Here is a 57,671-nt window from a genome sequence, read left to right on the forward strand (position 1 = left end):
CAAACTCGACGTCATGTTCACGGCCTTTATCTATATCGCCCTGATTTTCGATGCAATTAGTGTTAACACGCCCTAATTACTTTTACGCAACACTGATCACTAATTACCACGTGACTGGGTACTGGGTACCGAATACTGAATACTGAATACTAACTAAGTACGAACCATCCACCTCATCGCAACTGTATGGTGGAATCCTTAAGGCGCAAGCGCAACCAATTGTGTAGTTTTTTGGTATCCCGATCCAGCTGTTTTCTGGAAACGTTCTTTTTCCATTTGACCTCGAATACCGGAATGGTATCGATTTTTGTAAAATTGGATAGCTGTATGTCCGAAAACGCCAAGGACTCTAAATTGTCATAATTGCTTTTTGCTTCCGCACAGATATCCTGAAAAGGGATTTGTCGCGCTACGGATTTTTTAATGCGGTTCAGTTCCGATTCCAATAACCGAATCTTTTCATCCTTGCCCAATAATTCACTTTTTTGGGACTGGTACAGCTCGTCCACATATTTCAGCTGGTTTACTTGGTCGTTCTGAGAGCCTTGTATAATAGTAAGATCTGTTTCACGGAGATCGTCAAAATCGTTCATTTTTGCCTCCCAGGTGGCAATCACCCCTTCGGGTACTCCCTCGTTCCCCATAAAAATAAGTTCCATGGTAGGCGTCTCGCCACCATTGTATTCCAATACCGTCAGGTCCTTCAGAAATCGTCCGTCCTTGGTAAATTTATAAGGGACAATATTTTCCGTTATAAACTGGTTTGCCTCGTTTTTGAACTTAAACTCCTTGTATACCCCTATAAAGATCCAACCTGCCGGAATCATCACCGCTAACGCAATTACCGATACCAACCGGGCAATAAAACGACGTCTTTTGGAATTAGCATACCGCACCATGGGGAACCGTAAAATTTTCAATACCAAAAAGGTGGCCAACGCAATAAAAATGGTATTGATACCAAAAAGCAACAATGCTCCCCCGGCATAGTCCCACCGACCGATTGCAAGTCCATAACCCACCGTACATAATGGTGGCATCAAGGCCGTGGCGATCGCGACTCCAAAAATCACACTGGCAATGGTTCCTTTTTTTGCCCGGGCGATCACAAGGGCCAAACCTCCAAAGAAGGCGATCAATACATCACGAATATCCGGTTTTACCCGGGCCAAAAGTTCCGAAGAGTCCGATTTCAAAGGAAACACCCAAAAGAAAAGAAAAGCAGTCAGCACACTTAAAACGACCATTACGGTCAGGTTTTTCAAAGACCTACGAAGCGTATCGATATCGTTGATCGCCAGGGACATGCCCATGCCCAAAATAGGCCCCATCAAGGGAGAGATCAACATAGCTCCGATCACTACCGCCGTTGAGTTCGCGTTTAAGCCGATGGAAGCTATAAAAATCGAACAGATCAAAATCCATGAGGTGTGCCCCTTAAACGGAATGTCGGCAATGATCGCTTCTTTGGTAGCCTCTTGATCGGTATTGTTACGGATGTCCAAAAGTTCGGATAAAAACTTTTTGGTACTGCCCAACAATCCCGCAAAATCCTTTTTAACATCCTCACGATTGTCCGTCGGTTGTTGGGTAGGCGTAATGTTATCTTGGTTCAAATCGTTACTCATGGTTAGGCATATTGATCTCCGAAGGTACTTTTTACTTTGGTCAGTACTTGTTTGATATCCTGTTCCTTCGATTTGGGATAGATCAACAGCACTTCTTCTTTGTCCACTATAATATAATTCTCCAGGCCATCGACCACGACAATTTTGTCCTTTGGGGAACGGATCATATTTCCATGGGCATCTTGACTGATGACCTTACTGCCCACTACAGCATTGTTATCGGTATCCTTATCCAATTTATCATAAAGGGAACCCCAGGTTCCCAAGTCGTTCCAGTCAAAAGTGGCGGGCAACACAAAAATGGATTTGGAGCGCTCCAAAATGGCGTAGTCTATTGAAATATTCTCGGCCTTTGGATAGTTTTCCTGAATGAACTCTTTTTCGTCGGTATTGTTATAGCAAGATATCCCGGACTCGAATAGCGAATATTGCGTCGGTTGAAAGTTTTTAAAAGCATTTACGATGGTTTTTACGCTCCACATGAAAATTCCGGCGTTCCATAAAAAGTTACCCTGCGCCAAAAATTCCTTGGCCGTTTCGTAATCGGGTTTTTCCCGAAATTGATGTACTTTCTTCAGTCCCTGGGCCTCGCTTTTTTCAAATTCGATATATCCGAAACCGGTATTGGGAAAGGTCGGTTGAATGCCCAAAGTACAGAGCACGTCCCCTTCCTCACATTTTTTAAAACAGGTGGTCACATCTTTCGCGAACGCCTCTTCGTCCTCGATCCAATGATCACTGGGCGCTACGATCATGAGCCCGTTCGGGTTCATCTTTTGGATTTTCAAGGCCGCATACAAAATACAGGGAGCGGTATTCCGCATTGCAGGCTCCAATACTACCTGCTCTTGCTTGACCAAGGGCAATTGTTCCAGTACCAAATCATTATAGCGCTCGTTGGTCAAAATCAAAATATTAGCCGTGGGCACGAACTTTTGAAGTCGTTTGAACGTCTTTTGAATGAGGGTATCGCCCGTTCCCAGCATGTCGTGAAACTGTTTTGGGTTTTCCGTAGTACTTATCGGCCAAAAACGCGATCCGACACCACCGGCCATCAATACTGCATAATAGTTGTTGTTCATATAATATCTAGTTTAAGGATGCCCAGCGGTACCCCGTATGTGTACTTTGTTCGTTACATCAGTCCCTTAGCAATTCTACCTCGGCATTGGGTTGGAAGAGATAACACTTTCCCGTGGCCAATTCGATACACTCGTACCGCTTCACCCTTTTGTTGCCTTTTTTAAAGCGTTTTCCATTATAAATACGAAAAACACTACCTAATGGTAATTCAAAAACGTAGGATTTATCCGTATGTTGTGCATCAAAGCTTTTCAATGCGATGGACAGTTCGGCATCGGTACTACTGCTGGCCCTTGGATTTTTAAAATGCCTGGCCAACAAGGGCAATAGTTTGGACGGAAAAATTTCGGGACGTATAAACGGAAGCATTAAATGTTGAAAAGTGCGCTTCCATTCCAGACCATGGGGTTTGATCTGTCTGCCATATTTTTCAAAAGCCACCAAATGTGCTATCTCATGGACCAAAGTGATCAAAAAACGGTATTTGTTCAGGGTCGCGTTAACGGTTATCTGATGTCTTCCGTTGGCCAACCTACGATAATCCCCATGACGGGTAACCCGTTCGTTTACGATTTTTAAATGTACCCCTGTTTTTTCAATAAGGGCCAAACAGCTTTTTACCGATCGTTCCGGAAGGTATTTTAGAAGAATAGCGTCCATCGGTTGCAAAGGTACTTTTTTGCATCTTATGATGTTTCTCCTTTTTGACCTCAAAACAAAATTTCAATCAAAAAAAGCCGTTTCCCTAACAGAACGGTCCCCTTCCCTAAACCTCGGTTTGTTTTCGGTGAAATTCACCATAGTTTTACGTTATCATAAAACCCGTTCCATACCCACCTATGAAGCTATCGCTATCGGTCTTGTTTTTGCTCTTTGTTTCCTGTTCGATGCACTCGCAGTCCTTTTTGAAGGTCCTAGAAACTTCCGAGGATTTTCAAAAACTAAGTGACAGGCCATTGGTGGAAAAATACGGTCAGGTCGATGCGGTAAAAGTAGTCTACGACCTGCGATCCGAAACCTTGTACTTTCTTAATGGAAAACAATATCCCTACCACTATTCGTTCTGCTCCGAATACTTGAACGACGGTACGGACCTTGCTTATTTTAACGACCACAACTATCGCAACAGTCCAAAAAGAAGGTACCTTTTGGGAAACTTGAACTATTTTAAGGCACAAGAACGGTATGTTTTGGAAATTAGTGCTTCGGACACCATGGATGAAAATGCAATTCGTTTGTTACACCAACAGGTGGTGGAACATACCTTTATAAAAGAACAATTGTATTTTCTTTTGAATAGCCTCCGGTTGCAACAGGAAAAAAAGACCATAGAAAAAGGGCTGCCCGTAGTTACCCCTTCCGAGGTATTTAAACAACTGCGTTACCAACCTATAGCCCAATACAGGGGAAAAGGACGGCTACGGTTTATCGATACCTTTGAAAAAGAAAAGGATGCCATATTACCGACAGATATTATCGTCCTACGGGAAACGCCGGTATACCTTCCCGAAGTCGCCGGTATATTGGTTTCCGAATTTCAGACCCCATTGAGCCATTTGAGCATTTTGGGCACAAACCGTAAAATTCCCATTGCCGCCTATAAAAACCTTTCCGACTCGAAAACCCTAAGGTCTTTTGAAGGAAAATGGGTTTCGTATGAGATACGCCGGGATACTTTTTCAATTGCATCTTCCAAAAGAAAACCAAAACGCGACAAGCGTACCAAAACCATAAAAATACCTTTTGACCTTGGCATGGATTCCCTCACGGCAGTGCCCTATTTGCCAAAAAAAGCGGAACGTTTTGTAGGAAACAAGGCTGCTAATTTTGGTCGGTTATACCAACTCGGTAAAACCGGTGGGTTCCGAACACCGGAAGGGGCATTTACCATTCCTTTTTACTACTACGAACAACACGCTCGAACCTCGGGTGCACAACAACTTTTGAACGAACTCTTTGCATCCGCTCCTACAAAAACGGATAAGGATTCGCTTAGGCAACGGTTAAAACGGATCCGAAAAATGATTGCCAAAGCACCTATCGCTTCCGGATTGCTTGCGGAGGTCGAACGTAAAATTTTGGCCAACGGTACCTACCGTCGCATGCGGTTTCGATCGTCCACCAATGCGGAAGACACCAAAAATTTTTCGGGGGCAGGTCTATATAACTCCAAAACGGGCGAATTGGGCAATCCGAAAAAAAGTGTGGAACGGGCCATCAAAAAAGTATGGGCAAGCCTATGGTCGTATCAGGCCTTTATGGAACGGGAGCTTTATGGAATTCCTCACCAGCAGGTGTATATGGGCATTCTGGTGCACCGCTCCTTTCCTTCCGAAGCGGTAAATGGGGTGGCCATTACCAAAAACCTGTACCGAAAGGATAGCGAAGGTTTTGTGGTAAATGCACAGCTCGAGAATGAAAATGTAGTGGCCCCTGACCCGGAAACGACCAGCGATCAATTTATCTGTTACCCAAAGAGCGCGGACGCGCTATACAGGAACACCGTCAATATCATTACAACTTCCAGTTTGAACCAAGGAAAACTGACGATGGACAATGATGAAATAAAACGGTTGGCCAATGCTTTGGAAACGGTAAAAAAGTACTTTCATAAAAAAGTATACCGATCCAAAGCGTACCCGGCACTAGGCCTGGACATCGAGTTCAAGTTAGATGGCGATGATCGTACCCTGTACCTAAAACAGGTACGTTTGTACAATGATTGACAGGAAGTGAAAAAGGAAGTGCAAGTGTCAAGTTCAAGTTCAAGTTCAAGCTCAAATGTCAAATTCAAATTCAAATTCAAAATTAGAGGAGTACCCAATAACCACTTTTTACTTACCACTAATTACTACCAACTGCGAACTGAGAATTGCTAATTGCTAATTGCTAATTGCTAATTGCTAATTGCTAATTGAAAAAAGACCGCTACGCTGAAGGAACAAGGAGAAAAGACCAAAAAAGTTCAAGCTCAAGTGTCAAGTTCAAGTTCAAATTTCATATTTCAAATGTCAAACTCAAATGTCAAACTGAAAAACCAGACTGGTCCGTTTACAAACTTGTACCTATCAAAAAAATGCATGTCCGGTCGAGCTTCGTCAGTACTGCTATCGAAAGCGCTTCGACGGGCTCAGCGTGACAGTTGGGTTTCGTTTTGGCCGTACCGCCAAATGACAAACCTTCTGTCAGTCCGAGCTTGTCGAGGACCGTTCAGAAAATTCAAATTCAAATGTCAAATTCAAAATTAGAGGAGTACCCACTAACCACTTTTTACTTACCACTAATTACTACCAACTGCAACTGCGAACTGTTTAATTGTTAATTGCTAATTGTTAATTGCTAATTGCTAATTGCTAATTGCTAACTGAAAAAAGACCGCTACGCTGAAGGAACAAGGAGAAAAGACCAAAAAAGTTCAAGCTCAAGTGTCAAGTTCAAGTTCAAATTTCATATTTCAAATGTCAAACTCAAATGTCAAACTGAAAAACCAGACTGGTCCGTTTACAAACTTGTACCTATCAAAAAAATGCATGTCCGGTCGAGCTTCGTCAGTACTGCTATCGAAAGCGCTTCGACGGGCTCAGCGTGACAGTTGGGTTTCGATTTGGCCGTACCGCCAAATGACAAACCTTCTGTCAGTCCGAGCTTGTCGAGGACCGTTCAGAAAATTCAAATTCAAATGTCAAATTCAAAATTAGAGGAGTACCCACTAACCACTTTTTACTTACCACTAATTACTACCAACTGCAACTGCGAACTGTTTAATTGTTAATTGCTAATTGCTAATTGCTAATTGCTAACTGAAAAAAGACCGCTACGCTGAAGGAACAAGGAGAAAAGACCAAAAAAGTTCAAGCTCAAGCTCAAGCTCAAATTCAAATATCAAATGTCAAACTGAAAAATGAGACTGGTCCGTTTACGAACTTGTACCTATCAAAAAAACGCATGTCCGGTCGAGCTTCGTCAGTACTGCTATCGAAAGCGCTTCGACGGGCTCAGCGTGACAGTTGGGTTTCGTTTTGGCCGTACAGCCAAATGACAAACCTTCTGTCAGTCCGAGCTTGTCGAGGACCGTTTAGAAAATTCAAATGTCAAATTCAAAATTAGAGGAGTACCCACTAACCACTTTTTACTTACCACTAATTACTACCAACTGCAACTGCGAACTGTTTAATTGTTAATTGAAAATGGCCAGACTCATAGCTACGCTCTTCGTGTTACTCAACCTTCAATGCACCGGACAACATCCGAAAAGCATCTCGAATGAAAGCGACAAAGTCAGTGTACAAGCAGAAGACACTTTAGCGAAAACGACAATTACCAAATCTCTTCAAGAACTAAAACTCAAAAAAGATCAAGGGAAGAGCTATACCTTGGTGTTACGCAAAATAAAAGCTCAAAAAAATGAATTTCGCGGCAAAAACATAGCGCCGGATTCCCTTGCGACGGTATTCACAAACGCTTTACTGAATAGAGTCCTCCCTTTTTGGGAAGGTACCGAATGGTCATTTGAAGGATATACCGCCGTTCCAAAAAAAGGAAAAATAGCCTGCGGTTATTTTGTATCTACCACTTTGAGAGATGTTGGAATCAATCTAAACCGATATCGGCTGGCACAGTTGTCACCAATTGACGAAGCCAAGAACTTGGCTTTACAAAAGGAAGTTATCACGGTAACCGAAAATTCCGTCGAAAAAAGCATTGCCAGCATCAACGATACACTTAAAAATGGAATCCATTTCATCGGTTTCGACACCAGTCATGTTGGGTATCTTTTAAAACAAAACGAACAGTCCTACATCATTCACTCCAACTATATCAATTCCGAAGGGGTAATAATCGAAAAAATTGAAGAATCTCCCGTTTTTAGTTCTTACGACAGATTTTACCTTGTGGAAATCAGCACGAACGGGCGTATTTTACAGCACTGGGTAAACGGGACGGAACTGGTCATTTCAAATTAAACGTAATCGCGTAACCCGAAAATAAATGGTTCGGGGCAGATGAACCCATATCATGTCCAAATTAGGATTCTTGAGTATATCCATCATGGAATCCAAGTTTTTTGGTATCTTGTTGTAGCGAAGAAAGCGTTAGGCTTGCTTTTTGAATGTCAAAATCGCGTCCGACCTACCCCTCCTTTTATGTTGTTGCCTTAATACTAAAACAAGGACCGTGCAGATAACACCCTACCCCAAGTTTGAAACGGTATTTGAAAATGATACGCTAAAGGGTATCTTTTATCCTCTTTGTAAAATTTCGAACTTTGGGCTTGCAGGAGAAAAATCGTTGTTTTTTGTCTCTCACAATGGGATCTGGACCGATGAAAACGTCAAAAACGATTACAATCGATCCAATTTCATTTGTTTTGACCTGAAAAATGGGAAGTATTCGTTTAAAGGTGACCTAACCGTTTATCTGGGGCATCGCCACGCTCGGGAGGTATTCAACACCCTGGAAACCGATTTTAAAAAGCACGGAAACGACTACTTGTCACAACGGCTGAAAACGGATGACTATAGCGCGAACATAGTGGAAAAATACGAAATACAATTTGGGGATTTAGACCCGGAATACTACCTACAGGCCTTTTATGAATTCGCTATCAATAAACTGTCCTTTGAAAAAACCGGTAATTTCGGAGCTTTTAATGAAATCATAAACGATTGGGGCAAAACGGATAAAAGTCCGATCGTATATGAAGTAAAAGATGGAAACACCTCCGGTTTTGAGGATATTATGGCCAATCGCGATTACCTTTTTCCAGAGTCATTGAAAATAGATGCCTATGAAAAAATCGGTTATATTGTCGGTCATGAATTTTTCACCGACGGCAACGACACGTATTTATTGTTCGACGACATGGGAAACACTATCCTTTGTGTCGACCATTATTCCTGAAAAAGTGATGTAAGAATGGGCGGAGCTAAAAATGTTCGGCCTTTGTACCTTTCAACACCAATTCGAGATTGATTACAGCTTGGCCCCTAATATCCCACCTTTAAGGATAAACCAGAACGATAGTCCCTTCACCAAAAACATCGAAACTGAACAAACGTTTTTTAACCCAATTCAGTTGCGTCGAAAATGCGAAAAACAGAACTTTGCTCGAACCTTATCAATACCTCCTTTTATTAAACGTGCGAACGGCATCCATACCCTATTGAAAGCGATACTGGTTATTTTTTATTGGAGTTATTCTCCTGCACAGCAAAATACCAAACTCACCGATTCGGTAACGTTAAACGCCTACACCCGTAGTTTTGTCAAAGTCGATGCTCCAAAAATCGCCCTCATCGGTATGACGCTGATGGATGGAAGTGGCGATGCGGCCAAAACCGATCAGACCCTATTGATCGATAACGGAACCATCACGGCCGTTGGAAATACCAAAAACATTGTTATTCCCGAAGACCACCGCAGAATAAACCTTAAAGGAAGTACCATTATTCCGGGAATCATCGGTATGCACAACCACATGAGAATTCCCCGCTCCGCAATGCTTTCTACGGCTCCAAAACTCTATCTGGCGGCCGGCGTGACGACCATTCAAACGTGTGGAACCGGAAATCCACATGAAGAGGTGGCCATTGCGAATGCCATTGCCAAAGGAGAGCAACCGGGCCCTGAAATCATTAACTCCGGACCTTATTTTAGCGGTCCCGACGGCAAAACCAACTTTGTGCGGTTTACCAATGAGAAAATGGTCCGAGATACCATTCGATACTGGGGCAAGAAAGGTGTAAAATGGTTGAAGGTGTACCGCAACACCCGACCGAGCGACCTGAGTGTAATCGTGGATGAGGCGCATAAAAACAATATAAAGGTCACCGGACATCTTTGTGCGACCACCTACGCCGAAGCTGCCGAAATTGGAATCGATGCCATTGAACATGGTTTTTTACATAGCTACGACCATGCAAGCGGAAAAGAACAGTTCAGTTGTACGGGAAATACGGATTTCCGGACCACCCTGGATATTGACGACGAGGCGGTGAAAAGCGTGCAGCGCCTATTGATCGACAAGGGTGTGGCACTTGGTTCTACCCTGGCCATATTCGAAGCCCAGGCAAATGTAACTGCCGATGCAAGAGCTATTGAAGTGATGGCACCCTATCACCAAAACGCGCACTACGAACGTGAAAAACGGAAACAACAAGCAGGAGCCGACTGGTATTTCAAAAAAGAATGGCTCGGTAAGGCCATGGCCTATGACCGGCAATTTTATAAAATGGGAGGCCTGTTGGTCGCCGGCCTCGATCCCGGGCTGCATAACATGCCGGGGTTTGGCGACCAAAAAAACTACGAGCTGTTCCTTAAAGCAGGTTTTTTACCAGAAGAGGCCATACAGGTAATGACCGCCAACGGTGCAACGTTGATGGGTAGGAGCGATATCGGTTTGATCGCGAAAGGAAAAACCGCAAACCTGGTTGTGCTGGACGGTGACTTGCAAAACGATCCAAAAAGTAACAACAGTGTTCAAAAACGGAATCGGCTATGACCCCGAAAAGCTGATCCGTTCCTTGAGGGGAAATGTGGGGTCGGTAAATGACGACCTCATGACTTATTTTGGTCAAAAAGAACCAACGGAAACCCCGGAACTGTTCGCTCCCGAACTCGTTTCACGATCCGACAGACATGAGTTTGGCTGTACGTTTTCAAAAGATGCCGACGCGTTTTATTTTGGAGTGGATAACAATGGGATTATGGAAATCCACTATTCCAAATTGGCGAAAGGGGTTTGGTCCCCACAAAAAAAACTTTTTGAATCGGATAGCGTCAGTTACAACGATCCCATGTTTTCTCCAGACGAAAAAAGACTCTACTTCATATCCGACCGTGCCCTTAACAAAGAAGCAGTAAAAGATGACATCGACATCTGGTATGTAGAGCGGAAAAACAAGGAGTCGGCATGGTCCGCTCCGATCAATTTAGGAGCTCCCGTCAATAGTGAAAGAAATGAATATTACGCTTCTTTTACTAGCGAAGGCACACTATACTTTGCATCAAAAAGTAACTCGGAAAATGCGCCGCGATACGCGTTCGACATCTACAGCGCAGCATATAAAAACGGACGGTTCCTTAACCCGACAATGCTCCCGGAAACCATCAATATGAACCGGTACGAAGCCGACGTTTTCATCGCTCCCGACGACTCCTACATGATTTTCTGCTCCATTCGGAAAAATGGTCTGGGACAAGGCGATCTCTACATCAGTTTTAAGGACGGGAAAGGCCAATGGACAGCGGCCGTAAATATGGGCAGCGACATCAATACCGAAAAGCACGAGCTCTGTCCTTTCGTCAGCACGGACGGGAAATACCTGTTCTACACCAGTAATCAGGACATCTATTGGGTAAGCACGAATATATTGGAACGTTACAGACCGAAAAAAGAAGGGCAGTAGCATAGCGCCAACCGTTTAGGCGACACCTCCGATACGCGGCAACAAGGTATTCGATACGTTTTATTTTGAGGTACGTTGCACCGAAACGTTTGTAATCCTTAACTTTAACATGGTTTCTGCGTTAGCACTTTATCGTGAGAGTCGAAACTGCAATAAATCGAAATCAAAAAATGAAAAAACGTTGGACGGTAATTCTCGGGATACTATTTTTCTGTAGCTGTGCGCCCAAAGTATTTAAAGCGAAATGGACCAAGGAAGTTGCCCCGGAGCGTTACACCGCTCGTTTTGAAACGACCAAAGGAAGTTTTGACGTAGCGGTCACCCGTAAATACTCCCCAAAAGCAGCGGACCGTTTTTACCAATTGGTAAAACACCATTGCTTTGATAATGCCATTTTTTATAGGGTATACCCCGATTTTGTAGCCCAATTCGGTTCCAGTGACACCATAACATATCAAAAATGGAGTTCCCATAAGGTACCGGACGAAAAAGTAGTCCAGGCTAACAAAAAAGGAACGCTTAGTTTTGCAAGGAGCGGCAAAGAGACCAGGACTACCGATCTTTTTATCAATTTAAAAGACAATACCCATCTCGATACAATAACGTACGAGGGAGTTACCGGATTTCCCTCTTTTGGGGTAGTTACCCAAGGCATGTCCGTAGTTGAAGCGCTCCATTCGGAGCATGCCGATACCACAATGGACACCCTCGACCTAATGTACTCGAATAGGGAAGCATTTATGGATCGTTTCCCGTCCTTGGACCTCATCGAACAAATCCGTTTGATTCAAGATTAAGATGCAACGAAGTACTGCAGCAGTTGCGGTACCCCAAAACCAGGCTATTGTTTGGCGGTGACCTAAAAAACAAAAGAGAATGATAGTAGCATGGTGCTGACCGCTTCTCTAAAAGAGATTTCAAATGGAACACCGTACCGCTTGATATTGAAATGATTTATGGATACCCGTAAAGGATGAAATGTAATCGACCATGAGAAACAACAAAAAAATAACCCAACTTTATCTTGTGGTGCTGGCATTGTTTGTGCTACACCCCGCTTTAGCGCAAGGAGACGATAACTATTCGGATATGTTGCTGACCGATTCTTTTAAACTATACCGAGAAGCCGATTTTGAAATGGCCTATCATATTTTTCCATTTCTTAAAGAACGGTTTCTGGAACAACTGGAAGATAGCACAAGCTTTGCCAACCCATACCAGGGGTTATCGGAATACATGGGCATATTACGATCCTCCGATAGCCTAGTGCGAACGTATTCGTGGAGCGAACGCGATTCCGGCTGTTGCCATTCCTCGGAAACCTATGCCCAGTTTAAAACAACCTCCGGAGTCATCAAATATGTGGATCTGGAAGCTATGGAAAATGATGCCGGGGAAGTATTTATTACCGATCTTCAAAAAATAACCATTTCAAAAAAGCCCTATTATCTTATTCTAGGCAATGGAACCTGTTGCGGAGGCAAACATTATAGTACCGCTAGGGTGTACGAAATCACCAAGGATAGCTTACGCCGGTGCGAGGCGGTATTTAATGAAGATGCCGAGATTTATGCCGGGGCGAACCGAGGGCAACGCATTGGATTGTCCTATGACCCCGAAACGGAGACCCTTTCGCACAACGGTTACAAAATGGATGAGGAAACCGGTTTTTACGACCGGGAAAAAACAGTGGTCCAATGGAAACTTACTAAAAACGGATTTCGAAAAATGAAATGAATTGGGGCATTAAGAACATGAATATCAAGGAGGCAAAACAACCTTTCGTGCTATTGCAAAGCAAAAATGGGAAAAGAAAAAAATGGCGAAATTAGATGGCCATTTTAAAGGTAAATTGGAATAACACATTTATATGAGGCGTAAAATGGTATTTGTTATATCCTTGCTGCTGTTGGGACTCGTCTCCAAGCTATGGATAGGAATCTACACGGATGACGAGTTTGATGAAAAGCATGTTTTCATCAAACATCGGCCTATATGGAAGACCTTTTTTTATTCCCCCCGAGGTATGCGCGACCTTGAAACATCAAAAATGCCGTTGGATCAACAAAACGAACAAAAATTGTTTGACGAATTTATAGTACAAGAACGAACGCCTTGAAAGGGTCAAAAGTTAAAAATCACAAAAACAGCTGTTTGTAACTTTTGGTTTAACCTATCTTGTGAACCATAGGGGCCAAAAGCTTCGGCTTTAACAACTTCATTTTCGTTATTTTATAGTACCACGAAAAAATTGAAACCGGTGTTCGCCTTTAAGTGTTTTTAAAAAAACCTCCGCGGCTGGTCCATTATAACTTTCATATTGAATACACTACCTTCTTATAAGCCCTTAATGAAATCACATGAAAAAAGTAGTACTCTTATTGGTTACATCGATAGCGTACAACGCAAACGGAATTGCTCAAAAAGCAAACCCCGAATTCGAAAATTTTATCCGAACCGAACTGACCGCAGGGAACCATACCTTTTCAATCATGACCAACCAAGTAATTTCAAAGACTTGGGAAAAAACCAGAGGTACCGAACAAAATGAAAACATACAGGATACCGATTTTAATGAAGACAAACCTATTTTAGCGTTCAGGTCGTCGGGGACGATTCAATTAAACATAACACATACCGATAGCCTTTGTGTTATCCGTCCCGTTGAAAACAGTTTTTTTCCATCAATCGATATCGATCTTAAATCGCGCGACCTTAAGCTGAACGATCAGCTTATTACAAACGGAAAGGAAGTCGTTATCGATAACAAGAACAATGTATTTAAAAGTGAATGGAGTGGTTACCAATGGCGTTTGTCGAAAACGTCCCTAGCAAACAAGGTTCAACCTAGGGCTACTTTTGGCAAGTTAGAAACAAATAACAACATTTACATTGAAGTTTTATGGATAGAAAATGGTAAAAAAACACATTACCGCCTACTTGACCGCCAGTGATATAAACTACTTACCAATACGACCGAACCGAAAAATATAAGAATTGACAAATACCGTCTACATGATCAAAAACCTAGTTCTCTTTCTTACACCCTTCATGCTGTGTTCCTGCTTTTTCGGAAAGGGAAACGGAATCGAAATGAAAATTAAAAATGATTGTGAAACGACAATAACGGAAGTACGGTTCACCACCACTGAAAAGTTAGAGACCATATACATTGCCGAACTGGAACCGAATGAAGCAGTGTCCCAGTTTTTGCCCATGGCCAGCAATAAAATGGATGGGGCGTACCTGCTTAGCTATACCCGTGCAAACGGCAAAAAAGAAACTATTGAAAGGGGGTATTATACCAACGGTGCTGCCTTGGACCGTTGGATAAAATTTACCATAGCACAGGATACTGTTTTGGTCGACTTTGATGGTCCCGTACATTAAACCTGTTCTTGAATCTTACACCAATTACTTATCAAAAATGATATACGGGCTAAAGTAAAGCTTCGGTAGATTGGTATTAACGTAAAAAACGGTATTCCTAAAATATGCCAAACAGAAGTTAAAGCGTCAATCCCATTCGTTTTGAACAATGGGTTTTAAGTACATTAGCGTATACTGGAAAACACCTTTGCGGTGCCACAGACCCCGTAATTCAATGACTCTTATACTATGATAATCGAGTACCGTTAACAACACCACCTAATGAAAAACCTTGGGCTGATTCTTCTTTTATTACTGAAGTGGCTTAAACTTTTTGTTTGGAACCGAAAATGAAGGCTTTTGCAGCCTGATGAAGTCATTTTTTAATGGCATAGCCTTAGCTACGGTATTCAAAAATGGCAAAGTCAGGGTTCAAAATGCGAAATTTGTAGGTAAAAGAAAAAGTTTAAACCACTTCAATATCCGGTTGTAAGGAACAAACCGGAAAGGAAACGGAAAAACAAACCGATACCACCGCAAGCGCCATGTGGGCGAATTTCATCGCATCACACCCCAAATTCAAAGAAGCGGAACTCCCGGAGGCTTTTTATTTCCATGATAATGAAAAGGATGCGGACCGATTAGCCTCCTTGGTCGTCAACGGAAAAAAACGGGCCAGCTCTGGACTCTATGTTTGGTATGAGGAAGCCAATGCCGATTTGCCCATGATCGGGACCAAGAGCATCGTAACCGACTTTGACGGCACCGCTCGGGCCATTATAGAAATTAAAAAAGTGGATACCATTCCCTTCAATAAAATTAGCGGCACCTATGCCGAAATGGACATGGGTACTTCCATCGCCCCTTTACAAAAATGGAAAAAAGCGCATTGGACTTTTTTTAAAGGCGCGTTGGAACAAAGTGGTGCCCAGGCCTCTGAAGAAATGTTGGTGGTCTGTGAAACCTTTGAGAAAATATGGCCGAAAGACGAGTGAGCTACTTCCCTTGCTTAGCGATTACATACTTCATTTAATACCATTTTTGCTTTAAAATTACCCAAATAAAAAGCAGTCATTTTTTGTTTGGACGAAAAAAAAATCCAAGCATAACACCATTTCTGGTGTGAAACTACACAAATAAAAACCAGGGATTTTTAATGGAGAATTTTAAGGTAGAAATGGTATACCTTTAAGGGGTACTGCTCGACACCTGTAACAGTTTGCCATTGTACAGTTTGTTTCCCGTTAAGGCGAAATCCTTGATATAAGCGGCCATCTCCTTAGCACTGATCGGCGCTTGGTACCCAGGAAAGGCTTCTTCCAACATTTCGGTCTGTACCGCGCCTAGGGCCAATACGTTGAACGATGGTCCGGTCTCCTTAAATTCCTCCGCCCATAATTCGGTAAGGGTGATTACCGCTCCCTTGCTCGAGCTATAGGCCGACAGTCCCGGAAATTTCATACTGCCCTGAACACCCCCCATGGAACTTACGGTGACCACATGCCCGGTTTTGGGCATTCTCGGGAGTACCATTTGGGTCATTGCTGCGACCCCGAATACATTGACGCGGTACACTTCCTCAAAAACCTCCATATCGGTCTCCAAAAAAGGACGGTTGAGCAACTTTCCGGCATTGTTGATCAAGATATCCACCGTTTGGAACTCCGTTTTCAAAAATGCATCGAGTGTTGCCAAATCGGCTTTTTCGGAAAGGTCAAAAGGAAATGTTTTAATGTTTTTATGCGCTAGCGCCGCAATGGGACCGTCATTTCTGGAAAGTGCCAATACCTGATGCCCCGCATCGGCAAACATACGGCAGAGCTCGTATCCGATTCCCCGGCTCGACCCGGTAACGATAATGTGTGCCATTAGTTATAGTTTACTTCGCGTACCGGCGCATTGATAATGCCTTCCATTACCGGAATGGCCCGGTTTACAACATTAGCCATGTGCTCAAAATCCATTTCGGACACCTCATCATCCACTTTGTGGTAATAGTCGTAATTGGTAAAATCGAAGGTACTATAGGTTTGGGACGGCACATTGAACTGTTCGTGAAACGGATAATTGTCCGACCGTTTAAAGAGATTGAACTCCTTGGCCTTTGGTAGGAAACCTGCAAACTTCGATTTCGCATATGCATTGCTCACCTCGGCCAGGTTGGAGTTTTCATAACCGGTCAGGTACAGCAAATAATCCTTGCCCTGCATGGGTACCCCTACCATTTCGAAATTTAGCATAACATAGAGATCCAACCCTTTTTCCTGCAAACGCTGCGCTAGGTGTTGGGAACCCAACAGTCCCTTTTCTTCTGCGGTGAAGAGGGTAAAAAGAATACTTCTCTTGTTGTTGTTTTTGCTTCCAAAATAACGCGCCAATTCTATCACGGTAGTGGTTCCCGTCGCATTGTCGTTCGCTCCGTTGGCTATGGCATCACCTGCCTCTTCGGCAATAAGCCCGATATGATCGTAATGGGCCCCGATGATGACGAACTCCTTTTTCAAGTTCTCATCCTGTCCCTCCAAATAACCTACCACATTAAAAGCCGTTACATCGGCCATATTGGTGAGCGTGTCCTTATAACCGGAGAAATACGGGCGTAGTCCATTCTCCTTAAAACCGTTTTCGATAAAATTGGCGGCCTGTTCGATTCCTGCACTACCCGTATCCCTTCCTTCTAGGGCATCCGAAGCCAAAAACTCCATGATCGACCTAATTTTTGTAGCATCGGTAAAGGCACCGTTAAATTCTTTAGGAGGCATGGAACCGGGTGCTTCCATTTTGGTCGCTTCGTTCGCAGTGGATCGGGCGGTCGCCGCTCCGGCATTTACGGGAGTAGTCTCGTTCAAGGTAACCGTTTGGTTCACCTTGGTGGAATTACACCCTAGGAACGCCAATACCGTTAATAAGGCCATATATTGGATTGCAGGTATTTTCATCTGTGTTGCTATTTAGTTCTAAAGATAAAAAAAGCATCCCGGATATTCCGGGATGCCCAAATTCGTTTCCTCCATCTGATTCGATCTATGCCAACATGGTCACAGGATTCTCCAGGTAGGCTCGCAAGGTCTGTAAAAAGGACGCTCCGGTTGCACCATCGACAGTTCTATGATCGCAGGCCAACGAAACCGTCATCGTATTCCCTACAACGATCTCACCGTTTTTCACAACAGGTTTTTGAACGATCGCCCCTACCGATAAGATGGCGGAATTCGGTTGGTTGATAATGGAGGTAAATTCAACGATACCGAACATTCCCAAATTGGATACCGTAAACGTACTGCCCTCCATTTCTGCTGGGGCCAGTTTTTTGTTTCTGGCCTTTCCCGCCAAATCTTTTACCGAGGCCCCAATTTGGGTAAGGCTCATCTGATCGGTAAATTTCAATACGGGTACCATTAGACCGTCTTCAACGGCAACGGCTACTCCTACGTGAATATGATGGTTATAACGTGTAGTATCACCGTTCCAAGTAGTATTTACCTGTGGATGCTTTTTTAAGGCCATGGCCGCCGCTTTGACCACCATATCGTTAAAGGACACTTTGGTCTCGGGCAAGCTATTGATCTGTACGCGCGAAGCCATGGCATTATCCATATCGACCTCGATCATCAAATAATAATGCGGTGCGGTAAATTTGGATTCCGCCAATCGCTTGGCAATCGTTTTCCGCATTTGCGAATTCTTGACCTCTTCGCTTCCCTCTTCGCCAACAGGCAGGTTGATCGGTGCCAAAGCCGCAGCAGCTGTTGCGGGAGCGGTAGTGGCCGTTTCTGCAACCGGAGCCGTTTGGGCACTGGGCTTGTAATTTTCAACATCTTTTTTAACGATGCGTCCATGGTCTCCCGTTCCGGTAACCTGGGACAAATCGATACCCTTGTCCGAAGCGATGCGTTTGGCCAAGGGCGATGCGAATATACGCTGCCCATTGGCGGTATTGTTCACTGTTGTCTCCGCAGCAGCAGGCTGTTCTTGCGCAACTTCGTCCTTTGCTACCGGGGCCGCTTCCGCTTTCTCGGCGGCAGGTTTTGCGTTCAAAACGGCATCAACATCGGTGCCTTCCGGACCGATAACCGCCAAAACGGCATCAACCGGAGAAGACTCCCCTTCCTTGATACCGATATATAACAATGTTCCCGAATAGAACGATTCAAACTCCATCGTTGCCTTATCGGTCTCTATTTCCGCTAAAATATCGCCTTCTTCTATTGTATCGCCCACACTTTTTAACCATGCGGCTACGGTACCTTCTTCCATGGTATCGCTCAAACGTGGCATTTTCACTACTTCCACACCTTCCGGAATTTCAGAGGTCGTTTCGGTTGCACCTGCATCGGCAGTTGCTGCCTGTTCCGGGGCACTATCCGCAGCTTCTGAACCGCTATCGGTATCTTCTGTGGTAGCACTGCCGTTAAGCAATCCAGAAATATCTTCACCTTTTTCACCGATAATGGCCAAAAGCGAATCTACAGGGGCTCCATCGCCTTCCTCGATTCCGATATGCAAAAGGGTACCTTCATGAAAGGATTCAAATTCCATGGTAGCCTTGTCGGTTTCGATTTCGGCCAAAATATCTCCCTCTTCGATCTTGTCCCCTACTTGCTTGAGCCATTTTGCAACGGTACCTTCTTCCATGGTATCGCTTAGGCGGGGCATATTGATTACTTCTGCCATCTACTTAAAGTTTATGTGGTACAAATGGAAAGTCTTCCTGTTCGTATACCATGTCATACAATTGCTGTGTTGGTGGGTAGTCCGATTCCTCCGCGAATTTCTCGCATTCGGATACCATTTCCTTCACCCGCTTATCGATTGTCTTGATCTCTTCTTCGGTAGCGTAGTCGTTTTCCTTGATAACGTCCAGCACTTTGGTGATCGGGTCTATTTTTTTGTATTCCTCTACTTCTTCCTTGGTTCGGTAGTGTTGTGCATCCGACATGGAGTGCCCTCGGTATCGGTATGTTTTCATTTCCAAGAAAGTTGGTCCGCCACCGGTTCTAGCCCGTTCTATGGCCTTGCTCATCTCTTGCGCGACCGTAACGGGATCCATACCATCGACAGGGCCGCATGGCATTTCGTATCCCAATCCCAACTTCCAAATATCGGTCGAGTACGAGGTTCGGGCCACTGAGGTTCCCATGGCATACCCATTGTTCTCACATACGAACACTACGGGCAGTTGCCATAACATCGCCAGGTTAAAAGTTTCGTGCAACGAACCCTGCCGAACGGCTCCGTCGCCCATATAACATAAGGTTACGTTATCCCTTCCGGCATACTTATCGCCAAAGGCCATTCCAGCCCCCAAGGGTATCTGCCCCCCTACGATACCATGTCCGCCATGAAAGCGGTGTTCTTTTGAAAAAATATGCATGGATCCACCCATTCCCATGGATGTTCCGGTGACCTTTCCAAAAAGTTCCGCCATTACCTTTTTGGGGTCGACCCCCATACCGATCGGTTGAACGTGGTTTCTATAGGCAGTTATCATCCGATCTTTTGTCAGATCCATCGCGTGCAGAGCACCTGCCAAAACCGCTTCTTGACCATTATATAGGTGTAAAAACCCTCTTACTTTCTGCTGAATGTACACAGCGGCAAGCTTGTCTTCGAACTTGCGCCAGAACAACATATCCTCATACCATTTTAGATAAACTTCCTTGGTAATTTTTTCCATTGATCGTTTCTTATTGTATTCTATACTTTGTTTTGGCCAAAAGGCACGCCCATTCCGTTTTGCGGAAAACAAAAATACATATTAAATCAATAGTGGAAAAGCAATTAAAGTCAAAAGCTTTGCACAAAAAACCATATTAAAACCACCGCCTATAGCGACGGCTTTTTGAGGTGGATAAGGGCTACTTGCCTTATGCCATTTTTGCTTTAAAATCATCCAAACAAAAAGCCGTCATTTTTTGCTTGGACGAAAAATCAGAATCAGGCATAGCAGTAGCTACAGTTGCTTTTTATTTTGAAGTATAAACGGAAAAGGGCAATTTTTAATGGGTAATTTTAAGGTGAAAACGGTATTACTTTAAAAATGTACTATTGAAAGCCAAGGGCAATAGATCGGCCATGGCCTCGGCGATGAATACCGGACCGACGGCACCCATAAAAAGAATGCGAATGGGCGCTTTTTGTTTAGTTTCGTATTCCGAGATGGACTGCCGACAGTTTCCGCAAGGAGCCGCAGGGCGGTCAACGGTATAGGCCTTGGCGGACGCGGTGATGGCAATGGCGGTTATCGTTTCGCCAGGGTACAACGCTCCGGCATGAAAAATTGCTACCCGCTCGGCACATAGCCCGCTCGGGTAACTTGCATTTTCCTGATTGCTTCCGATCACTATAGCACCATTTTCCATCAATACCGCGGCACCTACATGAAAGTTGGAGTACGGGGCATAGGCACCCTCGCGTGCCGCAATCGCTTTTTGCATTAAATTCCTTTCGTCGGGCGCAAGCGCCGCAATCGATTCCACTTCGGAAAGTTCAAATGAGATGTTGTGTTTTTGCATGTTATTGTGCTTGGTTGACGATGCCCAAGGCCGCTTCTCGCGAGGAAAGGCCAAAAAAACCTTGATCCTGACCGTAACCTCAAAACATCAGGGTTAGGCCCAAACCCGGAAAACATCTGGTTTTATTGGATTTTCGACCTCAAGAGGAAGTTCCAATACATAAACCGGATTAAAGATACCGTATTTTACCGGTATCGGGGACGGCCTATAACCTCCGACAAAAAAACCCGCTTTTGGGCGGGTTTTTTACTATGCTATTTCGTTGACCGTTATCGTTAGTCGTTGAACATTTCCTCGCCCAAATTGAAGGCCAGCGAGAAACGTAATGAATTTTCCAAAGGATTTTTAATCTGCGAAGTTGAGAACAGATACGATAGATCTACCTGGACCACATTAAACTTGAAGCCGGCACCCAAAGTAAAAAACTTTCTGGCCCCTTTTTCCTCGCTCTCGTTAAAATATCCAGTACGGATCATGAAGGAATCCTGATAGGTATACTCTGCCCCAAGGGCCCAAGTAAATTCCTTCAATTCTTCACCAAAACCGTCAGGTGCATCACCGAACGACTCAAAAACACCGTTAAAGAATCCGATTTGCTGATACTCGTCGTTATCGGCGGCATCAATATCGCCATCACCGTCAAAATCCCTAGGGGTCGGTACCAACAGCTTATTTAACTCCGTAGTAAAAGAGATAACGTTATCTTGATCCAAAATCATATCGAACCCGACACCAAGACCCAAATTGGTCGGTAAAAAGTTCTCTTGTCCGCCTTCATCATATTGTATCTTACCACCAAGGTTGGAAATATTGAAACCGGCTCTCCAACGACCATCGAAACTGCTGTAACCAATTTCTCTTGAACGATAGTATCCGGCCACATCAACGGCGAAGGCATTGGCCGCTTGGGTATCCGTTCCAGAAACCGTTTGAGGCAAACGAAGGTTAGAACTGATAAACCTTCCACCGACCGCCATAGAAAATGTGGGGCTCAATTTGCGGGTATATGAACCGTCTAAAGCCAATTCGTTCGGTTTCACCACGGTAGCTTCCTCCAAAATGGTTTGTCGCAATTCAATTTCGCCAAGCGTAAAATAGCGCAAGCCAACGGCAAAGGCACTTTGATCATCAATTTTATTGTAGTAACTACCGGAAAGCAATCCGATATCCCGAATAACACTTTCCAAATAAGGGGTATATCCTACGCTAATACCCATTTTGCGCTCCGCAAAGGCAAATTTGGCCGGGTTCCATTGCTGGGAATAGGCATCGGTAGAAGTAGCCACTCCCATATCGGCCATACCCGCCGACCTTGCATCTGCCGCGATCGTTAAAAAAGGCACCGCGGTCGTAATGACCCTGTCGTTGTCCTGTGCAGACACTTTACACATCACGGTAAGTAGCGTCAAAAGCACTAATTTTTTCATTTTTTCCATTTAAATTTGTTAGTTATTTGTCCATAGAAAATGCTCCCATCGTATGGTTGTTTCACATGGTTAAACGACCAATTTATGATATTCTTATATAAGGAGTGTTTTTTTTCGATATAATGGTCTTTTTTGATAAAAAACAGTTTATTAACGACAACCATCATCGATGAAGTCCGACTTAAAGCGGGCAAATGGCTTTCTATAGAATTGGTCGGCAAAGAAAAGAGGGTATTGGATACTATATCGGTTTTTATGTCGTTATCAAGGTAACCTACCGTTTTGGCAGTTTATTGTTGTCGATTTGAATAATATGTAAAAAATTCCGATGGAATAAAATATATGGCCCAAATCAACGTTTTACATGCCGAAAGTGACATTAAAATTAATCAAAATACAAACCTGAATTGCTCTGAACAGGCATTTCGAACATTTGAACTCAAGTCCTAATTATGAAAAAACAGTTTATCAAAGTTGTACTTTCTTGCGCAGTTGTCGCAGGCGGCTTTACGGTTACCAGCTGTAAAAAATCCTCTGGCGGAAAAGATGTTTCTAGAGCGACCGGCTGGAAAATCAACGCAAAAGAAGGAGGTTTCCAATACAATACCGATTTCAAGGAGCAAGAAACCGCTCCCGGTCTGGTATTTGTAGAAGGTGGTACGTTTACCAAAGGTAAGGTACAAGATGACGTAATGCACGATTGGGACAATACACCTACATCACAGCACGTACAGTCGTTTTACATGGATGAAACGGAAGTAACAAATGTGATGTATCTGGAATATTTAGACTACCTGAAAAGTGTATATCCTCCAGAAAATCCGATGTACGCCAATATTTATAAAGGTGCATTGCCCGATACTTTGGTATGGAGAAACCGTTTGGGCTTTAACGAAACCATGACCAACAACTATTTGAGGCACCCTGCTTATGCGGAGTATCCTGTTGTAGGTGTCAATTGGATTCAAGCGACCCAGTTTGCCGAGTGGCGTACGGACCGTGTGAACGAAGTATTGTTGGAGCGTGAGGGCTATTTGGCCAAGGACGCCAAGTACAAGGCAGCTACCGGCGAAGTAGGCGGAACGTTCAGTACGGAAGCGTATTTGAACCGACCTGAATCGGTTTATAATGGTCAAATCGATTCGTTACAGGGAAAACAGAAAAAAGACAGTGTAAATACCTATGCCAAGCGCAGCAGTGGTGTTATTATTCCGGAATATCGTTTACCAACGGAAACGGAATGGGAATATGCCGCTCAGGCAAACCAAGGCTCAAGGGAATACAACAACTACAGAGGACGTAAAAAATATCCATGGGAAGGTGATTATACCAGAAATGGACAACGCGTAGGACGTGGTGACCAATTGGCCAACTTCAAGCAAGGAAAAGGAGATTACGGTGGAATTGCCGGATGGTCCGATGATGGTGCCGATATTACCGCACAGGTAATGTCCTACAAACCAAACGACTTGGGATTGTATGATATGGCGGGTAACGTTGCCGAATGGGTAGCCGATGTATACCGACCTATCGTTGACGATGAGATAAGTGATTTCAACTACTACAGGGGTAACATTTACATGAAAACGGCCATCGGCGAAGATGGAAAAGTAAATATCCTTAGGGACAGCATCATGTACGATACCCTACCTAACGGTAAAATTGTAGCGGTAAACCTTCCGGGAGAAATAAAAATGGTTCCGGTGGACGAAAACGAAACCTATTTAAGAACCAATTTCGATTCCAGTGATAACCGAGGATATCGTGATGGTGATGCAGGTTCATCGAGATTCTTTGATCAGTTCAGTGACGAAGAGGATGAAGAGGACCAAAGAAAAATGTACGATTCCCCAAAACACAAGGTGGAACGCGATTCTTCGGGCAACCTGATCCGTCAGTACGATAAGTCGAACAACAGAACTACCCTGATCAATGATGAAGTAAGGGTATTCAAAGGAGGCTCTTGGAGAGACCGTGCCTATTGGTTAGATCCTGCACAACGAAGGTACTTGCCACAATACATGGCTACCGATTATATCGGTTTCCGATGTGCCATGTCCAGAGTTGGTTCCAAGTCGAAAACAAAGAACAAAACACCACGCGGCAAGAAAGCAAAATAAGCCCCGTAAGCATAGCATAAGTTAAAGTCCCGACCTCACCGTCGGGACTTTTTTTATACTTTTGTTTTATGACGATTCCTGAATTACACTCCCTGTTTTTAAAGTACCCCACGGCGGTTACCGATACCCGTAACATAATTCCCGACAGTATCTTTTTCGCCTTAAAAGGGGAACATTTTAACGGGAACCGATTTGCCTCGGAAGCCTTGGAAAAAGGGGCAGCCTATGCCGTTGTGGACGAAGCGGAATACCGAACGGACGATAGGATCGTTCTGGTGGACGATGTGCTAAAAACACTTCAGCAACTTGCCACCTTCCACCGTCGCCATAGCAATGCAAAGGTCATCGCACTGACCGGTAGCAACGGAAAAACGACCACCAAGGAATTGATACGGGAGGTACTTTCCAAAAAATACGCGACCATTGCCACCAATGGCAATCTGAACAACCATATTGGGGTGCCGCTCACCTTGTTATCGATCGCGGAGGATACCGAAATGGCCATAGTGGAAATGGGTGCCAACCACCAACGGGAAATCGCTTTTTTGGCCGATATCGCGCAGCCGGATTTCGGATACATCACCAATTTTGGAAAGGCCCATTTGGAGGGCTTTGGCGGTGTGGAAGGAGTGATCAAAGGAAAGAGCGAACTGTACACCCATTTATTGGAACACAAAAAGTCGGTTTTCATGAATGCCGATGACCCCATCCAGCATGAAAAACTGGGTGCCTATATTCATAAGTTCGGTTTCAGTACGGCGAACGAACAATTTTACCGTATTGATTTTCTGGGGGCTGACCCATACGTCAACCTTAGGTTTGAGGGAACAACGATAGCCACCCACCTGATCGGGGCATATAACTTTACCAACTGCGCCGCAGCGGTGCTCATGGGAAAGTATTTTAATGTGACCCCGGAACACATCAAACAAGCATTGGAAACCTACGTACCGGACAACAACCGTTCCCAAGTTTTGGAGAAAAACGGCCATCACATTATTTTGGATGCCTACAATGCCAACCCCACGAGCATGAGGGCGGCATTGGAGCACTTCAGAACGCTCTCGGGTAACACGAAAACCATTTTCTTGGGGGATATGTTCGAGCTGGGCGATGTCGCCCAAAAGGAACACCGATCGCTTGCCGACAAGGTAGCCAAAATGCAGTTCGATGCTGTTTATTTGGTCGGGGAACACTTTAAGGATACCAATACCGACCTGCCCACCTTTGCCTCCTTCGATGCCTTGAAGGAGCACCTGCTTACACATCCTATAGCGGCAAAAAGCACCCTACTGATCAAGGGGTCGAGAGGGATGGCCTTGGAAAGGGTTTTGGACCTTGTTTGAAGTAGTTTATATGTTTTCCTCGGGATTTCTTTGGGTGGCGATGGGCCTCCCCTGTAGGACGGGTACCGCATCCTATGATTACGACAATTTTCCTACGGTACTAACGAAACTTATAAAATGCTATTCCCCCTACTCCAACGTTTTTTTCAAGGTTCCGCACTGTAGCATGGCATCTCCAAAATAGGGGTTACGGATTTTTTCTTCCAAACTGATCCAAGTTGCGCCTTTGTTCCCATCCGCCATCGGACAAAACTGTACGTACAGCGGTTTGTCCAAATCGGTCATCGAAGTCGCTAGGTGTATCAATTGTTCCGATAGTGGCTTAAAAGCCTTGCGTTGTTCGGCCAATTGGTTCGATTCCGATAGGGAGACCGTCCATTTCTTAAGTTGGCCCATGTAAGCCACAATTTCCTTGGGCAGTTGCCCGGTATCGATTGCCGACAGTTCCGCTAACAGTTCCTTCGCCGCCAAGGATGCTTCGCTGGGTTTTGATGCTACCAAAGCTTCCTTGACTTGAACGTACCGCTGAAAAACCGTTTCGAACGTTGTCGCGCCGACCCCCTTCAAGGGTAACGGAACGGTACTGCCTTCAATATCCGTATCCGCCCCTTTTTGTGACATCATCGACTTTTTCCCGGACAATTGCGCTGCCGCATCTATGGTAAACGTGCCATTGGTTACCACTTCATCACCGGACGACAAACCATTGATCACAATGTAGCTGTCCCCCAAAACATTTCCCAAGTCGACTTCCACCATTTCAAAAGAAGGCTTTGTGCTATCGGGTTTTACGTAGACCAGCGAACGTTTTCCCGTCCATAGCACTGCCGATTTGGGTACGGTGAGCACTTGCTCCTCCATAGCGACCGCTACACGCCCCTCAACGAACATCCCCGGTTTCAATGCCCCGCTTTTATTGACCATTGTGGCCCGTACGGAAACGGTACGCTTTTCAGTGTTCAGAACGGGCTCTATAAAATCGACTTTTGCGGTATACGCTTCTCCTTGAAACGCTTTTGAGGTAATGGTAATTTCCTGTCCGTTTCGCAACATCGGCAATTGACTTTCGTAGGCGTCAAAAACGGCCCATACGGTGTAAAGGTTGGACACCCGGAAGAGCGCATCGCCCTGTTCATAAAAATTGCCCTCGGAGGCGAGCACTTCGGTCACCGTTCCGGAAACATCGGCGAAAATCGGGAAGTTCAGTATGGGTTTACCTGTTTTTAACACCTCATCGATCTGTGCATCGGTAAGCTTCCATAGCCCCAAAGTGTTCCGGGACGAAGCGAAGAGCTTCTCATGCGTTTCCCGGTACGAGGCCGAGGTGAGCAACTTGTCCTGTGCCAGATACATATCGGGAGCATAAATGGTGCCCAGTTTTTTCCCTTTCTTGATGTACTGCCCTACATAATTGATGTTCAGTGCCTCGATACGTCCGTCGAAAATACTGGTCTGCACGGCATCGGTACGTTCGTTAGTGGTTATTTTACCGGAAAGCTGCAAGGTGTTTTCATCAAAGGAACCTAGCCCTATAGTCGTAGTTTCTACATTTGCTAACGCCAGGGCATCCTCGCTCATCTGAAACCGGTTCGACGATACCTTTGTTTCCGTTGCACCTTTTGTCAAATCCATGCCGCATAAGGGGCAAGTACCCATGTCCCCTTTTCGTACCTCGGGGTGCATTGCACAGGTGTATACCGCACCCTTCTCGACCGTGGTACCGTTTGCATGATCGGCATGCCCCTTTTCGCCAAAAAAGAAGTAACCGATGAGCAGCCCCAAGAGCAGCACTCCTATATATCCGCCATATTTCTTGATAACTTCCATAAATTCCTTAATCCAACTTTTCGGTTTTCAATTTCGACTCCTGCAGCCAAGCAAAGAGCACCGGCACAACAAAAAGGGTTATCAGGGCCACCAGCATTCCCCCAAAAACGGGAATCGCCATAGGCACCATAACATCGCTCCCCCTTCCAGTAGCCGTTAAAATCGGCAAAAGTGCCAATATGGTGGTCGCAGTGGTCATCAAGCAAGGTCGGATACGTCTTTTTCCCGCCTCCAACACGGCATCCCGAATACCCTGTGCCGTTTTGGGTCGATTTACGCCAAAACGTTGTTTCAAATAGGTGGCCATGACCACTCCATCGTCCGTGGCAATACCAAAAAGGGCAATGAACCCTACCCACACGGCAACGCTCAAATGTACCGTACGTACACCGAACAGTTCCCTAAAATTAAGGGAACCGGCCCCAAAATTCATAAACCAATCCTGACCATACAACCAGATCAACAGGAAACCGCCGGAAAAAGCGACCGCCACCCCCGTAAATACCATAAAGGAAATGGCCAAAGATCGAAACTGCACATACAGGATCAGCAAGATAACCAACAATACCAAGGGGATTACAAAAAGTAGTGTTTTGGCGGCTCTTTGCTGGTTTTCATATGTTCCCGTAAAGGAATATTGGATACCCGATGGTAGTTTTAAACTGCCGTTCTTCAATGCCAGCGTAATTTGCGCCTTGGCATTTTCTACCACGGTTACTGGAGCCTCGTCGCCCGAACCATCAAAAAGTATATACCCGACCAAAAAACCGTCCTCGCTTTTTATGGTCTGCGGTCCCCGCTCATATCGTACCTGCACCAAGTCTGACATTGGAACATCCGTTCCATCATGTGCCCGTACATAAACGTCTTTCAACGCTTCAGGGCTGTTCCGATATTCTCTGGGATACCGAACCCGAACACCATAGCGCTCGCGACCTTCCACAGTTTCGGTGAGCACCTTGCCACCCACCGCAACTTCAAGTACTTCCTGCACCTTGGCAATGGAAATTCCATATCGTGCAATACGGTTGCGGTCGATATCCAGCAACAAATAGGGTTTACCGATAATACGGTCCGCAAAAACCGCCTCGCTATTTACCCCGGGAACATCCTTTAACAAGCTTTCCAACTGTAGTCCAAAAGCGGCTATCTGCTCCAGGTCCTGTCCTTTAATCTTGACTCCCATGGGTGCGCGCATGCCGGTTTGCAACATTACCAAACGTGTTTCGATCGGTTGTAGTTTTGGCGCAGAAGTTATTCCGGGCAAGGCCGTGGCCGTTTGAATGGCGTTCCAAATGTCTTCTTTGTTCCTGATGTGCTCCCGCCAATTGCGGTAAAATTCCCCTCCGTTATCGGGTATCAATTCCTTGGCTTCCACGCCGCTCCCGGAGGAAACGACATCGCCCCGTATCGTTTTGAAACGTCCATTTTTATCGGTGGCAAAGGGTATGGGTTTGCCCTTTCCGTCCAAAATATATTCGGGTTTGTAGCGTATTACATTCTCGAACATCGACAAAGGGGCAGGGTCCAATGCGGAAGCGGTCCTACCTGCTTTGCCCACTGCCGTTTCGATTTCCGGCATGTTGGCAACGGCCATATCCAATTGGGCCAAAACCCGTTTGTTTTCTTCGATACCGGCATGGGGCATCGCACTCGGCATGAGCAAATAGGCTCCTTCATCCAGCGCGGGCATGAACTCTTTCCCCGAACCGAGCATTATGGATAGTCCTAGGACGATAAGCACCAAGGGAATACTTAAAAAGGACCATCGATTGCCCATGGCCCAAAGCAGTATGCGTTCGTAATACCTCCCAAAAAATCGTATTCCCCCAAGAACCAGTAGGCATATCACCGCAACAAAAAGAACGTTCCAAAATACGTTCGCCCCAAAGCCCAATGGTCGCCAATAATACCCCAATAGACAGAGCATGGCGAACACACTCCAATAGCGTTGTATTTTGTTCTTTTGGGTAGCTTCGGTTCTTTTAAAAGTCGCCAAAAAACCTATCGCGCCCAACCCGATCAGAAACAGTCCGGAGGCATACCCTATGACCATAATTGCGATTCCGATTAGGATACAGAGTACATCCATCGTTCTTTCCTTTTTTACGGCTTTCCGCTTCTTTTTGAACAACCGTGCGGCAAATGGCGGAATTACGAAAAACGTAACGATCATGGCCGCGGTCAATGCAGCGGTTTTGGTAAAGGCCAAGGGTATGAACAATTTCCCTTCGGCACCTGTGAGGGTAAATACGGGAACAAAACTAACGATAGTGGTCAGGCCAGCGGTGATAATAGCACCGGAAACCTCTTTTGTAGCTTCAAAAACGACCGTATTGATGGCACGTCCTCCTTTATTTAACTGAAGATGCCGAACAATGTTTTCCCCAAGAATGATTCCCATATCGACCATGGTACCAATGGCTATGGCAATACCGGACAGGGCCACGATGTTGGCGTCTACCTGAAATAATTTCATCGCGATAAACACCATCAGCACCGCAATGGGCATTAAACTGGACACCAGAACGGCAATCCGGAGGTTGTAGAGCAACACTAGAATAACCAAAACAACGATCAACGCCTCGAACAACAGGGCGTTCCCCAAGGTATCCAAGGTTTCGTTAATGAGCTTTGAACGGTCGTAAAACGGAACTACCGTAAGTTTTGAAATGCGACCGTCCTTCAGCTTTTTTGATGGTAGGCCCGGTGCGAGTTCGGCTATTTTTTCTTTTATCGCGGCGATGGTCCGCATGGGGTTCGCCCCAAAACGCGACACCACCACCCCACCGGCCACTTCGGCACCGTTCTTATCCAAAATGCCCCTTCGCTCGGCCGGCCCAAGTGATACATTGGCAATATCCTTGATACGGACCGGGGTAAAGTTCTGGACCGCAACTTCGGTGTTTTCGATGTCCTCGATACTCTTGATATATCCAAGGCCCCGTACATAGTACTCGGCCTTGTTTATTTCGAGAGTTTTTGCACCCACATCCTTATTGCTTTCTTTTACCGCGGCAACCACCTCGGAAAGTGCTATTCCGTATTGGCGCATGAGCTCCGGGGCGATATCAATTTGATATTCCTGCACATAGCCGCCTATGGAAGCTACTTCGGATACTCCGTTTGCCGACGCCAGCGTATTTTTTACATAAAAATCCTGAACGCTACGGATCTCGTGCAAATCCCAACCACCGGTAACCTTTCCATCGGCATCCCTTCCCTCCAGGGTATACCAGAACAACTGGCCCAAGGCTGTCGCATCAGGGCCCAAACGTGGCCGGACCTCTTCGGGCAATAAATTGTTGGGCAGGGCATTCAGTTTTTCCAAAAGCCGGCTTCGCGACCAATAGAAATCGATATCGTCGTCAAAAATGACATAGATGCTGGAAAAACCGAACGTTGAGGTGCTGCGGACCGTTTTTACACCGGGCACACCCAGCAGATTAGAACTGAGCGGGTAGGTAATCTGATCTTCGATATCCTGGGGCGACTTTCCTTCCCATTCCGTATATACGATCTGCTGATTTTCACCAATATCGGGAATGGCATCGACGGCCACGGGGTCCTTGGGAAACAAGCCGTTACCCAGATCAAAAGGTAGGTGCAAATACCCCCACCCTACCACGAGGATCAGTAGCAGTAATGCCACTACTTTATGATCGATTAAAAATTTGATGCTTCTGTTTAGCATTCGCACAGTGCAAAAGAGATCCGTTCGTCGAAAAACCCCCGTAAACCTTAACGTTCAAAAGTACTAAATGATTGCGAAGAACAAGGGCATTTTACAAAGAAGCGCTAATGCAAATACCGAGCCATCGGTGGCAGAAATAAAAAGATATGAAGTAGATCCCCCTTATATTGAAACGAAGTTGGTGCTACAGGCCCAGAATATCCGCAAAACGGGTGAAAAGAAGTGTGACCGCTTGGCGGTTGTCACCATTGAAAATAATGTAACGGCAAGTTTTAGGAAGCGGTAAGACCCAGTAATACGAATTATTAGTTAATACCATTTCTACCTTGAAGCTACCCAAATAAAAAGCAAAAATGGAATAATACCATTTTAACTTTGAAATAGCACTAATAAATCGTTTCTTTTACAGCTGTCCTTCGTTAAAAAATAGAACCGTAGCTAAGGCTATGCTTCCATTTTTTGCCTCGAACAACTAAAAAATAATTCAATTTCTATACGCGCGATTTCAAAGTTAAAATGGAATAAAAGGGCAGGGGAAATTGTGGGAACCCTACCCTTTCCAACAACTCAACTATCCGACCTTAACCCTATTTTCCACAATTTCCTTGATCGGAACAACCAATTTTCCATTTTCGGTGGCAAGCACGACAAAAATCGTATCGATGGCCGTTATGGTACCCTTGGTACCGTTCAACTCAATGGTATCGCCTATCGCAAAATTCTTTCGGGCATAGAAGGTCGCCAAAAGATTGGACAACATTTCCTTGGACCCCAAACCGAAGGCAATACTGAATGCGAGCAAAAATGCGCCCAAGACCAACGTGAAATTATTCGTAATGATCGCTGTATCGATTCCCGCCTGGTTTAAAGCGGTAATGGTCACAAAGATCACCAGCAGGCAAAAAATGATACTACTTACCAATTTCCCACCGGAAAACCCCATCGATTTGAAAACACCGGACAATGCTTTTTTAATCATTTGTGCAGCAAACATGCCTACCATAAAAATGACCAACGCACTCAAAAGAATAGGGAGGTAGCGCAATAAATTAGCAATTTCCGAGGAGATGATATGGAGCTTTAAGGTGTCCGCTGCGGCTATGATAAATACCAATAACAGCAGGCCTTTTACAAACCCGAGCAATATTTTGGAAACATCGATCTTTACTTGGCTATCACCAAAAAGTTGTGCCTCCTCTATTTTTTTGGACAGTCCGTCGATATTGGCCAATTTCAGCAGTTTCTTGAGCATGAACCGGATCACCTTATGAATGAGCCATCCAAAAAAGAGAATGACCAAAGCCCCGATGACATTGGGCAGTATGGAGGCGATATCCCGGATCACAGATCCAAGGGTCTCCGTAACGATGTCTTTCCATTCCGTAATTTGTTCCATAATATTCTAGAGGTTTAAAGTGTGTTATTATTCAATATTCGGATTTGTCTTGAACATTCCGCCGACAACCGATTTATAGTTGCAGGTAAAAAGAGATGCCATTTCCATAGCCAATTTGGCCATGGCCACATCGTTCATGACTTTTCCTCTCATTTCTTCGGGAACATCTTTTAAAGAGCGTTCCATATCTTGAAATACGTTTCTTTTTTGTTCTGCCATTTATGGTATTTTATGATACACTTCTATCAACTTTGCTTTTGCCCTTTTAAGTCTCATTTTTACGGCACTTTCCCCAATGCCCAGAACGTTACATAATTCTTTGATGGGAATACCGTCCTGATACTTTAGCAATAATAGTTTTTTGTCCTCCGGGTCGATACGTGTCAAAGCAATCTTCAATTTATCCAAGGGGATGCTATACAGGCTTTCATCATCTACTTCTGCCGCCTTGGTCACCTCTTCGGATAGTACATCCGATTTATCACTGATCTTACGCTCCTTGTTCCTGTTCACGTGGTTCACGCAAAAATTATAGGTAAAGGCATATACCCAGGTTGAAAATTTGGAGCGCCCCTTAAAACCTCCCAATTTTACGAACAACATTAAAAAAACATCCTGGGTAAGATCCTCCGCCTCCTGATCGGACTTCGAAAAAATAGAACATTTATGATATATTCTTTTGGCATAACGATCATATAGCAAACCGAACAACATGGTATTGTTGTCCTTTACGATCTGTTCTACCAGTTCTTCGTCAGTCATTGTTATGGCGGCGTTGTCCGTCTCCAAGATATCAATTTAGTGTATCGGTTAATTTATTGAGACCCAATATTTAAAAAAAAGTCACTTTTATCGTTACGTTTTTAAAAAAAAATAAAGGGACACCGTTCCGTGCCCCTTTTAAAACCAAAAAAATAGTTAATATGGTAGTGTTTACTTCTGGTTTAAGTTTTTAGTACCGCCATCTTTTTCTATCAATAGCAATTGTTTTGATTTTTTTTGCTTCAATTTTCCAAAAAAATAAGGAAGGATGTGCACGAGGGAAATAAAAAAAATAATAGTGCTAAACAAAAAAAGCGGATGTTCCAATATGTATGTTTCCATTATAAAACTCGGGTCGGTTAGTGTTCTCTATATAGTAAGACACCATTAAAATTGAAAAGTCACTTTTTAAACCAAAAAAAATCATTTTTAATTTTCACCCTAATAAAATAAGGCCTTTTGAAGGGAAATAAACATAAAAAAAAGCTTCCAATAACGACTGGAAGCTTTTATAGTGGGTCATATTGGATTCGAACCAATGACCTCTGCCCTGTCAAGGCAGCGCTCTAAACCAACTGAGCTAATGACCCATTTAAGGAGGGCAAAAATAGCCAAAAGATCGAGATTATTGCAGCGGAAAGATAAAAAAATAGAATGGACGTAACAGTTTACCAAGTATATTCCGGAGGGGCAATACCATTAATGCGCAGATAAAGGTTTGCCTTGGCGCGATGATTGGTGAGGTGATCTTGTACATAAAATAAGGCAAAGGCCCTGCTCACGGTATTTCCGCTATGGAACATGGTGCATTTTTGGTCCAATGTTTCTTGATCAATGGTACGCACCACGGTTTCAGTATATGCAAAGCTCGTTTTCAATAGGGCTATAATGGCCTGCTTGTCCAAATCGTCCGCATTTGGTGTATGGGGCCTTACCTCAAAACCTTGGACGTAGCGTTTGGTCAAAAGCGAGGAGGCACTGGCGATATGGATCATCTGTTCCGCAAAACTCTTGCTTTCCGGTGCAGGTCTATACGTATAAAGCGAATCGGGCATTGCCATGGCAACATCCAAACAGTGCGCGGTAGCTTCTTTCCATATGGGAAGATACATTTTTGTAAAAGTCGTTCGTGGAAGGGTATCGTTTTGTGCATTTGTTACCGCACCGCCCAAAAAGAATAATAGCACAACGACCCAAATCCTTCCTATTCCCGACGTATCCCGACATGGTGCGTAAACCGGCATCCGTTTGCCATCCTGTTTTGATTCAAAAGTATCCACTTGACCTATTTTTTCAAATGTAGCACATAAATAGCCAAACCTGGGTTCTGCAACCAGTCCAAGGCTAAAATTAATGTATCTTTAAGAGGTTAATACATCATCTTCCTATGGCATTGAAACAGCTACTTTTTGTAGGATTGCTAACACTATTTACCTCCTGTGTCTTTCAAGCGCCAGAAGCGATAATGGTGGCCTATGAAGAACTACCGGAGCAAGTCGATTTTAATTTCCATGTAAAGCCCATACTTTCCGACCGCTGTTACAATTGTCATGGGCCGGACGCCAATACCCGAAAGGCCGACCTGCGGCTGGACATCGAAGAAGAAGCATTCAAGAAACTTTCGAGTGGCAACTACGCCTTTGTGTCGGGAAAACCGGGAAAAAGCGAAAGTGTACATCGTATATTGACCGAAGATCCCGATTTGCTTATGCCGCCTCCGGAATCGAACCTTTTCTTAACACCATTGGAGAAAGCCACCATAATCAAATGGATCGAACAAGGTGCCGCCTGGAAACCCCATTGGGCATTTGCCAAACCCGACAAACCAGTTCTTCCCCAAAAAGCCAACGAAAAATGGCCCGTAGGTAACGAAATCGACCGCTATGTACAACAGACCTTGAAAACGGCCGGTCTGGAACCTAATGTAAAGGCAGAAAAGGAGCGTTTACTGCGGCGTGTTTCCATAGACCTTACGGGGTTGCCCCCTACCATGGAACAACTCGATTCGTTCGTAGCGGACGATGGTCCCGATGCCTATGAAAAAATAGTAGATGCCCTATTGGCGTCCGATGCCTGTGCCGAACGACTTACCTTGGATTGGATGGACCTGTCCCGTTACGCGGACTCCCATGGGTTGCATGCCGATGGTTGGCGTTTGATGTGGCCCTGGCGGGATTGGGTGATACAGGCTTTTCAAAATAACATGCCATACGACCAATTTGTTACTTGGCAACTGGCGGGAGATCTGCTCCCAAACGCGACTAAGGACCAAAAGTTGGCGACCGCATTCAATCGAAACCATCCCATGACCGCCGAAGGGGGAGCCATTGAGGAGGAGTTCCGGTTAAACTATGTTTGGGACCGCACTGAAACCGTAGGCACCGCACTCCTGGGGCTTACCGTTGCCTGTGCCCGTTGCCATGATCATAAATTCGACCCCATATCCCAAAAGGATTACTATAAAATGACCGCTTTCTTTAACAATGTCAAAGAACTGGGGATGACGGGTGACGACGGCAACTATGGCCCACTGCTTCCCCTGCCCGACGCGGAAACCGAACAAAAGCTGGACACCCTGCAGCGCAACATCGCGCAAAAGACCGCCACCCTTGCCCTTACCAAAAAAGAACTCAAAGGTCTGGAAACCTATATCAAAAAACTTCCCCTTGACTTTAAGGACAACGAATTGCTGGGCCATTTTCCTTTGGAGCGTTCCACACCAAGAAGCAAGGGAGGTTTCTCCATAGACGATAAGGCCACCGCTACAACGCAACAGCCTCCAAAAGTAAAAAAAGGAAAAAAGGGCAACGCTTTCATGTTCACTGGGGAATATGACGAACTCTATTTGAGCGGTATCCCGAATTTTGAGTGGACCGATTCGTTTTCTACAGGACTTTGGATGAACACAACCAAACGACAAGCGGCAAAAACACAGACCCTTTTGGGTACTTCGGGTGAAAAAAACAATTTTTGGCGCGGTTGGGATTTCTATTTGGATAGCTTGAACCACTTGAACGCCCGACTGATCCATTCGCTTCCGCACAACTATATCCATCTTCGCTCCAAAGATTCGATACGGACAAATGCCTGGCGCCATGTCGCCTTTACCTACAACGGAAATGGATCTGCAACCGGACTCGAACTCTATATCGATGGTAAACCTGCCGAGACCGATATCGTTTTCGACCGCCTATACAAATCGATAAAGACCATTGCCAGCGGCACCCATGAGGTAGTGGACACACCGGTACGGGTAGCAAAAAGTTATCGGTCCTTTACCGGGGAAAATGGTATTTTCCTAGGGATGTTGGATGACATTCATCTCTACTCCCGGGCACTGACCCCTTTGGAAATATTGTATTTGGCCAAACAGGACGATTATCCGGAAATTCCTGATGACCAATTGGCGGCGGACTATTGGGTAGATCGGGCGCCGCCGGTAAAACTGTTAGAAAAAGAACTCAAAGCCCTTCGCCAACAATGGCTCGAACAAATGGGTCCCATTATGGAAGTCATGGTCATGGAAGAAATGCCCGAGAATCGTCCGGCCTTCGCCTTTGACCGAGGGGATTACACGCAACCTATTTATGAGGTAAAGGCCGGCACACCGGAAATCCTGCCCGAGTTCAAAGAAAATTACCCCAAAAACAGATTGGGTCTTGCACAATGGATCTTCTCCAAAGAAAACCCCTTGACCGCCCGGGTTACCGTAAACCGCTATTGGCAAATGCTTTTTGGAAAAGGTTTGGTGACCACCCCGCAAGACTTTGGGGTACAGGGTACGCTACCTTCACATCCCGAATTAATGGACTGGCTGTCGGTATATTTCGTTGAAAATGACTGGAACGTAAAGGGCTTGCTCAAAAAAATGGTAATGTCGCACACCTATCGGCAATCATCGGAAGTTTCTAAGATTCAAAAACAAAAAGATCCTACCAATCGCTATCTAGCCCGTAGTAGCAGTTACCGACTGCCCGCCGAAATGATACGCGACAATGCGTTGGCCGCCAGTGGGCTTTTGGTACAACAGGTCGGTGGAAAAAGCGTAAAGCCCTATCAGCCCGCGAACTTGTGGATCGAAAAAAACAGTTTCTCGCACAAACTGCTCAACTATAAAGAATCAAAGGGGGATAGCCTTTATCGGAGAGGACTTTACACCTTTATCCGACGGACCTCGCCACACCCGGCGATGACGGCCTTCGATACCCCATCACGGGAAGTTTGTACCGTAAAGCGCGAAAATACCAACACGCCGTTACAGGCCCTAGTGTTGCTAAACGACACCCAATTTGTAGAGGCATCCAGGGTTTTGGCGGAACGCATGCAGCGCGAAGGGGGTGAACAATTGGACCATCAGATTGCCTACGGTTTTCGCTTGGCGATCAGTCGCGATCCAAAAAACGAGGAGACCGAAATTTTAAGGGAACTCTACCAAAAACAATCGGAACGGTTCCAGGCCAATCCAAAAGAGGCCCTTGCCCTATTGGATGTTGGGGAAAGACCATTGGACCCCACATGGGACAAGTCCGGGACCGCGGCATTGACCATAGTGGCCAATACCATACTCAACCATGACGAGACGTATATGAAACGATAGTAAAGACGGCAACACGCTTTACCTCCTGAATTGAAACTATGTGTACACACGACCATAAAAAAAATTATACCAGAAGGGATTTCCTCACAAAAACCTCCTTGGGCATGGGTGCCCTTTCCATGGCTTCGATGCTCGACCCGATGGGACTTTTTGGCAATGGCAAGAATACAGCGGCACCTTTGCTGAACGGTGGCGCCCTGGGGCAAACGCATTTCCCGGCCAAAGTAAAACGGGTTATTTATCTCTTTCAAAGTGGTGCACCTTCCCAACTGGATCTTTTCGATTACAAGCCGTTGTTGAACAGAATGAACGGTCAAGACTTGCCCGAGAGCGTACAGCAAGGGCAGCGGCTGACCGGAATGTCGGCAGGACAGGCGAGTTTGCCCATTGCCGGCAGCGTTTTTGATTTTAAACAACATGGGGACAGCGGTGCATGGATGAGCGATCTGATGCCGCATACCTCCAAAATCGTAGATGAACTCTGTTTTATAAAATCGATGTATACCGAGGCGATCAATCATGATCCGGCGGTAACCTTTTTCCAAACGGGCTCCCAATTACCAGGACGCCCCTCCATAGGTTCCTGGGTGAGCTATGGGTTGGGTACCGATAATAAAAATTTACCAGAGTTCGTAGTTTTGGTCACCAAGGACAAGTTTGGACAACCCTTGTATTCCCGATCTTGGGGTAACGGTTTTTTGCCTTCACAACACCAGGGCGTACAATTTCGATCCGGCAAAGACCCGGTACTCTACCTGACCAATCCTCCCGGAATCGATGGCACTTCCAGAAGGGAGCAGCTGGACCATTTGCAACGGTTGGAAAAATTAAACCATGATGATCTGGGCGATCCAGAAATCTTGGCCCGAATGGCACAATACGAGATGGCGTTCCGTATGCAGACCTCCGTTCCTGAAATTATGGATACCAAAGACGAGTCCGATCACATTTACGAGATGTACGGACCGGACAGTAAAAAACCCGGAACCTTTGCCGCCAATTGTATTTTGGCCCGCAGACTTGCCGAACGCGACGTAAAGTTCATTCAACTGTACCACCAGGGATGGGACCAGCACGGCAACCTTCCCAAGGCCATAAAAGTGCAGTGCAAGGAGACCGATCAGGCGACCGCAGCATTGATCACCGATCTAAAACAACGTGGTATGTTGGAGGATACGCTTGTGATCTGGGGCGGGGAGTTTGGGCGAACCAACTACTCTCAAGGACAATTGACCCCTGAAAGCTTTGGTCGCGACCACCACCCCAAGTGCTTTACCATTTTTATGGCCGGGGCCGGCATTAAAAAAGGGTTCACTTTTGGCGCAACGGACGATTTTGGGTACAACGTGGTTCAAAACCCCGTACACGTGCACGATTTTCAAGCGACCCTCATGCACTTATTAGGAGTGGACCATGAACGCCTTACCTTTAAATTTCAAGGAAGACGTTACCGTTTGACCGATGTGCACGGCGAGGTCGTAAAAGAGATTTTGGCCTGATCTATTTGTAAATAATCCGAAAAAACATGAAAAACAGCAATAACAACAGAAGAAACTTTATTAAAAAAACAACCATGGCTTCGGCGGCCGGGCTTATTGCACCCGCTGTTTCCTTTGGCATAACACATTCAAAAAAACCAATGAAAGAACTCGTAGGACACGGAAACTTCCAATATCAAGTAGATCAAGAATGGGGCATACAGGACCCTTCAAAAATACCGGTGAACGATTGCCATGAAATGGTACTGGACCACCAAGGGCGTATTCTAATGACCACCACCGGGGAAAACAACAACAACCTGATCGTTTATGATCGATCGGGTAAGGTATTGGATTCCTGGGGAACCGATTTTCCCGGAGCACACGGCCTTTCCATAGGCGGTGAGGGAAAAGATCAATTTTTACTCATTACGGACCCTGACACCCACAAAGTATGGAAAACCACTTTGGACGGAAAGATCATCATGACCTTGGAACGTCCCAAAGAAGTTTCCGGATACACCAGTAATGATCAATTTAAACCGACAGAAACGGCCATTTTGCCCAATGGTGATTTTTATGTTGCCGATGGGTACGGTGAAAATTTCATTATTCATTACAACGCAAAGGGAGAATACCAAGGGCATTTTGGTGGCACTGGAGAGGCCGACGCCCTTTTTAATTGCAGCCATGGTATTACAGTGGACCATCGCGATGCCGAAAACCCTACACTGCTCATTACGTCGCGCGGAAATCAACGTTTTAAGCGGTTTACGTTGGACGGAAAACATTTGGAGACCATTTTGCTTCCGGGATGTTCCGTATGTCGCCCGGTCATTCATGGGGAAAACCTCTATTTCGCGGTAATCGTGACCAAAACCTGGGACAGCTGGGACGGCATGTTGGCCGTTTTGGACAAAGACAACAAGGTAGTATCCTTTCCCGGGGGCAGTGCGCCCGAATATGTGAACGGCACCCTTACGGCGCCGATCTTTGATGGTAAAACGTTTCGAAATCCGCATGATGTATTGGTCGATGACGAGGGAAGTCTTTACGTACCACAATGGGCTTCCGGAAAAACCTACCCGATCAAACTGACCCGAGTATAACCACAAACCGTTACCAACATGATCCCATTGGAGTTTTCTACCTTTATCGGTCGTTTTCATCCCCTGCTCGTACATTTGCCCATAGGCTTTTTGGTATTGGCAATTTTATTGGAGTGGTGGCAAGGTTTTAAAAAAACCGCCACCAACGGTAATCTGATTGCCAATGCATGGCTCTTGGGGGGAATAAGCGCCGCGGCGGCGGCATTATGCGGATGGTACCTGGGCGAAACGGGGTTACATGAGGAAAAAGACCTTTTTCTGCATCGTTGGTTGGGTATTGCAATAGTCGTCATAGCCTTTGTAGGTTGGTATTTGAAAAAAAACAGAACCAAGTATCCGAAGATGCTACAAAACGGGTTCAATGTGATCCTTTTGGTATCGCTATTCGTTGAAGGGCACAAAGGGGGAAACATGACCCATGGGGACACCTACCTGACGGAATATGCACCGAAACCGATACAGGGGCTGCTGGGCACCGATTACCGGAATGATTCCCTTCCCACTTTTGGCAATACCGATTCGCTGATCGTTTACCGCGACCTGATCGTCCCAATTTTCGAGGAAAAATGTTTCGCCTGTCACAACAACGAAGTGCAACGGGGAGGGCTTAATATGGCGGAATCGGAGGCTTTTCTTGCAGGAGGGGACAATGGCGCTATCCTTTTGACCGCCAACAGTGCGGAAAGCGAGCTTTTCCGTAGGATAACATTACCGCAGAAAAACATCAAGTTCATGCCACCGACCGGCAACGCGCTCACCTATGACGAAATCAAGACCGTGGAGTGGTGGATCGAGCAGGGGGCTTCTTTTGAAGATTCCATTTCGAGCATGACCATCGGAGAAAACATTCGACCGGTACTTTTACGCCGCTATGGTATCGACACCACGCCCAAACCCTGGTACGAAACGGTTCGCTTACCAGTGTTGGATAGTGAGAAAATAAGGGAACTGGAAAAGGAAGGATTTCAGGTAAAATCTTTAGGGGCCGATAATCCGTTGCTCGATATCAAATATGTTGGAAATGCGCTTACCGAATCCAAACTACAAGCTTTGGCCAGCGTTAAAGACCACATCACCTGGCTCTCTTTGGCCCGTAACGATATTGCGGACGAATGGCTTTCGACCGTAGCCACCTTTACCAACCTAACGCGGCTTCAATTGGAAAAGACCCCTGTTTCCGACAAAGGGGTGGAACGGCTGAAAGGATTACGGCATCTGGAGTCCTTGAACCTCTACGGCACCCAAGTAACGGACGGCTGTTTGCCCATTATTCAAACACTACCGGGACTGCAACGGGTATACCTGTGGGACACCCAGGTTACAAGGCAAGGGGCACAAGGGCTACAGGAGAATGTGGATGGATTAAGTGTAATTATCGGAGATGCACTCTAGCATCCGTTCTTTCAGAAAATAGTATACACAGCCTACTGGCACGTTTTATTTCGCTAAGACATTTCCGAAATAGGCAACAACTGTTTCAGATCTTCGAGGGAATTCGCTTCTTCAATTTTTTTATCCTTCCGCCATCTCAATATTCGCGGAAAACGTGTGGCCACCCCACTTTTATGCCTTTTGGAAAGGGCAATACCTTCAAAGGCGATTTCAAAAACCAGTTGGGGCGTTACGGAACGGACCGGACCAAAACGTTCCAAGGTATTCGCTTTGATAAACTTGTCCACTTCCCGAAACTCGGCATCGGTGAGTCCCGAGTACGCCTTTGCGAAGGTAACGAGTTCCTGCTCGCCCGACTCCGTCGTTTGCCAAAGGGCAAAAGTGTAATCCGTAAAAAGATTGCTACGGCGGCCATGGCCACGCATCGCATAGGTGAGCACGGCATCGATTGTCAGTGGCGCTACCTTCCATTTCCACCAGTCCCCTTTCTTTCTTCCGACCAGATAAGGGGAATCCTTTCGTTTCAACATTAACCCTTCACTGCGAACGGCCCTTGATCGCTCCCGTTCCTTGGCGACCGCCGACCAATTGTCGAACACCATCGTTTCCGAAAGCTGCAAGACGTCCAACTGCGCATGTACCTTTGTGAACAACCCGTCCAATATGGCCCTCCTTTCCGAAAAAGGCCGTTGCCGCAGATCGTTGCCTTCCCATTCCAATAAATCGTAAGCTTTAAGAATGACCGGTGTTTTTTCCAAAAGGCTTTTGGAGACCGTTTTTCTTCCGATACGGGTCTGCAAATCGTTAAAGGTCCCGATTTCGCCCTTTGGAAAGGGAAGTATTTCCCCGTCAAGTACCGTACCATTGGGCACCGTACCTACCAACGCTTGAAACTCGGGATACTTATCCGTCACCAACTCCTCTCCCCTGCTCCACACGAACAATTCATCGGACCGAACGATCACCTGCGAACGAATGCCGTCCCATTTGTGTTCGGCATACCATTCGGAAACAGGCCCTAGTTCTGCCAACTCAGCTTCCAAAGCATAGGCCAAATAGAATGGAAAGGGTTTGGAAATATAGTCCGAAGGGCGTTCTTCCAAAATCAATTCCTGAAAGGTCGTTTTCTTGGGTGTCCAGTCGCCCATCAGCCGATAGGCCAACACATCCTTATCGATTCCGGTAGCCATGGAGAGGGCACGGGTCATTAGTTTTTGACTCAGCCCTATCCGGAACCCGCCGGTCATTAATTTGTTGAATACAAAGCGTTCGTAGTAGTTGAGCCTTCGCCAGTTTTCGTGGAGGTAAGCTTTTTTTTCCGTATCCTCTTTTGCCTTCAGCTGTAGCATCTCCTCTAAAAAATCGGAAAGTGATTTATCGGAGGGCTCTTCTCCCTCCGGCAGAATAAGGGCAATGGTCTCGGCCAGATCGCCAACAATATGATAGGACTCCTCGAACAGCCATAAGGGAATTTGTGCCAGCTCTGTCGCCCATTCCCGAAGCAAGGTGGTATTGACGGGACGCGGTGGTCGTCTATGCGACAGAATGGCTATTGTCCATAGTTTGTCGGAATCATCGGCCGTTTTAAAGTAATCGGCCAACGCCCCTACTTTGGCGTTCGTTTTGTTGGTACTATCCAACGTCTTTATAAGTGCAGCGAACTGTTTCATGTGCTCGCCGTGTTTTCCTTGGTCGTTTCCATTTCCGCCAATTCCCCTTCGAACTGGGTTTTTTCGGTACGGGCATCGTACCCCAATTCCCTTAAGTAACGCGAAAAAATATCGGTATAGCCATGCGTACTGATTACTTTTTCCGCTCCGGTGGCCTTCACACTGGCCAGTAGTCCCTGCCAATCGCAATGGTCCGAAAGCACAAAGCCCTTATCGATGGCGCGACGGCGGCGTGCTCCCCTAAAGGTCATCCAACCACTTGCGGAGGCGGTAACATAAGGCACCATTTTGCGGATCCAACTACTACCATGGGCAGAAGGCGGAGCCAATACCAAGGCGCCCTTAAAAAGTTCTTTTGGGGTGTCCTTGGTGATCAGTTGGGTTTTGGGGAAGGTGGCAAGGGAGCGGATGACCTGTGTCGTATTTTCGATTGCCCCATGGGTGAGAATGGGCCCAATTTCGGGGTCTAGATATTTTAAGAGCCGTTGTGCCTTGCCCAAAGAATATCCGAACAAAATGGAACAGCTGCCCTCCGACCGATTTTCGGACCACCAGGTATTGATGTTGTGCATTACCTCCTGTTGGGGCGTCCATTTAAAGGCGGGCAGCCCGAAGGTGCATTCGGTAATGAACGTATGGCATGCAACAGGCTCGTAGGGTACGGCCAGCCCGTCATCTTCTGTTTTGTAATCGCCCGTAAAGACCCATACTTCGCCCTGGTGTTCGACGCGCACTTGTGAGGATCCTATAATGTGTCCTGCCGGATGCAACGAAAATTTTACCCCGTTTATCATAAAGGACTCCCCCCATTCCTTTCCGCTAACGGTTATATCGCCCAAACGGTGTTTGATGATGGGGACGTTCGTATGATGGGTAATGTACCGTTGATGGCCCCATCGGGAATGATCGGCATGGCCATGGGTAATGATCGCCTTTTGCACCGGTTTCCAAGGATCCAAATACACGTCGGCCTCGGCACAGTAGATGCCTTTTTCATTAAATACCAATAAGGGTGGCCTCATAATTAGGATTTTGCATGTTAACAACACTTCGATCGACTTCCGGAACGTATTTCGCGTGCTTAAAGGTAAACGGTGAAATCGACCAAAAAGATAGCGCTCCACAAAAAGGTACGCCACCAGTTCAACTGTACCAAACGTTGCAATACCGCAGTATCACCTTTTCCTTTAGAAATAGCATGGTGCATGGGAACAAAACGGGCAAAGGTCAACCACCATACGGCAATGACCAGGACCAGACTGGCGAACGCCGGATAACTGGGCGTGCCGATCGACCGAAAGAGCAGGATCGCCAGTTGCCCGAACATGAGCGGGACTACCAGTCTCGAAATACTTTTGGTATATTTTTCGTGCCACTGCAGCAAAGCTTGGGACGAATAATGTAAAAACGAAGGATAAACGATGAGCTGTACCATAAAAATCAATACCACCAACCCAAAATCGAAGAGCAGCCCTATTTGCTGGATATGTGTTGCCAGTTCCGCCACCTTACGCTTTCAGGGTTTTCAAATAGGTTTCGGCGCGTTGCAAATGCCCTTGTTTTTTCTCGTCCGACATTTTATCATACGTCCGTACCAACATGCCCAAACGCGGATTTTTCAGAAAGAAATCGCGGTGGGTATGCATAAAGCGCCAAAATAGCCCGTCCCAAATTTCCTGCCATTCCCCTTTTGGATAGTTGCTCATTTTCATCAAATAGTTGCTTCCGCTGATATAGGGTTTGGTGGACATAAGGCCCCCATCGGCATATTGGCTCATTCCGTATACATTGGGTACCATTACCCAATCGTAGGCATCTATAAAAAGTTCCATGAACCATTGGTACACTGCATCGGGATCGAACTCGCAGAGCACCATAAAATTGCCCAGTACCATTAGACGCTCGATATGATGGCAATAGCCCGTTTTCAGTACTTTTTTTATGGTATCGTCAATGGGAAAAATACCGGTGGTTCCATCGTAAAACGATCTTGGTATTTTCTTGGTGAATCCCCAAAAGTGCCTTAACCGCTCTTCCCTACCTTTTACCAGGTACACGCCCCGTATAAACTCTCGCCATCCGATGATCTGGCGCACAAAACCCTCCGTAGCGTTAATAGGCACTCCGTTCTTTTCGGCGTAGGCAACACTCTTGGAAATGACTTCGGAAGGGGTGAGCAGACCAACGTTCAACATTGGCGTTAGAACACTATGGTTCAATATGGTTTCGGAGGCCACTATGGCATCCTCGTAGGTTCCGAACTCCATAAACCGTGTTTCCAAAAAATTATTGAACCACGTTTGGGCGCCTTCATAGTCGTTCGGGTACAGTTGCTGTTCGGTCAACGTTCCATAATGTTCCCCAAAATGTTCCCCAACATATTGTTTTGCTTCTTCATAATAGCCGTTGGTATCGGGATACTGAATGTGTGGCGGCACTTTTTTTGCGGGATACTTTTTTCGGTTTTCGGTATCAAAGGTCCATTTGCCGCCCTCCGGTTTTCCCTCACTGTCGATCAAAAGGTTTCTTTTCAACCGTTCGTTCTTGTAAAAACTGGTCTGGAAAAACTTCTTTTTATCCTTTTTAAAAAACCCGGACAGCTCCTCTCGGGTATTCAGCCACATCGGGGCATTATGGCGCTCCGCTTTTATCCCGGTTTGACCACAACCTTCAGTGAGCCGCTTTTCCAGCCAATAGTCCATAGGGTCGGCATAATGTATTTCGGTAAACCCTTGGTCCTTTAAATGTGGAACCAGTTTGCGAATATCAGAAATGGCATCTACGGCCTCAACATATACCGGGTTTTGCTTTTTTTGCCGCAGCACCGCTTCAAAACATTTCATGGTTGCTCTATGATATGCTATTTTTTGCTTGTGAAAGGGATACTGTTTGAAATAGAGGTATTCCTCAACAAGGTATATGGGGTAACCATTACCAATAAGCGGATGTTCTTTGAATAACTGGTGCGGAAATATAATATTTACGGGAGCATCTGTCATTTGTTTCTTCTACATTTTTCGCTACAATACCGAACCGTTTCCCAGTTCTTTTCCCATTTCTTTCTCCAAGCGAACGGCCTGTTGCATACGGGACACATTTTTTGGGGCAGGTGTTGTTTTTTCATTTGTTTCAATCATTCTTGGTCTTTTCGATTCACCAAAAAATCATCGGTCTTTAAAATTGGGCACTTCCGAACGTCTAGCATACGGGAAGCGTTTTAGTTTTTTTACTTCATAATAGGTGTTCAACCCGGAAATACCGACCGCATCCATACGTTCCAAATCGACATCCTCGGCTTCGCCATAAGCGTTCTCGGGTAGCATCAAATGTTGGATTTCGCCAACAATCATCAGGGTGTCGTTCATAGGAATCGGAATGGCCTTTATAAAACGCATGCCCATTTTCAAACGGCTTTCCTTTACAAAAGGGGCTTCAAAACCCGCTACGTACTCCTCGGTAAGGCCACACTCCGAAAATTCGGAAACATCTGCCTCAAACTTGGCGGAGGTGTAGTGGGCGCGTTCGATCATGCCGCTGTGGATATGATTGATGGTATACTGACCGTTCTCTATAAAGTTCTCGTAGGTATGACGAGGCACCTCATCCACGGGCCTTAAAATAAAGCCCTGTAATGGTGGATTACTTCCTAAATGAAACACGGAATTAAAGACACCCAAGTTGGAAACTCCTTCCTTGGATATGGTTCCGATCAAATTGGCGGCTTTAATGCCCGAAACGGCATTGATCAACTTCAACCGGGCCACTTTATCCAATTCCGCTATTTCCTCTTTTGTATAGTGCATTTGCTATTTGTTTACTTCGGTAACGTCATTTTGTTGTGTTCGGAACAACGCTTCATCCTAGCATCTACCGGCGATCTTTTGGGCACCATATCAAAGCTATGGGCGCTGGAAAAGACAAAAAGTAGGCGCAAAACCTCATTTTCCGCAACCGGGAAAAGTTGACGTCGTGTTGAGCCACCTCATCGCTTCAATTGTTTTTTACATTTTTTCCAAAAACCAAAAAAAGAGGAAAAATACCCCTGTACATCGAACATCCAATCCCGTGGCTCCTCGATGCCCTGGTAATGGCGATTGGTCGGGTGTTCCTTATAATAAACCGTACCGACCGCGTGTTCGGCCAATAGTTCCGAAAACTCCCCAACATATACTTGAACATTTTTAAGATTAGCGGCCAACGCCATTACAAAGTCGATACATTTTTGGGATACCGGAAATTTTTTAAAATGGGAAGGCTCCAAAAGTAGGATCCGATTTGCCTCGATATGCTCCTTCCACAAAGGGTCTAGATTATAGTAATTATAAAGAAGTACCGGTAGGCCTTCATCCAACCGTATGCGCGTCCTTTCGGGTAAGGGCGTATGCAGTTCCGGCATTTCGGTTTCCTTTAAAACCTGAGGGGTTTCCATATCGGGCAATACTTCATACGACACCCCTAAAAAAGTTTCGCTTTGTTGGGTATGGCAAAATCTATTAATATTCTCTTGATTGGCGTAATACTTTTTACCACTGTTGGATCCGGCCACCCACTGCCAACTTAACGCATTACTGGCCCAGTCCCCGTCCAATAAGTGGTAATACATCCATTTTGCTGGGATATTCCAATGGCTACCCCCAATGTTGCAGGCTATAGCGGCTACGTACATGCGAAGGTGATTATGGAGATAACCGGTATCATACCATTGTAGTATGGCAGCATCAATAGCTTCGATACCCGTACGGGCCTCCAAAAGTGCCTTGGGCAGTTGTTGGTGCAAAACACCCGGCTGAGGGTGTTTCAAATCGGTATCAATGGCATTGCCCTTTACCGCCCAAACCTGTTGCCAATAATCCCGCCACGCCAGTTCTTGAATCATTTTCTCTATGGGAGAAGGGTGAAAACCGCGTTCTAGCAACTGTTCAAAAACGAACTTGGTACTGATTACCCCTCTAGAAATATAGGGGGAAAGATAGGTAACGGCACCATCGATATAATTCCGCGTACGGCCATATGCAATGGGGTCCACCGCAGCTACCCGTTCCAAAATATCCTGATACGCTGTGGGAAATGTGTGTGCTATACCTGCAGACGGCATTAGCGCTTGCTTATTTTATTACCTGAAATCGCTTTTTGGCGCGAGCATTTGAAGCGGTCAATATCGGGATTTCTCTTTTTTAGGTGCTTTTGGCTTACACCTGAATTTACTCTTTTACGCCACCGTTTAAAACTACTGTTCTTTAAATGGGTACGCATCAAACGTATGACATCCTTTTCCATCAGTTCAAACTGATAGTAAATGGCTTCGAAAGGAGTTCTATCCTCCCAGGCCATTTCTATGATCCTATCGATTTGACGCGCCGTAAGTTCAGAAGGGTTTACAGGGTCGAGCACTTTGGTATTATCACTTTTTTTATCCATACGATATTGCCCGACCCATGCTTTACACGTTTAAATTTCCTTTTAAACGCTTGTCTATTTTTTGTTTGATTACGGTGAGTCGTTTCATGATATCCATAATCTCGCTGTCCTTATTTTCCTTGTAGATCTCATTAAGCTCCAATATCAACGCTTTTGCCTCACGTGAAGCTGAAACCCGATCGCTAGTACTCATTCCAGATTTTTTTCTAGATTCAAATTCTTGAACCCTTTCCATTAAATCCATGCTATTCCTTTAAAATTTATGTGTCAAGTATATGACTATTTCTCAAGCTTTACAATTTGTTTCATGATTTCCTCGGCCTCATATACTTTTTCGTCGCTCAACTTTCTATTTGACGTAGAAAGTTGATGTGCCTGTTGCATCAGCTTTTTGTATTTGTCGTTCAATACTTCTAACTCTGACTTTTTTTTGAACAAACCGAACATCCGATATACTTTGATTATAAATTTCTTTTGGACTAACTACGTAAAGGTATTAAAATGTTTAATTATTATTTAAATATGTTAAACAAAATAACAATTCTTTAACGCAGGTCATCTGTCACTTATAACGATGATGCCCAGTGCTCAGGAAAGCCACTTTTTAAAACTCCCAATCTTTTCTATGGCAACGACGACCGGTTTGTCATCATAGGACGGGTTCAGCATGAGCCGTATTCTGGACTTTGAAGTATAGTACATATCGGCAATAGCGCTCCTATGTACAATGAATTGACGATTGATCCTAAAAAAGTCCGCTGGATTCAATGTATTTTCCAATGTCTTTAGGGTCTCGTTCACGACCACTCTTTCCCCGTTGGCGGTAATTAAAAAACTGACCCGTTCTTCTGCGTAAAAATAAGCTGTTTCGGAAACGGAAATACTTTTAAGCCTATTGTTTTTTTTGATCAAAAAACGCTGCTTGTAAGCATCGCTTCCAGCTTCGAACACTTTTTTGTAGTCGGGAACAGTTCCCTTTTGCAAACGTTGATACTTATCCAAACTTTTTTGCAGCGCTTCGGCGGCAATGGGTTTTAGCAGATAGTCGATACTGTTCTGCTCGAATGCCTTGATGGCGTATTCGGAATAGGCGGTGGTAAAAATAATGGGCGATGTTACGGTAACCTGTTCAAAAATCTCAAAAGAGTGGCCATCTACCAAGTTGATGTCCATAAAAATCAAATCGACCTGTGCATGTTGCAGAAAAGAAACCGCTTCGGAAACAGATTCGATCAGTTTCACCACACTAATTTCGGGCAATGCTTCTTGTGCCATCCTTTGCAAACGGATGGCAGCGATTTCTTCGTCCTCTATTATCAACGTACGGATCATACTTCGGTGGAAATTAATGGAATTTTGGCAATATACTGGCCGTCCAGTATCCCAAAAAAAGGAATTTTAGTACTGATCAAGGCGTATTGATTGGTCAAATTTTTAAGTCCGATACCATGGGAATATGCTTTGGACGTACTGTTCTTTGGGTTATAGGTATTACCGACCACCAGATAATCCCCTTCGGTGTAGATTTGGATGATCAACGGATTTGTTTTGCCTATTACGTTGTGTTTAATGGCATTCTCCACCAATAATTCCAAGCTCATAGGAGGAACAAACCGTTTTAACGCTTCGGAATCGACCTTTGTCTTTAGATGCAATTTGTCCTTAAGTCGGATCTGTTGCAATAAAATATAGGAATCGATAAGCTGTAGCTCGTCTTTTAAGGTAACCACTACCTCATCGCTCTTACTGAGGGTATAGCGATAAATGTTGGAGAGTTCCTGTATAAATTGCTCCGACTTTTTGGGGTGTTGGGAAACCAATCCGGCCAAACTATTAAAACTATTGAACAAAAAATGGGGATTCAATTGTTTTTTTAGCGCGTTGTAGTTCGCTATAGCCTTTTCACTTTCATATTCCTTAAGGTTCAACATGCTGGCCACCCGTTTTTCTTCGGATTCCATAAACCCTTCCAATAGATACACTAACAAAACAGCCAACGAACTTCCTATGCCTATCGCCAACAACGGCAACCCAATGATCGGACTGTTGTCATCATCGAAAAAATAAAGGGTCGTTACTCTTAAAACAAGGGCCGTGACTATGATTTTCAACAAGATGAAGATTACCCAAAATAGTCTTTTTCGATGGCCGTTCCCCTCACCGATTTTTTTAAGGAGCACACTTTCCATGGTACTTTTTCGCATTTTAAAAATCAATATCAAATAGGCCAAAATGACCAGATAACCGATAACCGATTCCTGTATCACCTCCATCAGGGGCTCTTCCAAAATGAGCTTTACCAAAAAGATAAGGGCCGTGGCAAAAAAGCAGATTATCGGGTATAGGTAGAATCGATTTCTAGTCAAAATCCTGATTTTGCATTAATCATCATTCGGTTATTTCAAAGGTAGCCTCCGCTACATCGGCGGTATAAAAGAAACCCAACGGTCGGTTGTCGCTATTGGTCATGTTCCGCACATTGCCCCGTACCGATTCCGGTGGTGGGTTGCCCACAAAACTAAATCCGCCCGAACTGCTTTGTACGAACACTTCATAAAGATAATTATAATAGCGTTCCGAAATGCCCAGTTGCTGTACAGTGGCCTCATCGCCAAGCGCGAACAAAATCTCGTCGTTCGGATTTACCCCGACCCTTTTCTGGCCATCAAAAAATTCATCCGATAACACCAGCACATCGCTATTGCCCGGGTCGGGCACAATAATGAACGCTCCATTTCTTGCCACCCGATGGTAATAAAAGTTAGCAACTCCCGCAGGGTCGGTGGTATCGAACTTGGCAAAATAGCCCTCGTCCGTTATCAAGGTTTCCTCTTCAAACTCGGAATATACGCGATCAAAAGCGGGCACTTCCGTCAAGGTTTCGCGAGCCTCATACTCCTCATCGTTCCAAAGAACGGTGAGCGTATAGGTAGTGTTCAACTCCGGTATCAATTCCGTGTTCGTGTACACCCCGTTTCCGGAGTAGCTAAAGTCGTAGGCCATGTTTCCATCCGTAACGGTTACCACCGCATCTTCGACCAGCGGTACCGTTTCGTCATTGTTTAAAAAGTCTCGAGTTGTAGTAAGTCGAATACGCTGGCGCGTTACCGGAGTGTTCAAGTTACGTTCCAAACCTCCTTCTACTACCAATCGTGGTGCACTATTGGCGATGCTCAGGTCGTTGGTTACATCGACTTCGCAAGAGGTACAAAATAAAATAATGGTAACTATAAATATGACGGTCGTGATAAGTGCTTTCATGTGATTGTTTTAAAATTTAAATTCATAGGAGATGCTCGGCAGCGGAAATCCAAAAATGGACAGCTTGGTTGCCTGTGTTTGGCCGGTGGCCACTTCTTGATCATTTACTTCGCCCACTTCTGAAAAGTAGATCGAGGAAGCGTTTTGGCGTCCGTATGCGTTCACCAGACCGAATGTCCATTTTCCGTTTTTACCGGATTTTGGATTTAGCGTAGCGGAAATATCCAACCGATGGTAGGCCGGAAGGCGGTTGCCGTTCCTATCCGAATAATCCGCCAAAACCAATCCATTTTGGGAATACCTTCCCGTAGGATAGGTAAGTGGCCTCCCCGAACCGTAAACAAAGTTTGCACCGAAATCCCATCGATCGTTCAGTTTGTAAATACCAACTGCATTCAGCTCGTGCAATTGATCGCTATTGGTGGGATAATACTTGTTATTGTTGATGCCCAAAACCTTGGATTCCGACCTTGCCAAGGTGTAGCTCAGCCATCCGGTAAGTTTACCGTCGTTCTTATTTACTTGCAGTTCCATACCGTAGGCCCTTCCTTTACCCTGCACGAACTCCGTTTCCACACTTTCGGTAAAAAGAAGGTCCGCCCCATTTTTGAAATCGGTAACATCCCGGATATCTTTATAGTACCCCTCCAAGGAAAGATCATACGCACCTTCTTTAAAGTTCTTAAAATAGCCCAATGCATATTGATCTAAAGATTGTGGTTTTAAATAACGCCCACTGGGTGCCCAAACATCCAAGGGTGTTGCGGAGGTCGTGTTCGAAATGAGATGTAGGTATTGGTTCATTCGATTGTAACTTCCTTTTATGGAACTATTGTCGGTAAGCAGGTAGCGCATGGAAAAGCGGGGTTCGAAAGCATTGTAGCTTTTGATAGTTTCCCCGGATTTGTACGAGGTCGTTCCCGTTACGGGATTGACGATATAACTATCTTGTTCCGCATTGTACGTCAACGGATTCCCGGTTTCGTATTCGTTTACCTCGGCCTTTCCAAGTCGATCGAAGGTTGAATACCGCAGTCCATATTGCAAGCTGAGCTTATCCGAAAGTTTTTGTTGATAATCGATATAGGTGCCGGTTTCCAAGGCAAAGTTCTCCTGAAAGGTTTCGGGCACTACCGAAGACCCCTCCAATGGCGAAATTTGACCCGGTTTAAAATTATAGTAGGTAAAATCAGTGCCGGCCTTTATGGTATTGTTCCCATTGATGAACCAAGAGATCCTTGGCTTGATGTTGTAATTGTTGATAACCGATTTCCATCGAAACTCCGCCCCGGAACGAAGATTGTCCAGGTTATAATCGTAATTACTGTAAATTCCGGATGTTTGCAAAAACACTTTATCGCTCAACACGCTGGTCCAGCGTAAGGTTCCACTACCATTTCCCCAAAAGGTATTCACCAGTCCTTTTATCCCGAATTTATCCCTTCCGAAATACCCGGATAGGTATAGTCTATTATTTTCATTGAGCTCGTAATTGGCTTTCATGTTCAAATCGTAGAAATAGGCTTTTACATCCTTGAATTCTGAGGATAAAAAGGTAAACACATCCGCATACGATCGCCTTCCGGCAACCATGTAGCTTCCTTTGCCCGCTGCACCCTCACCCTTGGCAATAGGACCCTCCACCAGTGCTTTTGCGGAAATAAGCCCCACCGAGGCCAAGCCATTGAACTGCTTGGCATTTCCCTCTTTCTGTTTTACATCGAGTACGGAGGACAGTCGCCCACCATATACGGAAGGGATTCCCCCTTTATAGAGTTTGACATCCTTAATGGCATCGGAATTAAATACCGAGAAAAAACCGAACAAATGGGAAGCGTTGTACAGGGTTGCCTCATCCAGCAGCACCAAGTTTTGATCTGCGGATCCCCCGCGCACATTAAAACCCGAAGCGGCCTCATTAACACTGGATACTCCCGGAAGCAACTGAATGGACTTCACAAGATCGGGCTCCCCTAAAACCGACGGTATTTTTTTTATCGTTTCGGTCTTTAGGGTCGCTACGCTCATTTCGGTGGAGGTTATCGCTTTGGTGACCCGATTGGACTTCACCACCACTTCATCAAGCTGGTTCGTTTCCTCGACAAGTTCAAAATTTCGCTTTTCATTTTCAGAAACGGTGATGTCCTGTAAAATGGTTCGAAAACCTAGGTAACCAACTTCCAGGGAATACTCGCCTTCGGGAAGGGTAACCGAATAAAAACCATACGCGTTGGTGGTGGTCCCAATCTCGCCATTGAATACTAGGGTTACTCCGAACAACTTCTCACTTGATGACGCTTCCTGTACGTAACCGCTCAGGGTAAATTCTTGCTGGGCGAACAGCGTGCCGCAGAAAAGCAAACACCCGAAACAAACGGCAATCTTAAATTGATTCATTGGATTTTAATTTTAGTTTACAGGACGAAACTAAAACCGGTCATCTTTAAAAAAATCCATTTTCGGATAGCACTGGAAAAAAGCGGATAAAACTTGGAAAAATAGGTTTGAAATAAAATGACCACAATAAAAATTGCCTACTTCGCTGCGAAATACGTAGTAATCACCGTTCGGTAGTTTTCCCAATGGGAGTCTCGATTTCCCCAATTTCAGCATCCAGTTTGGTGTAGGCCGAAGTTTTGGTTGCGTTTACAATGTACGAACGGTGCACTCGAAGAAAACGTCCGTTCAACCGTTCTTGGAAAGCTGCGCTACTAGGTTTGATCATGTAGGTCCTCCCTGAAAGATAAATTTTGATGTAGTCCTTTACACTTCGTATGTACAGGATATCATCCAAAGATACCTTTAGCTGTTTTCTGTTTGCCCTGATGAATAGAAAATCAATATGCGATTCCCTCACTTTTTCTATGGTGCCCTCATTCGTTTGCTGGATTACGCGACTCTCAACCGTAGATAAAATATGATGTCATCGGTTTAACTTTCTTATCCAAAACACGATAAGAACACCACCTGCCAAACCGGGTAGAAACCATGCATAAAGACCCGGTAACAATTCGTTGACGACTACAAAAGCTGTAGTGGCGGAAATATAGGCTCCCATCATTTTCCCCAAATGCAGTTTCAGCCAGACCTTTTGTAGCTTATCGCGATTTTTGAACAGCAACAGGTCACGGACGGAGAACACGATTCCTAGACCGGCAAACACGCATAAAACGATATTTAAGGTTTTGGAAACCAACATCGGCAAAATAACCATCAAAATTCCCGTGACGATCATCATCCATGAAATCCGTTTATCCCAATGTAGGTCATATTTTTTCTTTTTAAATCGTAATGCCCTTTTGCCTGTCAAAATAAAGTAAAGACTAAAAACACCTACGGCGAACAAAAATGGACTTTGATGGTTCGGAATGGTTGCCACTACCAATGCAGTCAATGCGGAGACAAGCATACTAAAGTAAAACACCAGCCCAGACCTTCTATGTAGCGTAAACCCCTTTGTTGCAATCAAGGATATGAGTCCTGCCAATAGCGCCAAGCCACCGGTTGCCGCATGAATATAAATAAGGATTTTAGCTATTGGCTCCATAGTATATCGATAAGGTTATCGATCACAAGTTCTGTATATTTCGTGAGGGCGGCGATTTGAATCTCCCGAATTGTCGAATAAAGTGGACGGACCGTATACCGAAAGCACCTGCTTATCAAAAAAATGTAAAAAAGGCTTCAGAAAAAGTATTTTTATGGATAAGTGCTTCGGGGCAAACGTGCCCGAGATTCCATATCCCTGGTCGAAACCACTACCGCGAAATCGTATTTCGAAGCCTAGCGGCCTTCGTAATTTTTTTATCCCAAAATCTCGAAAATGCTTTTCGGGTCGAAACAGGAGAGGGATTGCATATCCCTGATCGAAACCACTACCGCGAAATCGCATTCCGAGGCCTGGCGGCCTTCATAATTTTTTTATCCCAAATCCCTGAATATACTATTCGGGTTTGTTTGGAGACAAGGGATTGCATATCCCCGGTTGCGGCCACCACTGCGAAATCCGGTTCCGAAGCCTATCGGCTTACGTCATTTTTTTATGCCCAAATCCCTGAATATACTATTCGGGTTTGTTTGGAGACAAGGGATTGCATATCCCCGGTTGCGGCCACTACTGCAAATAGGGTTCCGAAGCCTAGCGGCTTGCGTAATTTTTTTATGCCCAAATCCCTGAATATACTATTCGGGTTTGGGCATAAAAAAATTCCGATAAACTACGTTTATCGGAATCCTGCTTGATGTGGGCAATGAGGGATTCGAACCCCCGACCCCCTCGGTGTAAACGAGGTGCTCTGAACCAACTGAGCTAATTGCCCGTAAAGGTGTGCAAATATAGAATGTTTTTAGAAACGTCAAAAGAAAAAAGCTTAAAATATTACAGTACTTCGGCCACTACAAAAGTACTGCCCCCTATAAAAATAAGGTCGCTTTTCTTAGCCGCTGATTTTGATGCTTTTAATGCCTCTTGAACACTAGTATAACTTTTACCGAAGAGCCCGTAATCAGCGGCCCGCTCCCTTAAAACGTCCGCTTGCAACCCACGGGCGATACCAGGGCAACAGAAATAATATTGGGCAGTAGTCGGAAAAAGGGGCAATATGTTGTTCAAGTCCTTCCCCTTTACAAAACCCAATACGATATGTAAGGTATCGAACGGTTGTTTCTGCAGCTGTTGCAATACCACGGTCAACCCTTCTACGTTATGGGCCGTATCACAAACGATAACGGGCTCTTTTTGCAAATGCTGCCACCTGCCCAACAATCCGGTATTCGCAACAACATTTTGTAATCCGTTTTCGATATGTTTTGCGGTGACTTCAAAGCCACGTAATTTCTTTATAGCGATAACCGCTCCGTTACTATTTTTTTGCTGATAGGCGCCCAACAATGCGGTATGGTAAGAAGGCGGGGCATCTTGATCGGCGAAGGTAAGGGCGGCGCCGCGTTCCGCGGCCACCGCTTCAAATACTTTCGCCGTTTCCGCTTGGTGCTCACTGATCACAACGGGTATTCCCGCTTTTATAATACCGGCTTTCTCATAGGCAATGGCTTCTAAAGTGTCCCCCAACATATCGGTATGGTCCAAACCGATATTTGTGATCAACGAGAGCTCGGGAAGGATAATATTGGTCGAATCCAAACGGCCTCCCAAACCGACTTCTATCACG

The 57,671-nt window shown here is 45.1% G+C and carries 50 protein-coding genes and 2 tRNA genes (1 of these 52 running past the window's edge); 18 read left to right on the forward strand and 34 right to left on the reverse strand.

All coding sequences use genetic code 11. The features are described 5' to 3' along the window. Positions 1-173 precede the first annotated feature (173 nt). The 3 genes from ACRD7P_RS16965 to ACRD7P_RS16975 are packed head-to-tail and all read right to left on the reverse strand — an operon-like array spanning position 174 to position 3,371. Positions 174-1,628 carry a DUF389 domain-containing protein gene (locus tag ACRD7P_RS16965; protein ID WP_430908860.1) on the reverse strand — a complete coding sequence of 485 codons (1,455 nt, stop codon included), beginning with the start codon at positions 1,626-1,628 and terminating at the stop codon, positions 174-176. A gap of 2 nt (positions 1,629-1,630) precedes the next feature. Next, positions 1,631-2,710: a mannose-1-phosphate guanylyltransferase gene (locus ACRD7P_RS16970; protein ID WP_430908861.1), complete on the reverse strand. Its 1,080-nt coding sequence runs from the start codon at positions 2,708-2,710 to the stop codon at positions 1,631-1,633. Between the two features lie 58 nt (positions 2,711-2,768). Then, positions 2,769-3,371: a SprT-like domain-containing protein gene (locus ACRD7P_RS16975; RefSeq protein ID WP_430908862.1), complete on the reverse strand. Its 603-nt coding sequence runs from the start codon at positions 3,369-3,371 to the stop codon at positions 2,769-2,771. Between the two features lie 179 nt (positions 3,372-3,550). On the opposite strand from ACRD7P_RS16975, the gene ACRD7P_RS16980 reads away from it, so the two are divergent. From ACRD7P_RS16980 to ACRD7P_RS17030, 11 genes are all read left to right on the forward strand, one after another. Then, entirely contained in the window at positions 3,551-5,437 is a 1,887-nt protein-coding gene (locus tag ACRD7P_RS16980) for a PEP/pyruvate-binding domain-containing protein (protein WP_430908863.1), read from the forward strand. Positions 5,438-6,898: 1,461 nt separating this feature from the next. Continuing rightward, positions 6,899-7,675, forward strand: coding sequence for a hypothetical protein (locus ACRD7P_RS16985; RefSeq protein ID WP_430908864.1), 777 nt, complete (start codon positions 6,899-6,901; stop codon positions 7,673-7,675). Between the two features lie 211 nt (positions 7,676-7,886). Then, on the forward strand, positions 7,887-8,612 hold the full coding sequence (locus tag ACRD7P_RS16990) for a hypothetical protein (protein WP_430908865.1): 726 nt from the start codon (positions 7,887-7,889) through the stop codon (positions 8,610-8,612). A gap of 262 nt (positions 8,613-8,874) precedes the next feature. Continuing rightward, positions 8,875-10,212 (forward strand): amidohydrolase family protein, encoded by a 1,338-nt coding sequence (locus tag ACRD7P_RS16995; protein WP_430908867.1) that lies wholly within the window; start codon positions 8,875-8,877, stop codon positions 10,210-10,212. Next, complete coding sequence (locus ACRD7P_RS17000; protein WP_430908868.1) at positions 10,187-11,119, forward strand: hypothetical protein; 933 nt, start codon at positions 10,187-10,189, stop codon at positions 11,117-11,119. The genes ACRD7P_RS16995 and ACRD7P_RS17000 overlap by 26 nt, the downstream gene beginning before the upstream one ends. A 170-nt stretch (positions 11,120-11,289) precedes the next feature. After that, a complete protein-coding gene (locus tag ACRD7P_RS17005; protein WP_430908869.1) occupies positions 11,290-11,916 on the forward strand; it encodes a peptidylprolyl isomerase in 627 nt (208 codons plus the stop codon). A gap of 193 nt (positions 11,917-12,109) precedes the next feature. Beyond that, positions 12,110-12,856, forward strand: a complete 747-nt coding sequence (locus ACRD7P_RS17010) for a hypothetical protein (protein ID WP_430908870.1) — start codon at positions 12,110-12,112, stop codon at positions 12,854-12,856. Positions 12,857-12,989: 133 nt separating this feature from the next. Then, positions 12,990-13,238 carry a hypothetical protein gene (locus ACRD7P_RS17015; RefSeq protein WP_430908871.1) on the forward strand — a complete coding sequence of 83 codons (249 nt, stop codon included), beginning with the start codon at positions 12,990-12,992 and terminating at the stop codon, positions 13,236-13,238. Between the two features lie 241 nt (positions 13,239-13,479). Then, positions 13,480-14,073, forward strand: a complete 594-nt coding sequence (locus tag ACRD7P_RS17020; protein WP_430908872.1) for a hypothetical protein — start codon at positions 13,480-13,482, stop codon at positions 14,071-14,073. 61 nt (positions 14,074-14,134) lie between these two features. Beyond that, a complete protein-coding gene (locus ACRD7P_RS17025) occupies positions 14,135-14,509 on the forward strand; it encodes a hypothetical protein (protein ID WP_430908873.1) in 375 nt (124 codons plus the stop codon). 524 nt (positions 14,510-15,033) lie between these two features. After that, positions 15,034-15,483, forward strand: coding sequence for an ASCH domain-containing protein (locus ACRD7P_RS17030; protein ID WP_430908874.1), 450 nt, complete (start codon positions 15,034-15,036; stop codon positions 15,481-15,483). A gap of 193 nt (positions 15,484-15,676) precedes the next feature. Here the strand turns inward: ACRD7P_RS17030 and ACRD7P_RS17035 are convergent, their stop codons facing one another. The 6 genes from ACRD7P_RS17035 to porV all read right to left on the reverse strand — a co-directional run bounded on the left by ACRD7P_RS17035 (position 15,677) and on the right by porV (position 22,430). Further along, positions 15,677-16,357 carry an SDR family NAD(P)-dependent oxidoreductase gene (locus tag ACRD7P_RS17035; RefSeq protein ID WP_430908875.1) on the reverse strand — a complete coding sequence of 227 codons (681 nt, stop codon included), beginning with the start codon at positions 16,355-16,357 and terminating at the stop codon, positions 15,677-15,679. Further along, positions 16,357-17,427, reverse strand: coding sequence for a M28 family metallopeptidase (locus ACRD7P_RS17040; protein WP_430908876.1), 1,071 nt, complete (start codon positions 17,425-17,427; stop codon positions 16,357-16,359). Before ACRD7P_RS17040 ends, ACRD7P_RS17035 begins: the two co-directional genes overlap by 1 nt. A gap of 85 nt (positions 17,428-17,512) precedes the next feature. Beyond that, positions 17,513-19,162 carry a 2-oxo acid dehydrogenase subunit E2 gene (locus tag ACRD7P_RS17045; RefSeq protein ID WP_430908877.1) on the reverse strand — a complete coding sequence of 550 codons (1,650 nt, stop codon included), beginning with the start codon at positions 19,160-19,162 and terminating at the stop codon, positions 17,513-17,515. A 4-nt stretch (positions 19,163-19,166) separates the two neighbouring features. Next, entirely contained in the window at positions 19,167-20,165 is a 999-nt protein-coding gene (gene pdhA, locus ACRD7P_RS17050) for a pyruvate dehydrogenase (acetyl-transferring) E1 component subunit alpha (RefSeq protein ID WP_430908878.1), read from the reverse strand. 352 nt (positions 20,166-20,517) lie between these two features. Beyond that, positions 20,518-21,003: a cytidine deaminase gene (gene cdd / locus ACRD7P_RS17055; RefSeq protein WP_430908879.1), complete on the reverse strand. Its 486-nt coding sequence runs from the start codon at positions 21,001-21,003 to the stop codon at positions 20,518-20,520. Between the two features lie 275 nt (positions 21,004-21,278). After that, entirely contained in the window at positions 21,279-22,430 is a 1,152-nt protein-coding gene (porV, locus tag ACRD7P_RS17060; protein ID WP_430908880.1) for a type IX secretion system outer membrane channel protein PorV, read from the reverse strand. 452 nt (positions 22,431-22,882) lie between these two features. Between porV and gldJ the strand changes: the two genes are divergently transcribed. Further along, a complete protein-coding gene (gldJ, locus tag ACRD7P_RS17065; protein ID WP_430908881.1) occupies positions 22,883-24,550 on the forward strand; it encodes a gliding motility lipoprotein GldJ in 1,668 nt (555 codons plus the stop codon). A gap of 68 nt (positions 24,551-24,618) precedes the next feature. Beyond that, positions 24,619-25,896 (forward strand): UDP-N-acetylmuramoyl-tripeptide--D-alanyl-D-alanine ligase, encoded by a 1,278-nt coding sequence (locus ACRD7P_RS17070; protein ID WP_430908882.1) that lies wholly within the window; start codon positions 24,619-24,621, stop codon positions 25,894-25,896. A 129-nt stretch (positions 25,897-26,025) separates the two neighbouring features. On the opposite strand, the gene ACRD7P_RS17075 is transcribed toward ACRD7P_RS17070, so the two are convergent. Together ACRD7P_RS17075 and ACRD7P_RS17080 are read right to left on the reverse strand one after the other, a co-directional pair. After that, positions 26,026-27,723 carry an efflux RND transporter periplasmic adaptor subunit gene (locus ACRD7P_RS17075; RefSeq protein WP_430908883.1) on the reverse strand — a complete coding sequence of 566 codons (1,698 nt, stop codon included), beginning with the start codon at positions 27,721-27,723 and terminating at the stop codon, positions 26,026-26,028. A 7-nt stretch (positions 27,724-27,730) separates the two neighbouring features. After that, positions 27,731-31,417, reverse strand: a complete 3,687-nt coding sequence (locus tag ACRD7P_RS17080; RefSeq protein ID WP_430908884.1) for an efflux RND transporter permease subunit — start codon at positions 31,415-31,417, stop codon at positions 27,731-27,733. A gap of 67 nt (positions 31,418-31,484) precedes the next feature. On the opposite strand from ACRD7P_RS17080, the gene ACRD7P_RS17085 reads away from it, so the two are divergent. Next, entirely contained in the window at positions 31,485-31,703 is a 219-nt protein-coding gene (locus ACRD7P_RS17085) for a hypothetical protein (RefSeq protein WP_430908885.1), read from the forward strand. Positions 31,704-31,988: 285 nt separating this feature from the next. Here ACRD7P_RS17085 and ACRD7P_RS17090 read toward each other — a convergent pair whose 3' ends face one another. The 5 genes from ACRD7P_RS17090 to ACRD7P_RS17110 form a co-directional block, all read right to left on the reverse strand. Then, on the reverse strand, positions 31,989-32,813 hold the full coding sequence (locus ACRD7P_RS17090) for a mechanosensitive ion channel family protein (RefSeq protein WP_430908886.1): 825 nt from the start codon (positions 32,811-32,813) through the stop codon (positions 31,989-31,991). A gap of 27 nt (positions 32,814-32,840) precedes the next feature. Then, on the reverse strand, positions 32,841-33,032 hold the full coding sequence (locus ACRD7P_RS17095) for a hypothetical protein (RefSeq protein ID WP_430908887.1): 192 nt from the start codon (positions 33,030-33,032) through the stop codon (positions 32,841-32,843). Beyond that, the gene (locus ACRD7P_RS17100) at positions 33,033-33,602 is read right to left on the reverse strand and encodes an RNA polymerase sigma factor (RefSeq protein ID WP_430908888.1); all 570 of its coding nucleotides are present in this window, start codon (positions 33,600-33,602) and stop codon (positions 33,033-33,035) included. A gap of 488 nt (positions 33,603-34,090) precedes the next feature. Continuing rightward, positions 34,091-34,165, reverse strand: a tRNA-Val gene (locus tag ACRD7P_RS17105). 78 nt (positions 34,166-34,243) lie between these two features. Continuing rightward, positions 34,244-34,855 (reverse strand): DinB family protein, encoded by a 612-nt coding sequence (locus ACRD7P_RS17110; protein WP_430908890.1) that lies wholly within the window; start codon positions 34,853-34,855, stop codon positions 34,244-34,246. Positions 34,856-34,962: 107 nt separating this feature from the next. Here ACRD7P_RS17110 and ACRD7P_RS17115 point away from each other — a divergent pair, with 107 nt between their 5' ends. The 4 genes from ACRD7P_RS17115 to ACRD7P_RS17130 are packed head-to-tail and all read left to right on the forward strand — an operon-like array spanning position 34,963 to position 42,151. Further along, a complete protein-coding gene (locus ACRD7P_RS17115; RefSeq protein ID WP_430908891.1) occupies positions 34,963-38,172 on the forward strand; it encodes a DUF1553 domain-containing protein in 3,210 nt (1,069 codons plus the stop codon). A 38-nt stretch (positions 38,173-38,210) separates the two neighbouring features. After that, complete coding sequence (locus ACRD7P_RS17120; protein ID WP_430908892.1) at positions 38,211-39,671, forward strand: DUF1501 domain-containing protein; 1,461 nt, start codon at positions 38,211-38,213, stop codon at positions 39,669-39,671. Between the two features lie 26 nt (positions 39,672-39,697). Next, positions 39,698-40,759 (forward strand): twin-arginine translocation signal domain-containing protein, encoded by a 1,062-nt coding sequence (locus ACRD7P_RS17125; RefSeq protein ID WP_430908893.1) that lies wholly within the window; start codon positions 39,698-39,700, stop codon positions 40,757-40,759. 18 nt (positions 40,760-40,777) lie between these two features. After that, the gene (locus ACRD7P_RS17130; protein ID WP_430908894.1) at positions 40,778-42,151 is read left to right on the forward strand and encodes a DUF2231 domain-containing protein; all 1,374 of its coding nucleotides are present in this window, start codon (positions 40,778-40,780) and stop codon (positions 42,149-42,151) included. Positions 42,152-42,204: 53 nt separating this feature from the next. Here the strand turns inward: ACRD7P_RS17130 and ACRD7P_RS17135 are convergent, their stop codons facing one another. The 18 genes from ACRD7P_RS17135 to ACRD7P_RS17220 form a co-directional block, all read right to left on the reverse strand. Next, on the reverse strand, positions 42,205-43,821 hold the full coding sequence (locus ACRD7P_RS17135; RefSeq protein ID WP_430908895.1) for an ATP-dependent DNA ligase: 1,617 nt from the start codon (positions 43,819-43,821) through the stop codon (positions 42,205-42,207). Beyond that, complete coding sequence (locus ACRD7P_RS17140; RefSeq protein WP_430908897.1) at positions 43,818-44,843, reverse strand: ligase-associated DNA damage response exonuclease; 1,026 nt, start codon at positions 44,841-44,843, stop codon at positions 43,818-43,820. The genes ACRD7P_RS17135 and ACRD7P_RS17140 overlap by 4 nt, the downstream gene beginning before the upstream one ends. A gap of 59 nt (positions 44,844-44,902) precedes the next feature. Further along, positions 44,903-45,328 carry a hypothetical protein gene (locus ACRD7P_RS17145; protein ID WP_430908898.1) on the reverse strand — a complete coding sequence of 142 codons (426 nt, stop codon included), beginning with the start codon at positions 45,326-45,328 and terminating at the stop codon, positions 44,903-44,905. Position 45,329: 1 nt separating this feature from the next. Further along, entirely contained in the window at positions 45,330-46,820 is a 1,491-nt protein-coding gene (locus ACRD7P_RS17150; protein WP_430908899.1) for a cryptochrome/photolyase family protein, read from the reverse strand. Next, positions 46,817-46,945 carry a DUF2256 domain-containing protein gene (locus ACRD7P_RS17155; protein ID WP_430908900.1) on the reverse strand — a complete coding sequence of 43 codons (129 nt, stop codon included), beginning with the start codon at positions 46,943-46,945 and terminating at the stop codon, positions 46,817-46,819. The genes ACRD7P_RS17150 and ACRD7P_RS17155 overlap by 4 nt, the downstream gene beginning before the upstream one ends. 40 nt (positions 46,946-46,985) lie before the next feature. Then, positions 46,986-47,624 (reverse strand): flavin reductase family protein, encoded by a 639-nt coding sequence (locus ACRD7P_RS17160; protein WP_430908901.1) that lies wholly within the window; start codon positions 47,622-47,624, stop codon positions 46,986-46,988. A 179-nt stretch (positions 47,625-47,803) separates the two neighbouring features. After that, positions 47,804-48,916, reverse strand: coding sequence for an FAD-binding domain-containing protein (locus tag ACRD7P_RS17165; protein ID WP_430908902.1), 1,113 nt, complete (start codon positions 48,914-48,916; stop codon positions 47,804-47,806). Next, the gene (locus ACRD7P_RS17170) at positions 48,916-49,239 is read right to left on the reverse strand and encodes a TIGR03643 family protein (RefSeq protein WP_430908903.1); all 324 of its coding nucleotides are present in this window, start codon (positions 49,237-49,239) and stop codon (positions 48,916-48,918) included. Before ACRD7P_RS17170 ends, ACRD7P_RS17165 begins: the two co-directional genes overlap by 1 nt. A 22-nt stretch (positions 49,240-49,261) precedes the next feature. Next, positions 49,262-49,483, reverse strand: coding sequence for a hypothetical protein (locus ACRD7P_RS17175; protein WP_430908904.1), 222 nt, complete (start codon positions 49,481-49,483; stop codon positions 49,262-49,264). A 35-nt stretch (positions 49,484-49,518) separates the two neighbouring features. Then, positions 49,519-49,686: a Lacal_2735 family protein gene (locus ACRD7P_RS17180; RefSeq protein WP_430908905.1), complete on the reverse strand. Its 168-nt coding sequence runs from the start codon at positions 49,684-49,686 to the stop codon at positions 49,519-49,521. 141 nt (positions 49,687-49,827) lie between these two features. Beyond that, positions 49,828-50,571, reverse strand: coding sequence for a LytR/AlgR family response regulator transcription factor (locus tag ACRD7P_RS17185; RefSeq protein ID WP_430908906.1), 744 nt, complete (start codon positions 50,569-50,571; stop codon positions 49,828-49,830). After that, entirely contained in the window at positions 50,568-51,605 is a 1,038-nt protein-coding gene (locus ACRD7P_RS17190) for a sensor histidine kinase (protein WP_430908907.1), read from the reverse strand. The genes ACRD7P_RS17185 and ACRD7P_RS17190 overlap by 4 nt, the downstream gene beginning before the upstream one ends. A gap of 22 nt (positions 51,606-51,627) precedes the next feature. Next, on the reverse strand, positions 51,628-52,500 hold the full coding sequence (locus ACRD7P_RS17195; protein WP_430908908.1) for a DUF4249 domain-containing protein: 873 nt from the start codon (positions 52,498-52,500) through the stop codon (positions 51,628-51,630). A gap of 9 nt (positions 52,501-52,509) precedes the next feature. Then, entirely contained in the window at positions 52,510-54,897 is a 2,388-nt protein-coding gene (locus ACRD7P_RS17200) for a TonB-dependent receptor (RefSeq protein WP_430908909.1), read from the reverse strand. Between the two features lie 163 nt (positions 54,898-55,060). Continuing rightward, positions 55,061-55,357 carry a LytR/AlgR family response regulator transcription factor gene (locus ACRD7P_RS17205; protein ID WP_430908910.1) on the reverse strand — a complete coding sequence of 99 codons (297 nt, stop codon included), beginning with the start codon at positions 55,355-55,357 and terminating at the stop codon, positions 55,061-55,063. 66 nt (positions 55,358-55,423) lie between these two features. After that, positions 55,424-56,047, reverse strand: a complete 624-nt coding sequence (locus ACRD7P_RS17210) for a DUF2306 domain-containing protein (protein ID WP_430908911.1) — start codon at positions 56,045-56,047, stop codon at positions 55,424-55,426. A 697-nt stretch (positions 56,048-56,744) separates the two neighbouring features. After that, positions 56,745-56,819 (reverse strand) — tRNA-Val (locus ACRD7P_RS17215). A 59-nt stretch (positions 56,820-56,878) separates the two neighbouring features. Further along, a protein-coding gene (locus ACRD7P_RS17220) for a bifunctional folylpolyglutamate synthase/dihydrofolate synthase (RefSeq protein ID WP_430908912.1) crosses the window boundary here: on the reverse strand, positions 56,879-57,671 show its 3' portion. 419 nt of this gene lie beyond the right edge of the window; the window shows 793 of its 1,212 coding nt (coding positions 420-1,212); its start codon lies beyond the right edge, outside the window — the gene reads right to left on this strand; its stop codon occupies positions 56,879-56,881.

The organism is Maribacter sp. 2-571 (assembly GCF_050589625.1).
Classification (GTDB): domain Bacteria; phylum Bacteroidota; class Bacteroidia; order Flavobacteriales; family Flavobacteriaceae; genus Pelagihabitans.

What these genes read in the sequence shown, in the direction of transcription:
- ACRD7P_RS17160 (WP_430908901.1), bottom strand. Translation starts at nt 47,624, where the DNA reads ATGCACTATACAAAAGAGGAAATAGCGGAATTGGATAAAGTGGCCCGG.
- ACRD7P_RS17020 (WP_430908872.1), top strand. Translation starts at nt 13,480, where the DNA reads ATGAAAAAAGTAGTACTCTTATTGGTTACATCGATAGCGTACAACGCA.
- ACRD7P_RS17210 (WP_430908911.1), bottom strand. Translation starts at nt 56,047, where the DNA reads ATGGAGCCAATAGCTAAAATCCTTATTTATATTCATGCGGCAACCGGT.
- ACRD7P_RS16965 (WP_430908860.1), bottom strand. Translation starts at nt 1,628, where the DNA reads ATGAGTAACGATTTGAACCAAGATAACATTACGCCTACCCAACAACCG.
- ACRD7P_RS16970 (WP_430908861.1), bottom strand. Translation starts at nt 2,710, where the DNA reads ATGAACAACAACTATTATGCAGTATTGATGGCCGGTGGTGTCGGATCG.
- cdd (WP_430908879.1), bottom strand. Translation starts at nt 21,003, where the DNA reads ATGCAAAAACACAACATCTCATTTGAACTTTCCGAAGTGGAATCGATT.
- ACRD7P_RS17180 (WP_430908905.1), bottom strand. Translation starts at nt 49,686, where the DNA reads ATGTTCGGTTTGTTCAAAAAAAAGTCAGAGTTAGAAGTATTGAACGAC.
- ACRD7P_RS17070 (WP_430908882.1), top strand. Translation starts at nt 24,619, where the DNA reads ATGACGATTCCTGAATTACACTCCCTGTTTTTAAAGTACCCCACGGCG.
- ACRD7P_RS16975 (WP_430908862.1), bottom strand. Translation starts at nt 3,371, where the DNA reads ATGGACGCTATTCTTCTAAAATACCTTCCGGAACGATCGGTAAAAAGC.
- ACRD7P_RS16985 (WP_430908864.1), top strand. Translation starts at nt 6,899, where the DNA reads ATGGCCAGACTCATAGCTACGCTCTTCGTGTTACTCAACCTTCAATGC.
- ACRD7P_RS17040 (WP_430908876.1), bottom strand. Translation starts at nt 17,427, where the DNA reads ATGAAAATACCTGCAATCCAATATATGGCCTTATTAACGGTATTGGCG.
- ACRD7P_RS17140 (WP_430908897.1), bottom strand. Translation starts at nt 44,843, where the DNA reads ATGAGGCCACCCTTATTGGTATTTAATGAAAAAGGCATCTACTGTGCC.
- ACRD7P_RS17025 (WP_430908873.1), top strand. Translation starts at nt 14,135, where the DNA reads ATGATCAAAAACCTAGTTCTCTTTCTTACACCCTTCATGCTGTGTTCC.
- ACRD7P_RS17170 (WP_430908903.1), bottom strand. Translation starts at nt 49,239, where the DNA reads ATGGATAAAAAAAGTGATAATACCAAAGTGCTCGACCCTGTAAACCCT.
- ACRD7P_RS17090 (WP_430908886.1), bottom strand. Translation starts at nt 32,813, where the DNA reads ATGGAACAAATTACGGAATGGAAAGACATCGTTACGGAGACCCTTGGA.
- ACRD7P_RS17075 (WP_430908883.1), bottom strand. Translation starts at nt 27,723, where the DNA reads ATGGAAGTTATCAAGAAATATGGCGGATATATAGGAGTGCTGCTCTTG.
- porV (WP_430908880.1), bottom strand. Translation starts at nt 22,430, where the DNA reads ATGAAAAAATTAGTGCTTTTGACGCTACTTACCGTGATGTGTAAAGTG.
- ACRD7P_RS17175 (WP_430908904.1), bottom strand. Translation starts at nt 49,483, where the DNA reads ATGGATTTAATGGAAAGGGTTCAAGAATTTGAATCTAGAAAAAAATCT.
- ACRD7P_RS17010 (WP_430908870.1), top strand. Translation starts at nt 12,110, where the DNA reads ATGAGAAACAACAAAAAAATAACCCAACTTTATCTTGTGGTGCTGGCA.
- ACRD7P_RS17015 (WP_430908871.1), top strand. Translation starts at nt 12,990, where the DNA reads ATGAGGCGTAAAATGGTATTTGTTATATCCTTGCTGCTGTTGGGACTC.
- ACRD7P_RS17095 (WP_430908887.1), bottom strand. Translation starts at nt 33,032, where the DNA reads ATGGCAGAACAAAAAAGAAACGTATTTCAAGATATGGAACGCTCTTTA.
- ACRD7P_RS17045 (WP_430908877.1), bottom strand. Translation starts at nt 19,162, where the DNA reads ATGGCAGAAGTAATCAATATGCCCCGCCTAAGCGATACCATGGAAGAA.
- ACRD7P_RS17195 (WP_430908908.1), bottom strand. Translation starts at nt 52,500, where the DNA reads ATGAAAGCACTTATCACGACCGTCATATTTATAGTTACCATTATTTTA.
- ACRD7P_RS17120 (WP_430908892.1), top strand. Translation starts at nt 38,211, where the DNA reads ATGTGTACACACGACCATAAAAAAAATTATACCAGAAGGGATTTCCTC.
- ACRD7P_RS17030 (WP_430908874.1), top strand. Translation starts at nt 15,034, where the DNA reads ATGTGGGCGAATTTCATCGCATCACACCCCAAATTCAAAGAAGCGGAA.
- ACRD7P_RS17165 (WP_430908902.1), bottom strand. Translation starts at nt 48,916, where the DNA reads ATGCCGTCTGCAGGTATAGCACACACATTTCCCACAGCGTATCAGGAT.
- ACRD7P_RS17035 (WP_430908875.1), bottom strand. Translation starts at nt 16,357, where the DNA reads ATGGCACACATTATCGTTACCGGGTCGAGCCGGGGAATCGGATACGAG.
- ACRD7P_RS17200 (WP_430908909.1), bottom strand. Translation starts at nt 54,897, where the DNA reads ATGAATCAATTTAAGATTGCCGTTTGTTTCGGGTGTTTGCTTTTCTGC.
- ACRD7P_RS17005 (WP_430908869.1), top strand. Translation starts at nt 11,290, where the DNA reads ATGAAAAAACGTTGGACGGTAATTCTCGGGATACTATTTTTCTGTAGC.
- ACRD7P_RS17115 (WP_430908891.1), top strand. Translation starts at nt 34,963, where the DNA reads ATGGCATTGAAACAGCTACTTTTTGTAGGATTGCTAACACTATTTACC.
- ACRD7P_RS17185 (WP_430908906.1), bottom strand. Translation starts at nt 50,571, where the DNA reads ATGATCCGTACGTTGATAATAGAGGACGAAGAAATCGCTGCCATCCGT.
- ACRD7P_RS17085 (WP_430908885.1), top strand. Translation starts at nt 31,485, where the DNA reads ATGATTGCGAAGAACAAGGGCATTTTACAAAGAAGCGCTAATGCAAAT.
- ACRD7P_RS17125 (WP_430908893.1), top strand. Translation starts at nt 39,698, where the DNA reads ATGAAAAACAGCAATAACAACAGAAGAAACTTTATTAAAAAAACAACC.
- ACRD7P_RS17155 (WP_430908900.1), bottom strand. Translation starts at nt 46,945, where the DNA reads ATGAAAAAACAACACCTGCCCCAAAAAATGTGTCCCGTATGCAACAGG.
- pdhA (WP_430908878.1), bottom strand. Translation starts at nt 20,165, where the DNA reads ATGGAAAAAATTACCAAGGAAGTTTATCTAAAATGGTATGAGGATATG.
- ACRD7P_RS17150 (WP_430908899.1), bottom strand. Translation starts at nt 46,820, where the DNA reads ATGACAGATGCTCCCGTAAATATTATATTTCCGCACCAGTTATTCAAA.
- ACRD7P_RS16980 (WP_430908863.1), top strand. Translation starts at nt 3,551, where the DNA reads ATGAAGCTATCGCTATCGGTCTTGTTTTTGCTCTTTGTTTCCTGTTCG.
- ACRD7P_RS17130 (WP_430908894.1), top strand. Translation starts at nt 40,778, where the DNA reads ATGATCCCATTGGAGTTTTCTACCTTTATCGGTCGTTTTCATCCCCTG.
- ACRD7P_RS17080 (WP_430908884.1), bottom strand. Translation starts at nt 31,417, where the DNA reads ATGCTAAACAGAAGCATCAAATTTTTAATCGATCATAAAGTAGTGGCA.
- gldJ (WP_430908881.1), top strand. Translation starts at nt 22,883, where the DNA reads ATGAAAAAACAGTTTATCAAAGTTGTACTTTCTTGCGCAGTTGTCGCA.
- ACRD7P_RS17135 (WP_430908895.1), bottom strand. Translation starts at nt 43,821, where the DNA reads ATGAAACAGTTCGCTGCACTTATAAAGACGTTGGATAGTACCAACAAA.